General features: G+C 74.0%; 58 protein-coding genes and 1 riboswitch (1 of these 59 cut by a window edge). Of the genes, 44 read left to right on the top strand and 14 right to left on the bottom strand.

Annotation, left to right across the window (positions count from 1 at the left end; translation table 11 throughout):
- Positions 1-156, top strand: partial view of a zinc-dependent alcohol dehydrogenase gene (locus AB0G13_RS10810; RefSeq protein ID WP_357872012.1) — the 3' portion only. It extends 1,017 nt beyond the left edge of the window; only the last 156 of its 1,173 coding nucleotides appear in the window; its start codon lies off the left edge, out of view; its stop codon occupies positions 154-156.
- Between the two features lie 57 nt (positions 157-213).
- On the opposite strand, the gene AB0G13_RS10805 is transcribed toward AB0G13_RS10810, so the two are convergent.
- Positions 214-1,461 (bottom strand): cytochrome P450, encoded by a 1,248-nt coding sequence (locus AB0G13_RS10805; protein ID WP_357872009.1) that lies wholly within the window; start codon positions 1,459-1,461, stop codon positions 214-216.
- A gap of 309 nt (positions 1,462-1,770) precedes the next feature.
- On the opposite strand from AB0G13_RS10805, the gene AB0G13_RS10800 reads away from it, so the two are divergent.
- The gene (locus tag AB0G13_RS10800; RefSeq protein WP_357872006.1) at positions 1,771-2,163 is read left to right on the top strand and encodes a hypothetical protein; all 393 of its coding nucleotides are present in this window, start codon (positions 1,771-1,773) and stop codon (positions 2,161-2,163) included.
- Between the two features lie 129 nt (positions 2,164-2,292).
- Positions 2,293-2,979, top strand: coding sequence for a cellulose binding domain-containing protein (locus AB0G13_RS10795; RefSeq protein ID WP_357872003.1), 687 nt, complete (start codon positions 2,293-2,295; stop codon positions 2,977-2,979).
- 49 nt (positions 2,980-3,028) lie between these two features.
- Here AB0G13_RS10795 and AB0G13_RS10790 read toward each other — a convergent pair whose 3' ends face one another.
- A complete protein-coding gene (locus AB0G13_RS10790; RefSeq protein ID WP_357872000.1) occupies positions 3,029-3,247 on the bottom strand; it encodes a DUF397 domain-containing protein in 219 nt (72 codons plus the stop codon).
- A gap of 69 nt (positions 3,248-3,316) precedes the next feature.
- On the opposite strand from AB0G13_RS10790, the gene pepN reads away from it, so the two are divergent.
- From pepN to AB0G13_RS10745, 9 genes are all read left to right on the top strand, one after another.
- Positions 3,317-5,833, top strand: a complete 2,517-nt coding sequence (gene pepN / locus AB0G13_RS10785; RefSeq protein WP_357871997.1) for an aminopeptidase N — start codon at positions 3,317-3,319, stop codon at positions 5,831-5,833.
- A gap of 71 nt (positions 5,834-5,904) precedes the next feature.
- Complete coding sequence (gene nadD / locus AB0G13_RS10780) at positions 5,905-6,501, top strand: nicotinate-nucleotide adenylyltransferase (RefSeq protein ID WP_357871994.1); 597 nt, start codon at positions 5,905-5,907, stop codon at positions 6,499-6,501.
- 110 nt (positions 6,502-6,611) lie between these two features.
- Positions 6,612-7,022: a ribosome silencing factor gene (rsfS, locus tag AB0G13_RS10775; RefSeq protein ID WP_357871991.1), complete on the top strand. Its 411-nt coding sequence runs from the start codon at positions 6,612-6,614 to the stop codon at positions 7,020-7,022.
- A complete protein-coding gene (locus tag AB0G13_RS10770; RefSeq protein ID WP_357871988.1) occupies positions 7,019-7,645 on the top strand; it encodes a histidine phosphatase family protein in 627 nt (208 codons plus the stop codon). The genes rsfS and AB0G13_RS10770 overlap by 4 nt, the downstream gene beginning before the upstream one ends.
- 39 nt (positions 7,646-7,684) lie before the next feature.
- Positions 7,685-8,569, top strand: coding sequence for a DegV family protein (locus AB0G13_RS10765; protein WP_357871985.1), 885 nt, complete (start codon positions 7,685-7,687; stop codon positions 8,567-8,569).
- Between the two features lie 218 nt (positions 8,570-8,787).
- Positions 8,788-9,708 (top strand): ComEA family DNA-binding protein, encoded by a 921-nt coding sequence (locus AB0G13_RS10760; protein ID WP_357871983.1) that lies wholly within the window; start codon positions 8,788-8,790, stop codon positions 9,706-9,708.
- Positions 9,709-9,773: 65 nt separating this feature from the next.
- Positions 9,774-12,134 carry a ComEC/Rec2 family competence protein gene (locus AB0G13_RS10755; RefSeq protein WP_357872057.1) on the top strand — a complete coding sequence of 787 codons (2,361 nt, stop codon included), beginning with the start codon at positions 9,774-9,776 and terminating at the stop codon, positions 12,132-12,134.
- Between the two features lie 123 nt (positions 12,135-12,257).
- Positions 12,258-13,238 carry a DNA polymerase III subunit delta gene (holA, locus tag AB0G13_RS10750; RefSeq protein WP_357872054.1) on the top strand — a complete coding sequence of 327 codons (981 nt, stop codon included), beginning with the start codon at positions 12,258-12,260 and terminating at the stop codon, positions 13,236-13,238.
- Entirely contained in the window at positions 13,235-13,741 is a 507-nt protein-coding gene (locus AB0G13_RS10745; RefSeq protein ID WP_357871980.1) for a hypothetical protein, read from the top strand. The genes holA and AB0G13_RS10745 overlap by 4 nt, the downstream gene beginning before the upstream one ends.
- Before the next feature lie 212 nt (positions 13,742-13,953).
- On the opposite strand, the gene rpsT is transcribed toward AB0G13_RS10745, so the two are convergent.
- Together rpsT and AB0G13_RS10735 are read right to left on the bottom strand one after the other, a co-directional pair.
- Positions 13,954-14,220 carry a 30S ribosomal protein S20 gene (rpsT, locus tag AB0G13_RS10740; RefSeq protein ID WP_088998874.1) on the bottom strand — a complete coding sequence of 89 codons (267 nt, stop codon included), beginning with the start codon at positions 14,218-14,220 and terminating at the stop codon, positions 13,954-13,956.
- Between the two features lie 239 nt (positions 14,221-14,459).
- On the bottom strand, positions 14,460-15,446 hold the full coding sequence (locus AB0G13_RS10735; RefSeq protein ID WP_357871977.1) for a phosphotransferase: 987 nt from the start codon (positions 15,444-15,446) through the stop codon (positions 14,460-14,462).
- Positions 15,447-15,553: 107 nt separating this feature from the next.
- On the opposite strand from AB0G13_RS10735, the gene AB0G13_RS10730 reads away from it, so the two are divergent.
- From AB0G13_RS10730 to AB0G13_RS10695, 8 genes are all read left to right on the top strand, one after another.
- Complete coding sequence (locus AB0G13_RS10730; protein ID WP_357871974.1) at positions 15,554-16,090, top strand: DUF4240 domain-containing protein; 537 nt, start codon at positions 15,554-15,556, stop codon at positions 16,088-16,090.
- A gap of 170 nt (positions 16,091-16,260) precedes the next feature.
- On the top strand, positions 16,261-18,138 hold the full coding sequence (gene lepA, locus AB0G13_RS10725; RefSeq protein WP_357871972.1) for a translation elongation factor 4: 1,878 nt from the start codon (positions 16,261-16,263) through the stop codon (positions 18,136-18,138).
- Between the two features lie 327 nt (positions 18,139-18,465).
- On the top strand, positions 18,466-18,753 hold the full coding sequence (locus tag AB0G13_RS10720; protein ID WP_357871969.1) for a GlsB/YeaQ/YmgE family stress response membrane protein: 288 nt from the start codon (positions 18,466-18,468) through the stop codon (positions 18,751-18,753).
- Between the two features lie 278 nt (positions 18,754-19,031).
- On the top strand, positions 19,032-19,319 hold the full coding sequence (locus AB0G13_RS10715) for a GlsB/YeaQ/YmgE family stress response membrane protein (protein WP_357871969.1): 288 nt from the start codon (positions 19,032-19,034) through the stop codon (positions 19,317-19,319).
- Positions 19,320-19,549: 230 nt separating this feature from the next.
- Complete coding sequence (locus tag AB0G13_RS10710; protein ID WP_357871966.1) at positions 19,550-20,839, top strand: sugar ABC transporter substrate-binding protein; 1,290 nt, start codon at positions 19,550-19,552, stop codon at positions 20,837-20,839.
- A complete protein-coding gene (locus AB0G13_RS10705) occupies positions 20,836-21,822 on the top strand; it encodes a sugar ABC transporter permease (protein ID WP_357871964.1) in 987 nt (328 codons plus the stop codon). Before AB0G13_RS10710 ends, AB0G13_RS10705 begins: the two co-directional genes overlap by 4 nt.
- Before the next feature lie 23 nt (positions 21,823-21,845).
- On the top strand, positions 21,846-22,676 hold the full coding sequence (locus tag AB0G13_RS10700; RefSeq protein WP_357872051.1) for a carbohydrate ABC transporter permease: 831 nt from the start codon (positions 21,846-21,848) through the stop codon (positions 22,674-22,676).
- 101 nt (positions 22,677-22,777) lie between these two features.
- Positions 22,778-23,419: an MOSC domain-containing protein gene (locus AB0G13_RS10695; protein WP_357871961.1), complete on the top strand. Its 642-nt coding sequence runs from the start codon at positions 22,778-22,780 to the stop codon at positions 23,417-23,419.
- 84 nt (positions 23,420-23,503) lie between these two features.
- On the opposite strand, the gene AB0G13_RS10690 is transcribed toward AB0G13_RS10695, so the two are convergent.
- From AB0G13_RS10690 to AB0G13_RS10680, 3 genes are all read right to left on the bottom strand, one after another.
- A complete protein-coding gene (locus AB0G13_RS10690; RefSeq protein ID WP_121400220.1) occupies positions 23,504-24,439 on the bottom strand; it encodes a phytanoyl-CoA dioxygenase family protein in 936 nt (311 codons plus the stop codon).
- A gap of 189 nt (positions 24,440-24,628) precedes the next feature.
- Complete coding sequence (locus AB0G13_RS10685; RefSeq protein WP_357871958.1) at positions 24,629-25,489, bottom strand: hypothetical protein; 861 nt, start codon at positions 25,487-25,489, stop codon at positions 24,629-24,631.
- A gap of 97 nt (positions 25,490-25,586) precedes the next feature.
- Entirely contained in the window at positions 25,587-26,399 is an 813-nt protein-coding gene (locus tag AB0G13_RS10680; protein WP_357871955.1) for an enoyl-CoA hydratase-related protein, read from the bottom strand.
- A gap of 19 nt (positions 26,400-26,418) precedes the next feature.
- Between AB0G13_RS10680 and hemW the strand changes: the two genes are divergently transcribed.
- The gene (gene hemW / locus AB0G13_RS10675) at positions 26,419-27,642 is read left to right on the top strand and encodes a radical SAM family heme chaperone HemW (protein WP_357871952.1); all 1,224 of its coding nucleotides are present in this window, start codon (positions 26,419-26,421) and stop codon (positions 27,640-27,642) included.
- A 40-nt stretch (positions 27,643-27,682) separates the two neighbouring features.
- Here the strand turns inward: hemW and AB0G13_RS10670 are convergent, their stop codons facing one another.
- Positions 27,683-28,324, bottom strand: coding sequence for a DUF4870 domain-containing protein (locus tag AB0G13_RS10670; RefSeq protein ID WP_357871949.1), 642 nt, complete (start codon positions 28,322-28,324; stop codon positions 27,683-27,685).
- Positions 28,325-28,565: 241 nt separating this feature from the next.
- Here AB0G13_RS10670 and hrcA point away from each other — a divergent pair, with 241 nt between their 5' ends.
- The 3 genes from hrcA to AB0G13_RS10655 all read left to right on the top strand — a co-directional run bounded on the left by hrcA (position 28,566) and on the right by AB0G13_RS10655 (position 31,589).
- Entirely contained in the window at positions 28,566-29,588 is a 1,023-nt protein-coding gene (hrcA, locus tag AB0G13_RS10665) for a heat-inducible transcriptional repressor HrcA (protein WP_101412363.1), read from the top strand.
- Between the two features lie 73 nt (positions 29,589-29,661).
- Entirely contained in the window at positions 29,662-30,807 is a 1,146-nt protein-coding gene (dnaJ, locus tag AB0G13_RS10660; RefSeq protein WP_192581261.1) for a molecular chaperone DnaJ, read from the top strand.
- 47 nt (positions 30,808-30,854) lie between these two features.
- Positions 30,855-31,589 carry a 16S rRNA (uracil(1498)-N(3))-methyltransferase gene (locus AB0G13_RS10655; protein ID WP_357871946.1) on the top strand — a complete coding sequence of 245 codons (735 nt, stop codon included), beginning with the start codon at positions 30,855-30,857 and terminating at the stop codon, positions 31,587-31,589.
- A 180-nt stretch (positions 31,590-31,769) separates the two neighbouring features.
- Here AB0G13_RS10655 and AB0G13_RS10650 read toward each other — a convergent pair whose 3' ends face one another.
- Positions 31,770-32,531, bottom strand: coding sequence for an SDR family oxidoreductase (locus AB0G13_RS10650; RefSeq protein ID WP_357871944.1), 762 nt, complete (start codon positions 32,529-32,531; stop codon positions 31,770-31,772).
- A 96-nt stretch (positions 32,532-32,627) separates the two neighbouring features.
- On the opposite strand from AB0G13_RS10650, the gene AB0G13_RS10645 reads away from it, so the two are divergent.
- The 8 genes from AB0G13_RS10645 to AB0G13_RS10610 all read left to right on the top strand — a co-directional run bounded on the left by AB0G13_RS10645 (position 32,628) and on the right by AB0G13_RS10610 (position 40,118).
- On the top strand, positions 32,628-32,987 hold the full coding sequence (locus AB0G13_RS10645) for a histidine triad nucleotide-binding protein (RefSeq protein WP_357871942.1): 360 nt from the start codon (positions 32,628-32,630) through the stop codon (positions 32,985-32,987).
- On the top strand, positions 32,984-34,360 hold the full coding sequence (locus AB0G13_RS10640; protein WP_357871939.1) for a serine hydrolase domain-containing protein: 1,377 nt from the start codon (positions 32,984-32,986) through the stop codon (positions 34,358-34,360). The genes AB0G13_RS10645 and AB0G13_RS10640 overlap by 4 nt, the downstream gene beginning before the upstream one ends.
- Before the next feature lie 217 nt (positions 34,361-34,577).
- A complete protein-coding gene (locus AB0G13_RS10635; protein WP_357871936.1) occupies positions 34,578-35,633 on the top strand; it encodes a PhoH family protein in 1,056 nt (351 codons plus the stop codon).
- 15 nt (positions 35,634-35,648) lie between these two features.
- Positions 35,649-36,122 carry an rRNA maturation RNase YbeY gene (gene ybeY / locus AB0G13_RS10630; protein WP_132240405.1) on the top strand — a complete coding sequence of 158 codons (474 nt, stop codon included), beginning with the start codon at positions 35,649-35,651 and terminating at the stop codon, positions 36,120-36,122.
- The gene (locus AB0G13_RS10625; protein WP_357872048.1) at positions 36,098-37,510 is read left to right on the top strand and encodes a hemolysin family protein; all 1,413 of its coding nucleotides are present in this window, start codon (positions 36,098-36,100) and stop codon (positions 37,508-37,510) included. The genes ybeY and AB0G13_RS10625 overlap by 25 nt, the downstream gene beginning before the upstream one ends.
- Positions 37,503-37,889 (top strand): cytidine deaminase, encoded by a 387-nt coding sequence (locus AB0G13_RS10620; protein ID WP_357871933.1) that lies wholly within the window; start codon positions 37,503-37,505, stop codon positions 37,887-37,889. The genes AB0G13_RS10625 and AB0G13_RS10620 overlap by 8 nt, the downstream gene beginning before the upstream one ends.
- A complete protein-coding gene (era, locus tag AB0G13_RS10615; protein ID WP_357871930.1) occupies positions 37,886-38,782 on the top strand; it encodes a GTPase Era in 897 nt (298 codons plus the stop codon). Before AB0G13_RS10620 ends, era begins: the two co-directional genes overlap by 4 nt.
- Before the next feature lie 181 nt (positions 38,783-38,963).
- Complete coding sequence (locus tag AB0G13_RS10610) at positions 38,964-40,118, top strand: acyltransferase (protein ID WP_357871928.1); 1,155 nt, start codon at positions 38,964-38,966, stop codon at positions 40,116-40,118.
- On the opposite strand, the gene AB0G13_RS10605 is transcribed toward AB0G13_RS10610, so the two are convergent.
- Positions 40,105-40,935, bottom strand: a complete 831-nt coding sequence (locus AB0G13_RS10605) for a DUF4097 family beta strand repeat-containing protein (protein WP_357871925.1) — start codon at positions 40,933-40,935, stop codon at positions 40,105-40,107. The genes AB0G13_RS10610 and AB0G13_RS10605 overlap by 14 nt on opposite strands.
- Before the next feature lie 100 nt (positions 40,936-41,035).
- On the opposite strand from AB0G13_RS10605, the gene recO reads away from it, so the two are divergent.
- From recO to AB0G13_RS10580, 5 genes are all read left to right on the top strand, one after another.
- Entirely contained in the window at positions 41,036-41,878 is an 843-nt protein-coding gene (recO, locus tag AB0G13_RS10600; RefSeq protein ID WP_357871922.1) for a DNA repair protein RecO, read from the top strand.
- Between the two features lie 32 nt (positions 41,879-41,910).
- Complete coding sequence (locus AB0G13_RS10595) at positions 41,911-42,687, top strand: isoprenyl transferase (protein ID WP_357872046.1); 777 nt, start codon at positions 41,911-41,913, stop codon at positions 42,685-42,687.
- A gap of 64 nt (positions 42,688-42,751) precedes the next feature.
- Positions 42,752-42,937: a hypothetical protein gene (locus AB0G13_RS10590; RefSeq protein WP_311413809.1), complete on the top strand. Its 186-nt coding sequence runs from the start codon at positions 42,752-42,754 to the stop codon at positions 42,935-42,937.
- A gap of 219 nt (positions 42,938-43,156) precedes the next feature.
- A complete protein-coding gene (locus AB0G13_RS10585) occupies positions 43,157-43,378 on the top strand; it encodes a thioredoxin reductase (RefSeq protein WP_357871918.1) in 222 nt (73 codons plus the stop codon).
- 49 nt (positions 43,379-43,427) lie between these two features.
- A complete protein-coding gene (locus AB0G13_RS10580; RefSeq protein WP_357871916.1) occupies positions 43,428-44,189 on the top strand; it encodes a pirin family protein in 762 nt (253 codons plus the stop codon).
- Positions 44,190-44,204: 15 nt separating this feature from the next.
- Here AB0G13_RS10580 and gndA read toward each other — a convergent pair whose 3' ends face one another.
- Positions 44,205-45,647 (bottom strand): NADP-dependent phosphogluconate dehydrogenase, encoded by a 1,443-nt coding sequence (gene gndA / locus AB0G13_RS10575; RefSeq protein WP_357871913.1) that lies wholly within the window; start codon positions 45,645-45,647, stop codon positions 44,205-44,207.
- 463 nt (positions 45,648-46,110) lie between these two features.
- Here gndA and AB0G13_RS10570 point away from each other — a divergent pair, with 463 nt between their 5' ends.
- Positions 46,111-46,347, top strand: a complete 237-nt coding sequence (locus AB0G13_RS10570) for a hypothetical protein (protein ID WP_357871910.1) — start codon at positions 46,111-46,113, stop codon at positions 46,345-46,347.
- 129 nt (positions 46,348-46,476) lie between these two features.
- Here AB0G13_RS10570 and AB0G13_RS10565 read toward each other — a convergent pair whose 3' ends face one another.
- The 3 genes from AB0G13_RS10565 to AB0G13_RS10555 form a co-directional block, all read right to left on the bottom strand.
- Positions 46,477-47,277: an energy-coupling factor transporter transmembrane component T gene (locus AB0G13_RS10565; RefSeq protein ID WP_357871908.1), complete on the bottom strand. Its 801-nt coding sequence runs from the start codon at positions 47,275-47,277 to the stop codon at positions 46,477-46,479.
- 64 nt (positions 47,278-47,341) lie between these two features.
- Entirely contained in the window at positions 47,342-48,757 is a 1,416-nt protein-coding gene (locus tag AB0G13_RS10560) for an ABC transporter ATP-binding protein (protein WP_357871905.1), read from the bottom strand.
- Positions 48,758-48,866: 109 nt separating this feature from the next.
- A complete protein-coding gene (locus AB0G13_RS10555; RefSeq protein ID WP_357871902.1) occupies positions 48,867-49,460 on the bottom strand; it encodes an ECF transporter S component in 594 nt (197 codons plus the stop codon).
- Between the two features lie 72 nt (positions 49,461-49,532).
- A riboswitch (TPP riboswitch) is annotated at positions 49,533-49,638 on the bottom strand.
- A gap of 201 nt (positions 49,639-49,839) precedes the next feature.
- Here AB0G13_RS10555 and AB0G13_RS10550 point away from each other — a divergent pair.
- From AB0G13_RS10550 to AB0G13_RS10525, 6 genes are all read left to right on the top strand, one after another.
- Positions 49,840-50,841, top strand: coding sequence for a permease (locus AB0G13_RS10550; protein WP_357872044.1), 1,002 nt, complete (start codon positions 49,840-49,842; stop codon positions 50,839-50,841).
- Positions 50,838-51,593 (top strand): TIGR03943 family protein, encoded by a 756-nt coding sequence (locus tag AB0G13_RS10545; protein ID WP_357871899.1) that lies wholly within the window; start codon positions 50,838-50,840, stop codon positions 51,591-51,593. The genes AB0G13_RS10550 and AB0G13_RS10545 overlap by 4 nt, the downstream gene beginning before the upstream one ends.
- A gap of 30 nt (positions 51,594-51,623) precedes the next feature.
- Positions 51,624-52,454, top strand: a complete 831-nt coding sequence (locus tag AB0G13_RS10540; RefSeq protein WP_357871897.1) for an alpha/beta hydrolase — start codon at positions 51,624-51,626, stop codon at positions 52,452-52,454.
- 73 nt (positions 52,455-52,527) lie between these two features.
- Positions 52,528-53,277 (top strand): SIS domain-containing protein, encoded by a 750-nt coding sequence (locus tag AB0G13_RS10535; RefSeq protein WP_357872041.1) that lies wholly within the window; start codon positions 52,528-52,530, stop codon positions 53,275-53,277.
- Between the two features lie 120 nt (positions 53,278-53,397).
- Positions 53,398-53,898, top strand: a complete 501-nt coding sequence (locus tag AB0G13_RS10530) for a DUF6328 family protein (RefSeq protein WP_357871894.1) — start codon at positions 53,398-53,400, stop codon at positions 53,896-53,898.
- A 115-nt stretch (positions 53,899-54,013) separates the two neighbouring features.
- Positions 54,014-56,041 (top strand): acyl-CoA dehydrogenase family protein, encoded by a 2,028-nt coding sequence (locus AB0G13_RS10525; protein WP_357871891.1) that lies wholly within the window; start codon positions 54,014-54,016, stop codon positions 56,039-56,041.
- The last annotated feature ends 294 nt before the right edge of the window (positions 56,042-56,335 follow it).

Here is a 56,335-nt window from a genome sequence, read left to right as displayed (position 1 = left end):
TACATCCCGATGCTGCTGGACCGGATCGCGGCCGGCGAGATCGATCCCGGGTACCTGGCCACCCACCCGATGCCGCTGGAGCAGGGCGCGCGGGGCTACGAGATGTTCGAGAAGAAGGAGGACGGCTGCCTGCGTACCGTCCTGCACCCGGCCTGAGCGCGCCACGACCGCACCGCCCCGGGGCCAACGAGGTCCCCCGGGGCGGTGCCGTGTTCAGGCCGTGCGGCGGACGTTGGTGACCACGAACCCGCTCGGTGGCAGCGCAGGCATCCGGCGCAGGCTCAGCGCCAGGTCCTGCGGCGGCACGTCGTACCGCATCGTCGTGGTCAGGTTCGTCACCGCCCGCTTCATCAGCTCGATCGTGATCCACTCCCCGGCGCAGCGGTGACCGGTCAGGTGCTCGCCGCCGCCCTGCGGGACGAGGGCGAACGGGTCGCCCCGCCAACCGGTGAAGCGCTCCGGCCGGAACCGCTCCGGTTCGGGCCAGAGCGCCCGGTGGTGGTTGGTGCCGTACAGGTCGAGCAGCACCCGCCGGCCGCGCGGGAAGTGGTAGCCCTGCCAGTCGAACGAGCGGCGGACCCGGGCGGCGGCCACCGGGAAGAACGGGTAGTGGCGGCGTACCTCCTGCACGAAGTTCTCGGCGGCCTCGTCGCTCTCGCGGACCCGCTGCCGCCAGGCCGGGTGGTCGTGCAGGGCCAGCGCGGTGAAGACGACGAAGCGGTCGACGGCGACCGTGGGGCGCAGCACGTTGAGCAGTTCGACGGCGGCGATCCGGCGGGGGAGCAGCCGGCCGTGGGTGTCCCGGTGCTCGGCGATCACCCGCAGCGCGCTGCCGTCGGGGGCCGGGAGCGTGCCGGCGCGCACCCGGTCGACGAGCTGGCCGACCCAGCGTTCGCCCCGGCGGCGGCCCCACCGGCCACGCCAGTGCCGGGGGCCGAGCGCCGCCGGCCCCTCGATCATCGCGTGTAGCTCGGCGGTACGCCGGTCCACCTCGGAGTCCGCGAGCGGCACGCCGGCCCAGGCGCAGACCGCGCGGGTCAGCATCCGGCCGACCTCGTCGTACAGCACCACCGGCGCGCCCGACTCCCAGGTCGGTACGCGGGCCCGCCACTCGTCGTCGAAGAGCTGCGCGAGGTGCCGGACCGCGGTCGGCGTCATGATCGACATGAACATGGCCTTGCGGTCGGCGTGCTCCGCCCCGTCGAGGCCCTGCAGGCCGGCGCGGCCGGTCAGGGTGCGCTGCGCCCGCTTCGGCATCGCGCCCGCCCGGACGAAGCGCTCGGTGTCGTAGAAGAGCTGCGCCGCCGGCCGGCCGCGCAGGCAGATGGTGGGCTCCAGCAGCAGCCGGGCCTGGAAGATGTCGGTGCCGTGCCGGTCGCAGCGCCGACCGACGAAACGGTAGCCGTCACGCAGGAACGCCACCGAACTGTCCGGGCTGCGCTCCGTCGGGATGGTCGCCATCGGGCCTCCTGACCGGGGTGGCGGCCGTTGCCGGCCGGGTCCTGTCCGTGCCTCTGCGTCTACCCGGGCCGGCGCGGCTGAATCCCGGGCCCGGGGCGGGCCCGGCCCGCGGCCGGCGGCGGCAACGTGCGGGGGAGGGGCCAGCGGACGACCACGTCCGCTGGCCCCTCCCAGGGCCGCGGAAAGCTGGTTGTCTCGGGGGAGCGGTCCGCCGGGCCGCCGCCGGCATCCCGCCGGCGGCAGCCCGCGACGGAGCGCGGGCGGTCCACCGGAGGAGGGGCCCGCCCACGATCGCCACGGGGAGGACGCATGCGTGACAACAGGCCGGCGTACTGGCGGCAACGGCAGGCGCTGGGGGCGCTCGGCACGGCTCGGGAGGTCGCCGGCACGTCGTTGATCACGTCGTCCCGCCGCTCGGCCCGGCCCGACCGGTTCTTCACGGTGCACCTCGGCTTCACCGCCCCCGACCTGGCGTCGGCCCGGGAGCTGGCCGTCGGCTACGCGGAGGCGCTGAGCCTGCTGCGCCCCGAGGTGGCCCTGGGCGCGTCGGCGCTGTCGCCGGCCGACGCCTGGCAGCGCGCCGAGCGGCTGTTCTGCGGCGCGTCCGGGCCGGACGGCGAGCGCTGCGCCGACGTGGCCGATCATCCCGGCTTCCACCACGCCCCGGGGCCGGGCGGGCTGGGCTGGGGCGACGGCGACTGACCCGCGGCATCGACAGTCCCCTATTGCGTTGCCCGTCCGGGCGCGAGTAGCTTGGCACGGTTGCCGAGCCGGGCCGGCCGCGCACCCGTACGTCGCACTCGTCACGAGCGCGCCGCGCACCCCACGGGCGTGCGCCAGGGCAGGCGTGCGGCGATCACCGACTACCTGGACCGGTTCGAGGCCAACGGCTGGCCGCTGGTGATCGGCGAGTTCGGCTGGCGGTTCAACGCCAACGAGGTCGACCACGAGACGGTCCTGGCCGAGGCGCAGGCGCGTGGCCTGGGCTACCTCGCCTGGTCGTGGAGCGGCAACACCGACCCGATCCTGGACATGGCCACCGACTTCGATCCCGCGCGGCTCACCACCTGGGGCCAGCGGATCTTCAACGGCGCCAACGGCATCAAGGCCACCGCCAGTGAGGCCACGATCTTCGGCGGCGGGCCGACGGCGACGCCCACGGTCACGCCCACGGCCACCCCGACGGGCTCACCGACCCCCACCCCGACAGGCGGCGGCAAGGCGTGCGCCGCCGACTACCGGGTGGTGGGCCAGTGGCCGGGCGGCTTCCAGGGCGAGATCCGGGTCACCGCCGGAGACTCGGCGATCAGCGGCTGGACCGTGACGTGGACCCTGGCCTCCGGCCAGGCCGTCACCCAGGCCTGGAACGCGACGGTCACCACCAGCGGATCCGCCGTCACCGCCCGCAACGTGAGCTACAACGGCAGTCTCGGCGCGGGCGCCGCCACGACCTTCGGCTTCCTCGGCTCGTGGAGCGGCACCAACGCCGTCCCGCCCCTGTCCTGCACCGCCAGCTGACCGACGGGCAGTCCGTCCCGCGCGCGTCCGCGCGGGACGGGCGTCGCCGTCAGTCCAGGTCGAACTCGCCGTCCTGGGCGCCGGCGACGAAGGCGTCCCACTCGGCCTGGGTGAAGACCAGGACGGGGCCGTCGGGCTCGGCGGAGTTGCGCATCCCGATCAGGTCGTCGACGAAGGCGACCTCGACGGCGCTCTCGGACGTGTCGCCCTCGGCCCGCTGCCAGACCGCCCGGGAGAGGTCGAAGTCACCCTTGGGGTGCGTAGCCATCGTTCAGTCCTCCAGTGCCACGGGTCATGGGGGAGACACGTACGGTTCCCCATCGGGCAGGATAAGCGGATGCCGAGCCTGACCCGTGTAGAGGCGACCGCGCGTGGCGCGGCGATCACCGTCGAGTCATATCAGGTGGACCTCGACCTGACCGGCGACGGCGAGCGGTTCCGCTCCGACGTCACCATCCGCTTCCGGGCGGTCCCCGGCGCGGCGACCTTCGTCGAGGTCCAGCCCGCGAAACTGCTGGCGGTACGCCTCAACGGCCGCGACGTCGACCCGTCCACGCTGGACGACAACCGGCTCCCGCTGACCGGGCTGGCCGAGGAGAACACGCTCACCGTCGCCGCCGAGATGGCGTACTCGAACACCGGCGAGGGGATGCACCGCTTCGTCGACCCCGCCGACGGCGAGACCTACCTCTACGCGATGTCCTTCCTGGACAACGCGCAGCGCCTCTTCGCCGCCTTCGACCAGCCCGACTTGAAGGCCCCGGTCACCGTGTCGGTCACCGCCCCGCCGCACTGGGTCGTCGCGGCCAACGGCCTGCTCGCCGCCACGCCGCGCCCCGGGCGCTGGGAGTTCGCCCCGACGGCGCCGCTGGCCACGTACCTCGTCTCGCTGATCGCCGGCCCCTGGCACGTCCGGCGCGACGAGCACGACGGCATCCCGCTCGGCCTCTACTGCCGGCGCTCTCTCGCCGAGCACCTGGACGCCGACGCCGAGGAGATCCTCACCGTCACCAGGCAGTGCCTCGACCGGTTCCACCAGCTCTTCGCCGAGCGCTACCCGTTCGGCAAGTACGACCAGGCGTTCGTGCCGGAGTTCAACGCCGGCGCGATGGAGAACCCGGGCCTCGTAACCTTCCGCGACGACTACGTCTTCCGCTCCGCGGTCACCGACACCGAGCGGGAGCATCGCGCCACCACCATCGCCCACGAGATGGCGCACATGTGGTTCGGCGACCTGGTCACCATGCGCTGGTGGGACGACCTGTGGCTGAACGAGTCCTTCGCGGAGTACCTCGGCACCCGGGTGACCGCCGGGGCGACCCGCTTCGACCGGGCCTGGACGACCTTCGCCCTGCGGCGCAAGGCCTGGGGCTACGCGGCCGACCAGCGCCCCTCCACCCACCCCGTGGCGCCCGAGGAGGTCGCCGACGCCGCCGAGGGCCTGCTCAACTTCGACGGCATCTCGTACGCCAAGGGCGCCAGCGTCCTGCGGCAGCTCGTCGCCTGGCTCGGCGACGACGCCTTCCTCGCCGGCCTCAACGCCCACTTCGCGAAGCACCGGTTCGGCAACGCCACCCTGGCCGACCTGCTCGGCAGCCTCGCCGCCGCCAGCGGGCGCGACCTGTCCGGCTGGGCGGAGCGCTGGCTGCGCTCGGCGCAGGTCAACACGCTGCGCGCCGAGGTCACCGTCGACGCGGACGGCCGCTACACCGAGGTGGCGATCGGGCAGCGCGCCCCCGAGTCGCACCCGGTGCTGCGCCCGCACCGCATCGGCGTCGGCCGGTACGCCGCCGACGGCACGGTCGTCCGGACGGAGGTCGACCTCGACCCGGACGCCGACGGCGGCCGGACGGTGCTCGCCGATCTGGCCGGCGAGCCGGCGGCCCGGCTGCTGCTGCCCAACGACGGCGACCTGACGTTCGCCAAGATCCGGCTCGACCCCGCGTCGGCGGACGCCGTGCCGCTGGTGCTGCCCGGCCTGGCCGACCCGCTGGCCCGGGCGTTGCTCTGGGGCGAGGCGCTGGACGCCGCCATCGACGGGGAGCGGCCGGTCGCCGGCCTGGTCGCCCTGATCGCCGCCGCCCTCCCCGCCGAGACCGAGGTGATCATCGCCGAGGACGTGCTCGCGCTCAGCCGCTCGCTGGTCGACCGCTACCTCGACCCGTTGGCCCGCGAGTCCGCCCTGGCGCAGGTCGCCGCCGCCTGCCGGAAACTGCTCGACGGCGCCCCGGCCGGCGGCTCGTTGCAGCTCGCGGCGGCCCGGGGCTGGCTCGCCGCCAGCACCGACGCGGACCGGCTGGCCGGCTGGCTCGCGGGCCGGGACGTCCCGCCGGGGCTGGCGGTCGACGCCGAGCTGCGCTGGTCGCTGCTGCTCCGGCTGGTGGTGCTCGGCGCGGCCGGCGAGGCGGAGATCGCCGCCGAGGCCGCGGCCGACCCGAGCGCCGCCGGCGCCGAGCGGGCCGCCCGCTGCCGGGCGGCGCTGCCCGACCCGGCCGCGAAGTGGGCCGCCTGGGAGATCGTCGTGTCGAACACCGAGCTGTCCAACCGGCTCGTCGAGGCGACCGCGGAGGGCTTCTGGCAGCCCGAGCAGGCCGAGCTGACCGCCGGCTACGTCGAGCGGTACTTCGCCGACATGCCGGCCGCCGCGCGGTCGCGTACGCCCTGGGTGGCGGACCAGATCGCGAAGTCGGCCTTCCCCCGCTACGCCGTGGCGCAGCCCACCCGGGAGGCGGCCGCTGCGCTGCTGGCTCGCGACGACGTCACCCCCGGCCTGCGCCGGGTGGTGACCGACGCCGACGACGACCTGCGGCGGGCCCTGGTCGCCCGGACGGCGGTCGCCGCGGCGGCGGCCTGACGCCGTCCGCCGGGCGGGACGGTCCGGCGGCCCCCCGGGGCCGCCGGTTCCGCCCGGCCTAGGATCGCGGGGTGGAGGAAGACATCCGGCGGGTCGGCATCATGGGCGGCACCTTCGATCCGATCCACCACGGGCACCTCGTCGCGGCCAGCGAGGTGGCGGACCGGTTCGGGCTGGACGAGGTGGTCTTCGTCCCCACCGGTCAGCCGTGGCAGAAGGCGGACGAGCCGGTCAGCCCGGCGGAGGACCGCTACCTGATGACGGTCATCGCCACCGCCTCCAACCCCCGCTTCCAGGTCAGCCGGGTCGACATCGACCGGGGTGGGCCCACCTACACCGTCGACACCCTGCGCGACCTGCACGCGGAGTACGGCCCGAAGGTGCAGCTCTTCTTCATCACGGGGGCGGACGCGCTGGAGCGCATCCTCTCCTGGAAGGACCTGGACGAGATCTTCGAGCTGGCCCACTTCATCGGGGTGACCCGGCCGGGCTTCGCGCTGACCGCCGCGCACCTGCCGGCCGACACGGTGAGCCTGGTGCAGGTCCCGGCCATGGCCATCTCGTCCACGGACTGCCGCGCCCGGGTCGCCCGGGGGGAGCCGGTCTGGTACCTGGTGCCGGACGGTGTGGTGCAGTACATCGCCAAGCGGCGCCTCTACCAGTCGTGATTCGGCCCGGTATGGGGCGGTTCGGGCGGGTAACGCGCCAGAACTGACGAGTCGGGATTCCGCCGGGTGTGAGACGCTTGGAGGATCGCACGGTTGATCGAAGGAGAACGGTGACAATTTCCGAACGCGCCCACGAGTTGGCCATCGCCGCCGCCCAGGCCGCGGCCGACAAGAAGGCGCAGGACATCGTCATCATCGACGTGGGCGACCAGCTCGCCATCACCGACGCGTTCCTGCTCGCCGCGGCTCCCAACGAGCGTCAGGTGCTTGCCATCGTCGATGCCATCGAGGAGCGGCTGCTCGAGCTGCCGGAGAAGGCCAAGCCGGTCCGGCGCGAGGGCGAGCGGGGCGGCCGGTGGGTGCTGCTCGACTACGTCGACATCGTGGTGCACGTCCAGCACACCGAGGAGCGCGAGTTCTACGCCCTCGACAGGCTGTGGAAGGACTGCCCGACGATCCCGTTCGTCGACCGGGACCTCGTCGACGCCGAGTCCGGCACCGGCTCCACCGCCGCGGAATGACCCGCCTGATCATCTGGCGGCACGGCAACACCGACTGGAACGCCGCCAGCCGGGTCCAGGGGCAGACCGACGTGCCGCTGAACGACCTCGGCCGCGAGCAGGCCCGCAGCGCCGCGCCCCTGCTGGCCGGGCTGCGGCCGGACGCCATCGTGGCCAGCGACCTGAGCCGCGCGGCGGACACCGCCGGCGCGCTGGCCGCGCTGACCGGGCTGCCGGTGCGCACCGACCCGCGGCTGCGGGAGCGGCACTTCGGGTCCTGGCAGGGGCTGGCCCTCACCGAGGCCGCCGAGCGCCACCCCGCCGAGTTCGCCCGCTGGCGGGCCGGCGACCCGGACCCGGGCGCCGGCATCGAGACCCTCGACGACCTCGGCAAGCGGGTCGGCGCGGCCCTGTCCGACGCCGCCGAAGCCGTGCCCGGCGGCACCGTGGTGGTGGCCACCCACGGCGGCGCGGCCCGGCAGGGCTGCGGCCACCTGCTCGGCTGGGAGCACGCCGTCCTGCGCACCATCGGCTCGCTGCAGAACTGCCACTGGACCGAGCTGCGCCACGACGACACCCGGGGCTGGCACCTGCGTGCCCACAACGTCGGCCTGATCACCGTGCCGGCCACCGAGGCCGTCTGACCCGGGCGTTCCCCGACGACATCGGCTAGCGTGCCGGGCATGCCCGTCGCGGTCGTCACCGACTCCACCGCCTACCTCCCGCCCGAGCTGCTGCGCGCCCACCGGCTGACCGTGGTGCCGCTGGCCGTCGTGCTCAACGGCGCCGAAGGGCTGGAGGGGGTGGAGACCACCCCCGCCGACGCCACCCGGGCGCTCGGCGGCCGGCGCGTCTCGGTGAGCACCTCGCGCCCCGCCCCGGAGCAGTTCACCCGGACGTACCGGGAGCTGTTCGACGCGGGCGCCGACGGGATCGTCTCGGTGCACCTGTCGGCCGAGCTCTCGGGCACGGTGGAGGCCGCCCGGCTGGCCGCCGCCGAGTTCGACGACCGGGTCGCGGTGGTCGACAGCCGTTCGACCGGCATGGGCCTCGGCTTTCCCGCCGTCGCCGCCGCCACGGCCGCCGAGCGGGGCGGGGACCTGTCGGGGGTACGCGACGCCGCGGCGGACGCCATCGCCCGCACCGGCATCTGGTTCTACGTCGACACGCTGGAGTTCCTCCGCCGGGGCGGCCGGATCGGCGCCGCCGAGGCGCTGCTCGGCACCGCCCTGTCGGTCAAGCCGATCATGCACATGCCGGACGGCGCGATCGTCCTCAAGGACAAGGTGCGTACCGCCAGCCGGGGCGTGGCGCGACTGGTCGACCTGGCCGTCGAGGCCGCCGGCGACGCCGAGGTCGACCTGGCCGTGCACCACCTCGCCGCGCCGCAGCGGGCCGAGGCGCTGCTGGAGACGTTGAAGGCCCGGTTGGGCGACCGCCTGCACGACTCGTACGTCTCGGAGGCCGGCGCGGTGGTCGCCGCGCACGCCGGGCCCGGCCTGGCCTGCGTCGTCGTGCACCGCCGGCCCTCGGTCACCGGCCAGCCGCCCCACCGGGCGGGGCGGTAACGGGCCGACGGGCGAGGGAGAGTCGGCCTGGGGTGACTCTGCCGGTCGACGGCGGACGGTCCGTGTGCGGCCCGGACCCGGAGGCGCACTGACCTGCGGTTATTCGCCGCCTAGCACATCGGTCGCTTGATCAGGCGGTTGTCCACAGGCGGCGCCGTCGTCCACAGCCGGGCGTCGACCGGCCCCGCGTCCCGTCGTCGCGGACCTAGCCTCGCGTCGTGTCAGACGACGAGGAGACGGTGGTCCGGGAACGACTGCGCCGGCTGGTGACGGGCAGGCCGTCGGCCGCTTCGCGGGCGCACCCGGGCGGGTCAGCCGATCCCGGGGGATGGCCCGGCGCACCCGTCGGGTTGTCCGTCGACCATTCGGGCCTGATCGGGGTGTCGGAGCCGATCCCGTCGCCGCCCCGCTCACCGGCTTCGTCCCGCGCCGGCGCGGCGGGGCTGCCGGAACCCGACCCGCCGATCCGCGCCCCCGAGGCTGGTGTGGCGTCCCGGTTGCCGGGGCCGGGGGCGTTCGACCCCGGGCGGCGGGGGGTGCGGGCGCTGGCCGCCGTCGCCGTCCTGGTGGTGCTCGGGGCCGGCTTCTGGGCCTGGCGGTCCCGGCCGCAGGCCGAGCCGGTCCGCCCGGTCGCCACCGCCGAGGGGTCCGGGCCGGCGGTGACCGGCCTCGCGGAACCGGCTGCCACCCCGGCCGGCGAGCTGGTGGTCGCGGTCGCCGGGAAGGTGCGCCGGCCCGGGCTGGTCCGGGTGCCGGCCGGGGCGCGGGTCGCCGACGCCGTGGAGGCGGCCGGCGGGGCGCTGCCCGGAGTGGACGTGGCCCTGCTCAACCCGGCCCGCAAGGTCGCCGACGGGGAGCTGATCCTGGTCGGCGTCGCGGCGCCACCGGGCGCGGCGCCCCCGCCCGGGGCGGCTGCCGGCGGCGCGCCGGGGGCGCCCGGCGCGGGTGGCCGGCTCAACCTCAACACCGCGACGCTCGCGCAGCTCGACGCGCTGCCGGGCGTCGGCCCGGTGCTCGCCCAGCGCATCCTCACCCACCGCGACCAGCAGGGCGGCTTCCGCTCGGTCGGTGACCTGCGCCAGGTCGACGGCATCGGCGACGCCCGCTACGAGCAGCTCAAGGACCTGGTGACGGTGTGACGACGGGCAGCGGGCTCAGCCCCTCCGGGCCCGGGGCGTCCGGCGTCGACGGTCGGGGCGAGCGGATCGCGGCGGCCCTCGACCTGCGGCTGGCCGGCCTGGCGGTGGCCACCTGGCTCGCCGCGCTGGCCGGGCTGCACCTGACCGCCGGCGCGACCCTGCTGGTGGCCGCGGTGGCCGCCGGAGCCGCAGGGGCGGGCGGGCTGCACCTGGCCGGCGTCCTCGGGCGGCCGTCCGCCCCGACCCGGCGGTACGGCTGGATCGCCGTCGCCGTGCTGCTCGGCGTGGTCTGCGGCGCGTCGGCGACCGCGGCGCGGCTGTCCGTCCGCGACGCCGGGCCGGTCCGGGCCCTGGTCGAGGAGCGGGCGGTCGTCACCGCCGAACTGGTCGTCCGCGACGATCCCCGGCCCGTACGCGGCGTCGCCGGGCGCCCGGCCACCCTGCTCGTGCCGGCCGAGCTGACCCGGTTCACCGGGCCGGACGGGCGGCGGGTCGCGGCGCCGGCCCGCGTGCTGGTCCTCGCCACCGATCCCGGCTGGAGAGGTCTGTTGCCCGGGCAGCGGCTCACCGCCGAAGGGCGGCTGGCCGCACCGCGTGGCGGCGACCTGACCGCGGCGGTGCTGAGCGCGGCCGGGCCGCCGGTGCCGCACGGGGCCGCCCCGTCGCCGCAGCGGGCCGCCGGGTCGCTGCGTGCCGGTCTGCAACGCGCCTGCGCGCCGCTCCCCGACGAGCAGGGTGGGCTGCTGCCCGGCCTGGTGGTCGGCGACACGAGCCGGCTGCCGCCCACCGTGGAGGAGGACTTCCTCGCCACCGGCATGACGCACCTGAACGCGGTCTCCGGCTCCAACGTGGCCATCGTCGTCGGCGCGGTGCTGCTGCTGGCCCGCTGGGCGCGGGCCGGGCCCTGGCTGGCCGCCGGACTCTGCGGGCTGGCCCTGGTGGGCTTCGTCGTCCTGGTCCGCCCCTCGCCGAGCGTGGTGCGGGCCGCCACCATGGGCGCCATCGGGCTGGCCGCGTTGGCGGCCGGGCGTCCCCGCGCGGCGCTGCCCGCCCTCTCCGCCGGGGTGGCCGCGCTGGTGCTGGTCGACCCGGAGCTGGCCGGCGACGCCGGCTTCGCGCTCTCCGTACTGGCCACCGGTGGTCTGCTGCTGCTCGCGCCGAGGTGGCGCGACGGGCTGCGTCGCCGTGGGGTGCCGGCCGGGCTCGCCGAGGCGCTGGCCGTGCCGGCGGCCGCGCAGCTCGCCTGCGCCCCGGTGGTGGCCGGGATCTCGGGCACGGTGAGCCTGGTCGCCGTGCCGGCGAACCTGCTCGCGGTGCCGGCCATCGCGCCCGCCACGGTGCTCGGCGTGCTGGCGGCGGCGGTGTCGCCCGCGTGGCCGGCCGGGGCGGAGTTCGTCGCGTGGCTGGCGAGCTGGCCGGCCTGGTGGCTGGTCACGGTGGCGCGGCACGGCGCGCGGCTGCCGGCGGGCACGCTGCCGTGGCCGGGCGGGGTGACGGGGGCCCTGCTGCTGGCCGGGCTGACCGTCGCGCTGCTGGTCGCCACCCGGCACCCGGTGGTCCGCCGGCTGGTGGCGGTGGTCGTCGTCGCCGTGGTGGCCGGCACGCTGCCGGTACGGCTGGCCGCCCCCGGCTGGCCCCCGGCGGGCTGGGTGGTCGCCGCCTGCGCGGTCGGCCAGGGCGACACGGTGGTGCTGCCGGTGGCGGCCGGCCGGGCGGTGGTGGTCGACGCCGGGCCGGACCCGGGGGCGGCGGACGGCTGCCTGCGCCGGCTGGGCGTACGTGAGGTGGCGCTGCTGGTGGTCAGCCACTTCCACGTCGACCACACCGGCGGCGTCGCGGGCGTGTTCCGGGGCCGACCGGTGGGCGCGGTGCTCACCCCGCAGTGGCCGGAGCCCGCCGCCGGGCGGGAGCTGGTCCGCACCGAGGCCGCGGCGCACTCCGTCGACGTGGTGGCGGGCGGGGCCGGCTGGCGGTACCGGGAGGGTGGGGTCGAGTTCACCGTCATCGGCCCGCCCCATCCGTTGCGCGGCACCCGGTCGGATCCCAACAACAACTCGTTGATGCTGCTCGCCACCGTCTCCGGCGTACGGGTCCTGCTCGCCGGGGACGCCGAGACCGAGGAGCAGCGGGCGCTGCTGGACGACACGGCGCCCGGCGGGCTGCGGGCCGAGGTGCTGAAGGTCGCACACCACGGGTCGGCCTACCAGGATCCGGCCTTCCTGGACGCGGTCCGCCCCCGGATCGCCCTGGTGCCGGTGGGGGCGGGCAACACCTACGGCCATCCCAGTCCGGCGGTGCTCGGGCGGCTGGCCCGGGGCGGGGCGCGGGTGCTGCGTACCGACACGGAGGGGGACGTGGCGGCGGTGCTCGGCCGGGAAGGTCTCGGGGTGGTGACGCGCGGTACGCCACCGGGCCGACAACCGTAGAAATCGATACCGATTATCGGCTTTAGTGGTGGACTGAGGTAAATGTCTGGATTTGCACTGAGTGCGGGCTCCGCAGCCGGAGTGCCGATGAGCAGACTGGATCCGGCCGTCGGCCGTGCGAATATGGGCGGCGTGACCGCCGCCAGCCTCGCTCCTATTCTGCTCGTCCTCGGCGACGAGGAGCTGCTCGCCACGCGCGCGGTCACCGAAGCCGTCGCGAAGGCCCGCAGCGTCGATCCCGACGTGGACGTCCGCGAATACCAGGCCGGCGCCCTCGTCGTCGGCGAGATCGCCGAGATGCTCAGCCCCTCCCTGTTCGGCGGGCGGCGGGTGCTGGTGCTCCGGGCCGGCCAGGACGCCCGCAAGGACCTGGTGGCGGCCCTGCTGGCGTACGCGAAGAATCCCGACCCGGACGTGCAGCTGATCGTGCTGCACCTCGGCGCGGCCAAGGGCAAGGCGTTCGCCGACGGGCTGAAGGCGGCCGGCGCGACGGTGGTGCCGGCGGCCAAGCTCAAGGGGCACCGCGACCGGGTGGCCTTCGTCCGGGACGAGATCCGCCGGGCCGGCGGGAAGTGCACCGACGACGCCGCCGAGGCGCTCATCGCGGCGGTCGGCAACGACCTGCGCGAGCTGGCCGCCGCCTGCTCCCAGCTGATGGCCGACACCGACGGCCGGATCGGCGCCGACACGGTCTCCCGCTACTACCGGGGGCGGGTCGAGGTGACCGGCTTCACCGTCGCCGACGCCGTCATGGTGGGCGACGTGCCGGGGGCGCTGGAGGCGCTGCGCTGGGCGCTGCACGTGGGGGTGGACCCGGTGCCGATCGCCGACGCGATCGCCGACGGCGTCCGCACCGTGGCCCGGGTCGCGTCCGCCGGTCGGGGCGACCCCTACCAGTTGGCGGGCACCCTGGGCATGCCGGCGTGGAAGATCAGGTCCGCGCAGCAGCGGGCCCGTGGCTGGACGCCCGAGGGGTTGGTCCAGGCGATGCGGGCCGCGGCGGAGTGCAACGCGGCCGTCAAGGGCGGCTCCGACGACCGCGCGTACGCGCTGGAGCGGGCCGTCTTCTCGGTCGCCGCCGCCCGGCAGGGTGGCGCCCGGTGAGCGGAGCACCCCGCGGCTCGTGGGCCACGATCCCCGCCGACGAGGAGCGCTACCGTCCGCTCTACGCGCGCCTCCTCGGGCTGCGCTTCGTCAACCCGGGCGGGGTGCTCTGCTTCCTCTTCTTCGAGGGCGCCGTCGCGCTCGCCGCGCTGCTCGCCCTCGCCGAGCTGGTCACCTGGTGGGCGGTGGTCATCCTGCCCGCCACGGTGGCCGCGATGGTGAAGCTCAACGACATGGTGGCCGCGATGGTGGTCCGCTCCGCCGCCCTCGTGCCCGAGCAGGAGCGGGACCGCTTCCGCCAGCAGATGGAGCCCGTGGTCGGGCGGGCCAGGGTCGACTGGGTCAGGCACAGCGTGCCGGGCGTCGTCGTCACGGCGTCGCCGGCGCCGCGCGCCGCCCGGGCCGGACGCGACCGGCAGGGGCACCAGGATCCGCGCCACGGCGCGGGGGAGCGGGACGCCGGGCTCGGGCCGCAGCCCACCCGCCTTGATCCGCTGGCCTGACGATCCTCCCGACCGCCGACAACCGACCGCCGACAACCGGCCCGTCAACAACCGGCCGTCGGCCGCCGATCGCTGACCTGGACGGCGGCTGGGCGACGACGAAAGCCCGGCGGAGGGGACCCTGGCCGGGTGATGGTGCGGAACGTCAACGACAGACAGCCGGAAGCCCCGGGAAGTGCCCGGGGCTTCCGGTCAGGTCTGAGGTCGCCTCGTCAGGCGGAGAGCGACACCACGCGCTTGGCGATCGCGGACTTGCGGTTCGCGGCCTGGTTCGAGTGGATCACGCCCTTGCTGACCGCCTTGTCCAGCTTGCGCGAGGCGTCGCGCATGAGGATGGTGGCCTTCTCGACGTCACCGGCCTCAGCAGCCTCGTTGAACTTCCGGACGGCGGTCTTCAGCGACGACTTGACCGACTTGTTACGCAGCCGGCGCTTCTCGTTCTGCCGGTTGCGCTTGATCTGGGACTTGATGTTCGCCACGCGACAGCCTCGTCTTGATAGCTCGGGTTGGTCTGCTTCCGCGCGCGACGAGCATGCGTCATCGCTGCGCGAAGAGCCAGGTTACCAGGTCGCCCGGGACGAGCCAAAACGGCTCGGTCCCCGCCCTGGTGGACGCCGCGCCCCACGGCCCGGCAACCGGCCCGGTGCGCCCCCACGCGACCGCCCCACGCGCGGCCGGGAGCAGGCCCGGCGGGCCCCGCCGGCTGACGGGCGTCCGGTCAGGTCCAGCCCTGCCGGCGGGCGAGCCAGCCGAGTGACTGCTCGCCGCTCCACCGCTGATGCGCCGGGAGGTGCGGCGACGCGGTCCCGGGCGTCGAGGCGGCGGTGGTGAGGAAGTAGCCGGAGAGGGCGGCGAGGGTGGCGTCCAGCGCGTCGGGGGGCGCGCCGGCCGCCGCCGGGTGGCGGGCGAAGAGGGCGTCGGCGTCCAGGCCGTCGGCGTACGCGGTGAGCAGCAGGGTCGCCAGGTCGAACCAGGCCGGCCCCCGGCAGAGCCACGTCCAGTCGCAGAACCAGGCCCGCCCCGCCCCGTCGACGAGCACGTTGTCCAGCCGCAGGTCGCCGTGGATCAGGCCGGTCGCGCCGGCGGCGTACGCCGGGAGGCGGGACTCCAGCGCGACCAGGTCGGGCAGGTGGTCCCGGGCCGGCGCGGGTAGCGACGGTGCCGGCTCCCGGCCGGCGGCCACCTCGCCCCACCAGAGGATGTCGTCGCGGGCCAGGTCGGCGAGGTGGGGCAGCCCGAGCCCGAGCAGTTCGGCCGGGGGGTCGGCCAGCGCGGCGACCACGTCGGCGTACCCGGACAGGGTCGCGGTCAGCTCGGCCGGGGCCCAGGGCAGCCGGGGCGTGTGCCCGTCGACGGCGTCCAGGCAGAGCGCGAACCAGCCGGCCTCGTACAGCGTCCACCGGGGGCGGGGCACCCGCAGCCCGGCGGGGAGCCGGTCGAGGATCGCGGCCTCCCGGGCGTACCAGTCGACCAGTCGCGGTTGCTCGGCGGTGGCCGCGGCCTTGACGAAGGCCCGGCCCCCGGCGGCGGTGCGGAGCACGGCGGCGAAGCCGCGGGTGAAGCCGGCGCCGGCGACGCGGGCCGCGACCACGGGCGCGCCGAGCCGGTCACCGATGGCGGCGCGCAGCGTCGCCGGCAGCGTCGCCCACTCCGGCCGGCGGGCGGTCGCGTGGTACGGCACGGGAGGCGGGGACGTCGGGGTCACGCCCACCATGCTGCCGGGCGGCCCGCCACGACGCCCGGTGCCCGCGACCCGCCGGGGTGCTCCGGGGCGGGGCGGGGCGGCGGCCCGGTCTGCCAGACTGCCAGGCCATGAGGACCGACGACTTCTGGCAGTTGATCGACCGGGCCCGGGCCGGCGGCGGGGGAGAGCCGCACGCGGTCGCCGCGCGGGCCGTCGCCCTGCTCGCCGAGCGCGACCCGGAGGACATCGTCGGGTACGCCCGCCACCAGACACGGGTGCTGTCCGCCTCGCACAAGGTCGACCTCTGGGGCGCCGCCTACCTGATCAACGGCGGCGTGTCCGACGAGGGCTTCCACCACTTCCGGGGCTGGTTGATGACCCAGGGCCGTGAGATCTTCGCGCGCGCCGTCGCCGACCCGGACTCGCTGGCCGGGCTGCCGCAGGTCAGGGCGGCCTCGCTGAGCGGGGAGGAGTTCTCGGCCGCGGAGATGCTGGCGGTGCCGTGGGACGCCTACCGCCGGGCCACCGCCGCCGAGCTGCCGGCGGACCGGGAGCCGGCGCCGGTGCCCGACCTCAACGACTTCTGGGACTTCGACGACGAGGAGGAGGCGAAGCGGCGGCTGCCGAAGCTCGCCGCCCTCTTCGTCGAGCCCCCCGCCGAGTGAGCCCGGCCGGGCCTCCGGCGGTCGGCGCGACGCGGGATAGGACGGCGCTCGCGGGGTGGTCCCGGCGGCGGGGATCGCCCGCGCAGCGGACGCGCGGCGGCGACGTGGGAGCATAGAGGGGGCCGGCGTCGTGCCGGCCCGCTCACGTCAGCCGACCAGAACGGACCGCTGTGCCACCGACGCTCGATTCCGGCGCGAACGCTCCTGGTGCCACCGACCCGGCGCGCATCCGGAACTTCTGCATCATCGCCCACATCGACCACGGGAAGTCGACCCTGGCCGACCGGATGTTGCAGCTCACCGGCGTGGTCGACCCCCGGCAGATGCGTGCGCAGTACCTCGACCGGATGGACATCGAGCGCGAGCGCGGCATCACGATCAAGAGCCAGGCCGTCCGGATGCCCTGGACCATCCGGGAGGGCGACCGGGCCGGCGAGACCGCCGTGCTCAACATGATCGACACCCCGGGCCACGTCGACTTCACCTACGAGGTGTCCCGGTCGCTGGCCGCCTGCGAGGGCGCGATCCTGCTGGTCGACGCCGCGCAGGGCATCGAGGCGCAGACCCTGGCGAACCTCTACCTGGCGCTCGAGAACGACCTGCACGTCATTCCGGTGCTCAACAAGATCGACCTGCCGGCCGCCCAGCCGGAGAAGTACGCCGAGGAGCTGGCGCACCTCATCGGCGGCGACCCGGCGGACTGCATCAGGGTCTCCGGCAAGACCGGCGAGGGCGTGCCGTACCTGCTCGACGAGATCGTCCGGCAGTTCAAGCCGCCGGTCGGCAACGCGGAGGCGCCCGCCCGCGCCATGATCTTCGACTCGGTCTACGACGTCTACCGGGGCGTGGTCACCTACGTCCGGGTCATCGACGGGCGGATCAGCGCCCGCGACCGGATCAAGATGATGTCCACCGCCGCCGTACACGAGTTGCTGGAGATCGGCGTCATCTCGCCGGAGATGGTGAAGGCCGACGCGCTCGGCGTCGGCGAGGTCGGTTACCTGATCACCGGCGTGAAGGACGTCCGCCAGTCCCGGGTCGGTGACACGATCACCATCAACTCCCGGCCGGCGACGGAGGCCCTGGGCGGCTACAAGGACCCGAAGCCGATGGTCTACTCGGGCCTCTACCCGATCGACGGCTCCGACTATCCCAACCTGCGCGAGGCGCTGGACAAGCTCAAGCTCAACGACGCCGCGCTCGACTACGAGCCGGAGACGTCGGGCGCGCTCGGCTTCGGCTTCCGGTGCGGCTTCCTCGGCCTGCTGCACCTGGAGATCATCCGGGAGCGGCTGGAGCGGGAGTACAACCTCGACCTCATCTCCACCGCCCCGAACGTGGTCTACCGGGCCATCACCGAGGACGGCCAGGAGATCGTCGTGACGAACCCGAGCGAGTACCCCACGGGCAAGATCGCCGAGGTCTACGAGCCGGTCGTGCGCGCCACGGTGCTCACCCCGAACGACTACGTCGGCGCGGTGATGGAGCTCTGTCAGGGCCGCCGGGGCAGCCTGCTCGGCATGGACTACCTCTCCGCCGACCGGGTGGAACTGCGCTACACGCTGCCCCTCGCGGAGATCATCTTCGACTTCTTCGACCAGTTGAAGAGCCGCACCAAGGGCTACGCCTCGCTGGACTACGAGCCCTCCGGCGAGCAGGCGTCCGACCTGGTGAAGGTCGACATCCTGCTGCACGGTGAGCCGGTGGACGCGTTCAGCGCCATCGTGCACAAGGACAAGGCGTACAACTACGGCGTCACGATCGCGGCGAAGCTGCGCAACCTGATCCCGCGCCAGCAGTTCGAGGTGCCGATCCAGGCGGCGATCGGCAGCCGGGTCATCGCCCGGGAGACCATCCGGGCGATCCGCAAGGACGTGCTCGCCAAGTGCTACGGCGGTGACATCAGCCGTAAGCGCAAGCTGCTGGAGAAGCAGAAGGAGGGCAAGAAGCGGATGAAGATGGTGGGCCGGGTGGAGGTTCCCCAGGAGGCCTTCATCGCCGCGCTCTCCTCCGACTCCGGAGACGCCAAGGCCCCCGGCAAGAAGTAACGCGCCGCCGGTCCGTCCGGCGGATGACGACGGCCGGCGCCCCGGCCGGGCTGCGGACCCCTCGGTGGTCCCGCCCGACCGGGGCGCCGGCCGTTCGCGTCGAAGGTTTTTTTCGGCCCCGCCGCCCCCGGGTTCCGCCCGCCGGACGGAAGGGCGCCACCTGCGCGGACGGCCGCGCGAGCGCAATCGCCGCGCGATGCGCCATTGATGTACGACGTCGCCCTCGTCGGTCGAAGCGGTTTGGGTTTTCGGCGGGTCGGGAACTTAGCGGTCACGACAGGAACACCACAGACCGTGGTACTGAATCTTTTAGAGAAGGAGGGCGACGTGGAGCTCACCGTTTGGGGCATCGTCACTGCGCTCATCGTTGGTCTCATTGTCGGCGCTCTGGGTCGCCTGCTCGTGCCGGGGCGCCAGAACATGCCGATGTGGCTGCACATGCTGATCGGTGTCGGCGCCGCGCTGCTGGGCACCGTGCTGGCTCGGGCGATGGGTATCGCCACCGAGACCGCGGGCATCGACTGGGGCGAGCTGCTGGTCCAGATCGTGCTGGCGGCGATCGCTGTGGCGCTGGTCGCCGGTGTGGGTCGTCGCCGCAGCGTCACCCACCGGTAATCCCCGTACCGCTCGACGGGCGTCCGACCGCACAGGTCGGGCGCCCGTTTCGCGTCCGCCCGGGATCTCGCGGACGAGGCCCCGGGCGTCGGTCCGCGCGGCCCCGCCGCGCCGGGCACCGGTGCGGGAGGCGTTCCGGGTGGGCCGGAAGTCCGGTCTGGGCGCGGGTCGGAACGGTGCCCCGGAAAGTCGGTTTGGATTTTTGACGGGTCGGGAACTTAGCGGTCACGACAGGAACACCACAGACCGTGGAACTGATTCTTCTTGAGGAGGGCGACATGGAGCTCACCGTTTGGGGCATCGTCACTGCGCTCATCGTTGGTCTCATTGTCGGCGCTCTGGGTCGCCTGCTCGTGCCGGGGCGCCAGAACATGCCGATGTGGCTGCACATGCTGATCGGTGTCGGCGCCGCGCTGCTGGGCACCGTGCTGGCTCGGGCGATGGGTATCGCCACCGAGACCGCGGGCATCGACTGGGGCGAGCTGCTGGTCCAGATCGTGCTGGCGGCGATCGCTGTGGCGCTGGTCGCCGGTGTGGGTCGTCGCCGCAGCGTCACCCACCGGTAATCCCCGTACCGCTCGACGGGCGTCCGACCGCACAGGTCGGGCGCCCGTTTCGCGTCCGCCCCGATCGTCTCGGTGCGCCCGGTTTCGTCCCGGCACCGGACCCGCGCAACGGTCCGTTCGCTGCGGTACCGTCGCCTCTCTTCCGCGGACCGCCCACTGTCGTAAAGGAATTTTTCCTACTAAGGTGCGGCGGAGAAGGTTAGTGCCAAGCGGCGCGAGGGAGATGTGGCGTGAACAGGTGGAAGCGGCTGGCCCCGGTCACCGCCGTCGTGGCCTCGGCCGCGATGGTCCTGGCCGGTTGCGGTGGCTCCGATGACGACAAGGCCGCCGACAACAGCAAGCTCACGGTCTGGATGATGGGCGAGGGCAGCGAGGCGCAGACCAAGTTCCTCGACGGCGTCGAGACCGAGTTCCGGCAGAAGCACCCGGACACGGACGTGGTGGTCCAGTACATCCCCTGGCTCGAGGCGCCGAAGAAGTTCCAGGCCGCCCTCGCCGGCGGCGAGGGACCGGACATCACCGAACTGGGCAACACCGAGACCCAGGGCTGGGCGGCGCAGGAGGCGCTGGCCGACGTGACCGACCGGATGAACGGCTGGTCCGAGGGCAAGGACATCCTCCCCGACCTGGTCAAGAACGCCCAGCTCGACGGCAAGCAGTACGGCGTGCCGTGGTACGCCGGCGTCCGTGGGATCTACTACCGCACCGACTGGTTCGCCGAGGCGGGCGTGAAGCCGCCGACGAACTGGGAGGAGCTGGTCTCCGCCGCCAAGGCCGTGCAGGCCAAGAAGCCGAACACCTACGGCATCGCGCTGCCCGGCAACTCCGAGCTGCCCTTCTACTCGTTCCTCTGGGGCGCGGGCGCGGAGATCGCGACGAAGCAGGGCGACTCCTGGAAGTCCGGCTACAACACGCCCGAGGCGCAGAAGGCCGTCAAGTTCTGGACCGACCTCGTGACCGTGCACAAGGTGGCCCCGCCGGCCGCCGCGGGCTGGAACGAGATCGACGCCCGGACCCAGTTCGCCACCGGCAAGGCGGCGATGGCCTTCGGCGGCAGCTGGCAGCAGGGCGCCATCAAGAAGGACAACCCGGAGATCGAGAAGGTCTGGGGCACGTTCCCGATCCCCGGCCCCGACGGCAAGGCGGCGCCCGGCTTCGCCGGCGGTTCCGACGTCGCGATCTGGAAGGACAGCGAGCGGCAGGACCTCGCCTGGGACTACCTGACCGTGCTGCTGAACAAGAAGAACGACCAGGCCTTCGCCGACAGCCTCGGCTTCTTCCCGGTCTACAAGGACCTGGTCGGTGGCGACAAGTACGCCAGCGACAAGGTCATGGCGGCGTTCGCCACCACGATGCAGAACACCAAGCTCACGCCGCTCACCCCCAAGTGGGTGGAGGTCAGCCGGACCAAGACGGTGACCCAGGCGATGAACAGCTCGGTCATGAAGGGTCAGAAGACGGTCGAGAAGGCTACCGCCGACGCGGCCGCGGAGATGGAAAGCATCCTCAACGCCAAGTGACCACGCTGACCGAGGCGCCGGAGACGGCCGCCGCGCGGGAGACCCCCGCGCGGCGGCGTCGCCGGGTGGACCGCCTGCCCTACCTGCTGCTCCTGCCCTGTCTGGTGATCATCTGCGTCCTGCTGCTCTGGCCGCTCGGCCAGGTGGTGGTGATGTCCTTCCACCAGCTCAACAACGTCCGACAGTTGCGCGGCGACCGCGAGTGGCCGTGGGTGGGCCTCGGCAACTACGCCGAGATCCTCAGCGATCCGTTCTTCCTGACGGTGCTGCGCAACACCGTCCTCTTCGCCGTGGCGAACGTCGCGCTCACGATGGTCCTGGGCACCCTGGTCGGGCTGCTGCTCAACCGGCTCGGCAAGCGGATGGCCGCCTTCGTGGCCAGCTGCGTGATGCTCGCCTGGGCCACCCCGGCGCTGACCGGCACGATCGTCTGGAAATGGATCTTCGACGACACCAGTGGCCTGGTCACCTGGCTGTTCAACGCGCTGCCCGACGGGCTGTCGCAGAGCCTCTTCGGGCGCAGCGACTGGACCGGCTACGGCTGGTTCAACTCGCCCCTGCTGTTCTTCTCGATCCTGACCCTGGTGGTCGTCTGGCACTCGTTCCCGTTCATCGCGGTCAGCGTGCTGGCCGGCCTGAAGAGCGTGCCGAGCGAGCTGCACGAGGCGGCCCGGGTCGACGGGGCCGGGCCGTGGAAGGTGTTCTGGAAGATCACCTTCCCGCTGCTGCGGCCGGTCTTCGGGATCCTGATCGTGCTCTCCACGATCTGGGACTTCAAGGTCTTCACCCAGCAGTTCGTGCTGGCGGGCGGCACGCAGGACCGGCCGACCTTCATGCTCTCCATCTACTCGTACGCGGAGGCGTTCTCGCCCCCGCCCAAGTACGGTCTCGGCGCCGCGATCGCGGTGATCCTCACCCTGATCCTGCTGGTGGTGACCGGCCTCTACGTCCGCATGGTGCTCAAGCAGGAGGAGGACGCGTGACGCGACGTGGCGGCGGCGCAGGCGTGAAGCGCCTCGCCCTCAACGGCGCGGGGCTGCTGGTGGCGCTCTTCGCCGCGTTCCCGGTCTACTGGATGATCGCGACCTCGCTGAAGCCGAGCTCGGAGATCTTCTCGTCCACCCCCCGGCCGGTGCCCACCGAGCCGACCCTGGAGCACTACCGGCAGATCCTCACCGGGAACCTGATCCCGGGCGTCACCTTCGCCGATTTCTTCCTCAACAGCGCGCTGGTCGCGGTCTCCACCGTGGTGCTCAGCGGGCTCGTCGCGCTGCTGGCCGCCACCGCGGTGGCCCGGTTCCGGTTCAAGCTGCGGACCACCTTCCTGATCATGCTGCTGGTGGTGCAGATGATCCCGCTGGAGGCGCTGGTCATCCCGCTGTTCCTGATGATCCAGCGGCTCGGGCTCTACAACACCCTGCCCAGCCTCATCCTCACCTACCTCGGCTTCTCGCTGCCGTTCGCGGTCTGGATGCTGCGCGGCTTCGTCGCCGCCGTGCCCAAGGAACTGGAGGAGGCCGCCGCCATCGACGGGGCCAGCCGAGCGCAGACCTTCCGGAAGGTCCTCTTCCCGCTGGTGGCGCCCGGACTCGTGGCCACCAGCATCTTCTCGTTCATCACCGCCTGGAACGAGCTGATCTTCGCGCTGACCTTCATCAACGACCAGGACAGCTACACCCTCCCGGTCGCGATGACGTTCTTCTTCGGCCGCGACGACACGGCCTGGGGTCCGGTGATGGCCGCCTCCACGCTGTTCACCCTGCCGGTGATCGTCTTCTTCCTGCTGGTGCAGCGGCGGATGGTCTCCGGGCTGGTGGCCGGGGCCGTCAAGGGCTGACCCCCGCGCCAGGAACGTGCGGCCCCCGTCGACGCCCCGGCGTCGACGGGGGCCATTCCGCGGGTGCGTCGGGGGCGTCCGCGCGGGCTAGGCTGACCGCCATGACGGGCAGGCTGGCTTCGGTGAACATCGGCGTCGTGACCGAGGCGGAATGGGCGGGCGACGCGAGCGGCCGCAGCGGCATCGACAAGCGGCCGGTCGACGGCCCGGTGCTGCTGCGCGCGGACGGGGTGGCCGGCGACTTCATCGGCGAACGCGCCCACCACGGCGGTCCGGAGCAGGCGGTCTACGCGTACGCCGAGGAGGACGCGTCCTGGTGGGCGGGGGAGATCGGCCGGGGCATCCGCCCCGGCGGCTTCGGGGAGAACCTGACCACGTACGCGGTGGACGTGACGGGCGCCGTGATCGGCGAGCAGTGGGCGGTCGGGTCGGCCCTGCTCCAGGTGACCAAGCCGCGCACCCCGTGCACCACCTTCGCCGGCTTCTGGGGCGTGCCCGACCTGATCAGACGGTTCACGGTGCGGGCGACGCCGGGGGCGTACCTGCGGGTGCTGCGCGAGGGCGAGGTCGGCGCGGGTGACCCGGTCGAGGTGGTGGAGCGGCCCGCGCACGGGGTGACGATCGGCGAGGTGTTCCGGGCCCTGAGCCTGGAGCCGGAGCTGCTGCCCCGGCTGCTCGACGCGCCGGACCTGCCGGAGGGGGTCCGGGAGAAGGCGCGCCGCCGGCTCGCCGGCCCGAGCTGACCGACGCTTTCACGGGAACGGGCCCCGTCCCGTGGGGGGAGGGGGCCCGTCCGGCGTCGGCCCGGCGCGCGCCGGGTGACCGGCTCAGCGCAGCCAGGGCACGCTGCGGTCGAGCAGACCGCGCTGCTTGAGCTCCTTGCGCAGCGGGATCTCGTCGTCGATGTAGCCGTCCCAGTTGATGCCCCAGTAGTTGGCGGTGTGGGTGCCCTCACCGCAGAGCTGGCGCTGCACCGGCGTGCGGTTGGCCCACCACTCGCCGTCCTTGTCGATGTGCAGCTCGTCCAGCGGCCGGATCCACCGGTAGGTGTAGCCGACGAAGAGCATCTTGCGGGTGATGGTCGACAGGTTCGTCGACCGCGAGTGCCACTGGCGGCGGTCGAAGATGAAGGCGTCCCCGGGGTTGGCGGTGATCTCCACCGTGCCCTCCGGGTCCGGGTTGTGCACGGAGGTGTCCTCCGGGCGGGGCAGCGAGTTCCACAGGTGGCTGCCCGGGATCACCTTGGTGGCGCCCCGGCCCTTCTCCGACAGGTCGGACAGGACGTAGGCCACCTTGAGCGAGAACATCGGCCGGGGCAGGTTCGGGTCCATCGTCTCCGGGTCGGAGTTCTGCCGGTACCCGTCCTGGTGCCACCCCCAGTAGGGCTTCTCCGGCTCCGCCGCCGGCGGGGTGACGTCCAGGTGGTTGTGGTGGGTGTAGATGTTCCAGCCGGCCAGGCCCCACATGTACGGGAAGGCGATCGGGTGGGTCAGCAGGTCGCCGAAGAGCTCGTCGCGCTCCAGGAAGCCCAGCAGGTGCAGGGTGCCGTCCTTGGTGGTGGTGCCCTTCGCCTTCTCCTCGGCGTAGACGCGGTCCACCGCCGCCTCCAGCGCCGCCCGGTGGTCCTCCGTCAGGACGTTGCGCAGCAGGAGGAAGCCCTGCTCGTGGAACTCCTTGCGGTCGGTGTCACTGATCGGTTCGTAACCGGTCCGGTCGCCGTAGTCGAACACTTCGACGTACCCCTCCCCATGAGGCGAAACCATTGCTGGCACAGGCCGCCGATCGTAACCCGCTGGTTTCGGGGCGGGGTACTGCCCAGCACGATATGCGACCGTTGTCCGGACTCTGGGGAGCGACATGGTGGCGATGCGTCACGGGCCTGCCGTGCGACGTGGCGTATCTCCGGGAATGCCGGTTTACGCGATGACTGCCGGTAGGGAGATCGGGGGTCACTACGCCTCGGCGAAGACCTCCGCGACGACCCGCCCGGCGGTCGGGGCCTCGTCGGTCCGGTTCCAGGTGCCGTCGCGGGCCGTCCACTCCAGGTCGCCGAAGCGCACCCGCTTCACGCCGTGGTCCTGGGCGTGGGAGACCAGCCAGTGCGCGTACCGCCAGCCCCGGCGCTCGTCGGCGGCCGGGACCGTCAGGCCCGTCAGGTCCGCCGCGGTGCTCGCGCCGGCCAGGCCCCAGTCCAGCAGGAGGCCGCGGGTCAGCGCGCTCGCCGCGGCCTCGCCGCGCATCGCCGGGTCGCGGCCCACCGTGCAGGCGACCGCGCCGGTGGCGTGCCCGACCAGGGCCCGGGTCAGCACCTCGGACTCGTCCGCCCACTTCTGGTACGCCTCCGGGAAGGCCGAGCGCTGCACCTTCTGCGCCGCGTCGGTGACCCGCATCCGCTCCCAGCCGCGCACCTTCTTCAGCCCGGAGTAGAACTTCCCGGCCGCGTAGCGGGGGTCGCGGATCTGCTCCGGGGTGCCCCAACCCTGGCTCGGGCGCTGCTGGAACAGCCCGATCGAGTCGCGGTCGCCGCCGGCGAGGTTGCGCAGGCCGGATTCCTGGTAGGCGGTGGCCAGCGCGACGACGACGGCCCGCTCGGGCATCTTCCGCTGGATGCCGATGGCCGCGATCGTCGCCGCGTTGGCCATCTGGTCGGGGTCCAGGGCGACCCGACCGTCCGCCTGTACCGTGCACGTCCGGCTGGCCAGGGGCAGGCGCAACTGCCCGCCCATCTGCCGGATGACGATCCAGATCCCGACCGCGGCGAGGACGACGAGGACGACACCGCCCGCCACGACTGCCCGAGTACGCACCCACACCCCCTGATCGACAGTCCGACAAGCGTACGTCCCCCGTGGTGCCTTCCGGGTCGTCCGACCGGTTCTCCACGACCGTCGGGCGTGGCACCGGCCGGCGCTACCGGTTGGCGCCCGCCGCGGCGTCGCCGTCGGCGGCGGGCACCCAGCGCGCCGGCCGCTTCTCCCGGAACGCCAGGACGCCCTCGCGCCCCTCCTCCGACAGGAAGTACCCGGTCGAGAGGGCGGACAGCCCGGCGATCTCCGTCCGCAGGTCCGCGGCGGGCGGCCGGCGCAGCAACTGCTTCGCCCCGGCCAGCGCGCCCGGTGCCCCCCGCACCAGAGAGTCGCAGTACCCCGCAACCGCCGCGTCCAGTCCGTCCGCCGGCACGGCGGCGGTGACGAGGCCGATCTCGGCCGCCCGCCGGCCGTCGAAGGTGTCGCCGGTCAGGTAGAGCTCGGCCGCCGCGCGGGGGTGCAGCCGGGGCAGCACGGTCGCGGAGATCACCGCCGGCACCACGCCGATCCGCACCTCGGTGAAGGCGAACGTCGCCTCCCGCGCGCAGACCGCCAGGTCGGCCGCCGCGATGAGGCCGAGGCCGCCGGCCCGCGCCGGGCCGGCCACCCTCGCCACCACGGGCTTCGGGCACTCCCAGACCGCCGCGAGCACGTCGCCGAGCAGCCCGGCCGGCACGGTCCCGCTGGCGTACGCGGCGGCGGTCTCCTTGAGGTCCGCCCCGGAACAGAAGACGGGGCCCGTGTGGTCGAGCACGATCACGCGTACGGCGTCGTCGGCGACCGCCTCGGCGAGGCCGGCCAGCAGCTGGGTCATCAGCGGCGTGGAGAGCGCGTTGCGGTTGTGCGGGCTGTCCAGGGTGAGGGTGGTCACCCCACGGGCCGTGGCGGCCCGCACGAGCACGTCGGGAGAGGTCATGCCGGGCACACTAGTGGCCATGCCCGGCGTCCTTCCAGAAGGCGAAACCGTCCCGGTCGACGGCTCGCTGCCCGCCACCGCCACCCGTGCCGTCGGCGCGCGCGGCTTCGGCGTGTACGTGCACGTCCCGTTCTGCGCCAGCCGCTGCGGCTACTGCGACTTCAACACGTACACCGCCGCCGAGCTGGGCGGCGGGGCGAGCCGGGAGGACTACGCCGACACCGTGCTGGCCGAGCTGGCGCTCGCCCGCCGGGTGCTGGGCGACGCCCCGCCGCCCCGCGTCGACACGGTCTTCGTCGGCGGCGGCACCCCGACCCTGCTCCCCGCCGACGACCTGGCCCGGATCCTCGACGGCATCGACCGCACCTGGGGGCTCGCGGCCGACGCCGAGGTGACCACCGAGGCCAACCCGGAGTCGGTCACGCCGGAGTCGCTGAGGGTGCTGCGGGCCGCCGGCTACACCCGGATCTCGCTGGGCATGCAGTCCGCCGCGCCGGGGGTGCTGGCGATCCTCGACCGCACGCACAGCGCCGGCCGGGCCGTCGCCGCCGCCCGCGAGGCGCGCGACGCCGGGTTCGACCACGTCAACCTGGACCTGATCTACGGCACCCCGGGGGAGACCGAGGCGGACTTCGCCGCCTCGCTCGACCAGGTCGTCGCCGCCGGGGTGGACCACGTCAGCGCGTACGCCCTGATCGTGGAGGACGGCACCCGGCTGGCCGCCCGGATGCGGCGCGGCGAGCTGCCGTACCCCTCCGACGACGTCGCCGCGGACCGCTACCTCGCCGCGGAGGCCGCCCTGGGCGCGGCCGGTCTGTCCTGGTACGAGGTGTCGAACTGGGCCCGCGACGAGGCGGCCCGGTGCCGGCACAACCTGCTCTACTGGACCGGCGCCGACTGGTGGGGGCTCGGCCCGGGGGCGCACAGCCACGTCGGCGGCGTGCGCTGGTGGAACGTCAAGCACCCCACGACGTACGCGAAGCGGCTGGCCGCGGGCGACTCGCCCGGCCTGGCCCGCGAGGTGCTCACGGCCGACGAGGCGCACATGGAGGACGTCATGCTCCGGCTGCGCCTCGCCTCCGGGCTGCCCCTGGACGCCCTCGACGACGCCGGCCGGGCCGGCGCCGCGCGGGCCCTCGCCGACGGGCTGCTGGCCGCCGACGAGCACGCGGCCGGCCGGGCCGTGCTGACCCTGCGGGGCCGGCTGCTCGCCGACGCGGTCGTCCGTGACCTGCTGCCCTGAACCGCGTGCCGGGGCCGGCCGGGGGAGCGGCCGACCCGGGTCACCTGGTGAAGCCGTAGGTCATCGGGTAGCGGTAGAGCACGCCCTCGTTGGCCTTGACCCCACCGACGATGCCGAAGATCAGCGGCACCAGCCAGACGAGCATCGGGACGAAGAACAGCACCCCGCAGGTGATCAGCGTGACCACCCAGCTCAGCACCCCGACGATCGTCCAGGTGAGCTGGAAGTTCAGCGCCGCGACGGCGTGCGCGCGGGCGGTCGGCGACTGCTGCCCCCGCGCCATCAGCGCGATGAGCGGCGCCAGCCAGCCGAGCAGGCCGCCGCCGACGATCACGCCGAGCGCGCCGCCGAAGTGGGCGATCAGGGCCCAGTTCTTGTCGTCGTTGCTGGCGTAGCCGCCCGTCGGCGGGCCGTAGCCGCCGCCAGCGGGATAGCCGGCCCCCGGCGGGTAGCCGCCGGGCGGGGGGTAGCCGCCGGGCGGGGGATAGCCGCCCGACGGCGGTTGGTCGCCGGTGGGCGGCGGATAGTCACCGGGTGGAGGATGGCTGCCCGGGCCCGGCGCCCCGGACAGTGGTGCGGTGGGGTCGCCGGAGCCGGCGTGGCCGGGAAACCCCGACGGAGCGGTCGGGTCCGGCGGGAAGCCGGGGTCCCCCGCTCCGGGAGGGCGAGGTGGTTCAGTCATGGAGGTCACGGTAGGGGCAGCCGGCAAGGCCGCACCAGCGTGACACCGGCGTGGACGCCCGGACGACCGGTCCCCGGGGCCGTCGGGCGGACCCGCACGGTCGCCGATCGGACTGATCGCCCCAGGTCGATCATCGCGTCGGCGGCCCCGCCGACGTAGACTGGCACTCGCTACAGTCGAGTGCCAGCAGCCCGCCCGGTCCCCCGCGTGCGGGGCCGACGTGCGACAGGAGGTGGGGAGGATGGGTCTCGACGACCGCAAGCTCGCCGTGCTGCGCGCGATCGTCGAGGACTACGTCGCCACGCAGGAGCCCGTCGGCAGCAAGGCGCTGGTCGAGCGGCACCAGCTGGGGGTCTCACCGGCGACCGTCCGCAACGACATGGCCGTGCTGGAGGAGGAGGGCTACATCCGCCAGCCGCACACCAGCGCCGGCCGGGTGCCCACCGACCGGGGCTACCGGCTCTTCGTGGACCGGCTGTCCCGGGTGAAGCCGCTCAGCCCGGCCGAGCGCCGGGCGATCGAGCGTTTCCTGGTCGGCGCCGTCGACCTCGATGACGTGGTGCACCGCACCGTCCGCCTGCTGGCGCAACTCACCCGGCAGGTCGCCGTCGTGCAGTACCCGAGCCTGGCCCGCTCCTCGGTGCGCCATCTGGAGCTGGTGCCGATCTCCACCACCCGGCTGATGCTGGTCATGATCGCCGACACCGGCCGGGTCGAGCAGCGGCTCGTCGAGCTGCCCGCGCCGATCCCCGCCGACGACGTCACGGACCTGCGCCGGCTGGTCAACGAGAAGCTGGTCGGCACCCGGCTGTCGGAGACCCCGCCGCTGGTGCAGGCGCTGGTCGAGGAGTCGGTGCCGCACCTGCGGCCGGCCATGACCACCCTCTCCACCGTGCTGCTGGAGACGCTGATCGAGCGGCACGAGGAGCGGATCGCGCTGGCCGGCACGGCCAACCTCACCCGTGGGGGCCTGCTCGACTTCCAGGGCTCCCTGCGCCCCATCCTGGAGGCGCTGGAAGAGGAGGTCGTCATGCTCAAGCTCATCGGCGAGGCGGAGCCGAGCACGACCCGGGTTCTGATCGGCGACGAGAACGAGATCGACAACCTGCGCGCCGCCTCGGTGGTCAGCACCGGCTACGGGCCGGGCACGACCAGCGTCGGTGGCCTCGGTGTGCTCGGGCCGACCCGGATGGACTACCCCGGCACCATCGCCACGGTGCGGGCCGTGGCACGCTACGTGGGCGAGCTGCTGGCCCAGAACTGACCAGTCAGGGCCGACGGCCGGCTCCGGCCGCCGACCGGCGCAACGCGAGACGAACATGAGGACACGGAACGCAGTGGCCAGGGACTACTACGGCATTCTCGGGGTGAGCCGGGAAGCCTCCGACGACGAGATCAAGCGCGCCTACCGCAAGCTGGCGCGGCAGTTCCACCCGGACGTGAATCCGGATCCGGAGGCCCAGGAGAAGTTCAAGGACATCAACGCCGCGTACGAGGTCCTCTCGGACGACCGGAAACGGCAGATCGTCGACCTGGGCGGCGACCCGCTCGCCCCCGGCGGCGGGGGTGCGGGTGGCCCGGGCGGCCCCGGCGGCGCCGGGCCGTTCGTCGGCTTCCAGGACATCATGGACGCGTTCTTCGGCGGCGCGGCCGGCGGTTCGCGGGGTCCGCGACCGCGGACCCGGCCCGGCGCGGACGCGATCCTGCGGCTGGAGCTGGACCTGCACGAGACCGCGTTCGGCGTCGAGGCGCCGATCACCGTCGACACCGCCGTGCTCTGCACCACCTGCTCGGGCGCCGGCACGGCGGCCGGCACCCATCTGGCCACCTGTGAGGCGTGCGCCGGCCGGGGCGAGGTGCAGTCCGTGCAGCGCACCTTCCTCGGTCAGGTGGTCTCCGCCCGGCCGTGCACGGTCTGCCAGGGCTATGGCACCACCATCCCGCACCCGTGCCCGACCTGCGCCGGCGACGGCCGCGTCCGCACCCGGCGTTCGCTGACCGTCAAGATCCCGGCCGGTGTCGAGGACGGCATGCGCATCCGCCTCGCCCAGCAGGGCGAGGTCGGCCCGGGCGGCGGCACGGCCGGCGACCTCTACGTGGAGATCCACGAGCGGCCGCACGACGTCTACTCCCGCAAGGGCGACGACCTGCACTGCCGGGTCACGGTGCCGATGACCGCGGCGGCCCTCGGCACCCGGCTGACCATCAAGACGCTGGACAGCGAGGAGACGGTCGACGTCAAGGCCGGCACCCAGCCGGGCAGCACCCTGCGGCTGCGCGCCCGAGGCGTGCCGCACCTGCGCGGCACCGGCCGGGGCGACCTCTACGTCCACCTCGACGTGCGCACCCCCACCAAGCTCGACGCCGACCAGGAGAAGATGCTGCGCGACTTCGCCAAGACCCGGGGCGAGGAGGTCGCCGAGCTCACCAAGCAGGGCGGCTTCTTTTCCCGGATGCGCGACGCCTTCAACGGCCACGCCTGACCGGCCTGACCGCCCCGGCGCCCGCCGGGGCGGCTAGCCTGATCGTCGTGTCCGCGCCGCTGTTCCTGGTCGACCCGCTGCCCACCGCCGACCGGCTGACCCTCGACGGTCCCGAGGGGCACCACGCCGCCACCGTGCAACGGCTGCGCGTCGGCGAGGAGCTGCTGCTCGCCGACGGCCGGGGCGGCACCGCTGCCGCGGTGGTCGCCGCCGTCGGCCGGGGCACCCTCGACCTGGAGATCACCTCCCGGGGGTACGTCGACGCGTCCGTCCCGCGCCTGGTGGTGGTGCAGGGCATCGCCAAGGGCGACCGGGGCGAGCTGGCCGTGCAGGCGATGACCGAGGTCGGCGTGGACGAGATCGTGCCCTGGGCGGCCGCCCGCTCGGTGACCCAGTGGCGCGGCGACCGGGGCGTACGGGCGCGCGAGAAGTGGGCGGCGACGGCCCGGGAGGCGGCCAAGCAGGCCCGCCGCGCCTGGCTGCCCGTGGTGGCCGGCGCCCCCGACGAGTCCACCGCGACGGTGGCCCGCCGGATCGCCGGTGCCGCTGCCGCGTTCGTGCTGCACGAGGAGGCGCGGGAGCGGCTGACCACCGTCGAGCTGCCGGCGGCCGGTGAGATCGTGCTGGTGGTGGGCCCGGAGGGCGGCATCGCCGACGCCGAGCTGGACGCGTTCCGGGCCGCCGGTGCCCGCCCGGTCCGCCTGGGCCCCTCGGTGCTGCGCACCTCCACCGCCGGCGTGGCCGCCCTCTCGGTCCTCGCCACCCGCCTGGCCCACTGGTGACCACCCACCTGACACCCGCCGCCGCCCCCGCCCCCGCCCCCGCCCCATCCCGTCCGCCCACGATCGATCTTGCAGTTGTGGTGGGTGGAATATGCGTTTTCGCGGTATTTGTGGGGCGCCACAACTGCATGATCGCCGAGACCGGCGGGGGCGTGGCGGGGCGGGAGTGAGGGTGGGTGGTCAGCTGCGGAGGTAGGAGGCGCCGTTGAGGTCGACGATGGTGCCGGAGGCCCACTCCGCCTGCGGGGAGGCGAGCCAGTGCACGGCGGCGGCGATCTCCTCGGGGCGGGCCACCCGGTTGAACGGGCTCTGCGCCCGGATCGCGGCGCCTCGGTCCCCGCTCAGGTGTCCGGTGGTCATGTCGGTCTCCACGAAGCCCGGGGCGACCGTGGCGATCGTGATGCCGTACGGGGCGAGGGCCACCGCCAGCGACTGCCCCAACGCGTTCAGCCCCGCCTTGCTCGCCCCGTACGCCGGCTGCTCCGGCTCGCCCCGGAAGGCTCCCCGGGAGGAGACGTTGACGATCCGGCCGCCCCGGTCGCGCATGTGCTGGGCGGCGCACCAGATGACGTTGCCCGCGCCGGTCAGGTTGGTCTCCAGCACCAGCCGCCACTGCGCGCGCCACTGCTCGTAGGAGGCGCCGAAGACCGGGTGCGGGGCGTCCCGCTCGCCGTACACCCCGGCGTTGTTGACCAGCACGTCCAGCCCGCCGAGCAGGCCGGCTGCCTCGTCGACCATTGCCCGTACGGCGTCCGGGTCGGTCAGGTCGGCGCGGACCACCACGTGCCCCTCGCCGGGCAGTTCGGCGCGCAGCCGCTCGGCCAGCTCCGCAGAGTCCCGGTGGTGGATCGCCACCCGGTCGCCGCCGGCCGCGAACGCGGTCGCCACCGCCTGCCCGATGCCGCGCGAGGCCCCCGTCACCAGTACCGCCCGTGAAGTCACGCCGGCCATCATGCCCGGCCGTCCCGCCCCTTCGTGGGAAAGGGTCCCCTCCCGCACGGCCGGCGTCGACGAGGTGCCCTTCCTTACACTGCCCCGATGGGAACCGACTGCCTGTTCTGCCGGATCGTCGCCGGGGAGATCCCGGCCACGATCGTCCGGGAAACCGCCACCACGCTCGCCTTCCGCGACATCGGCCCGAAGGCGCCGGTGCACGTGCTGGTCATCCCGAAGGAGCACTACGCCGATGTGGCGACGCTCGCCCAGGGCGACCCGGCGCTGGCCGGGGAGGTGCTCGCCACGGCCGCCGCGGTGGCCGAGGACGAGGGGCTGCTCGGCGACGGCTTCCGGCTGATGTTCAACACCGGCGCGTACGGCGGCCAGGAGGTCTTCCACGTGCACGCGCACGTGCTCGGCGGGGCGCCGCTGGGCCCGATGCTGGCCCGGAACCTCGCGTGACGGCGGTCGACGACCGCCTGTCCCGGCTGGTGCGCACGGTCCAGGCGCAGGCCCGGGTGCCGGCGGTGTCGGCGGCCCTGCACCGGGCGGACCGGTCGCTCTGGACGTGCGCCGTGGGTGGGACCGGCAACGACACCGAGCTGGGGCCGGGCACCCGGTTCCGGATCGGGTCGGTCACGAAGACGTTCACCGCCGTGCTGACGCTCCAGTGCCGCGACGACGGCCTGCTCGACCTCGACGACCCGCTGGGCCGGCACCTGGACCTGCCGGCCCACGGCGAGCTGACGGTGCGCCGGCTGCTGTCGCACACCGCCGGCCTGCAACGCGAGCCGTACGGCGACGTCTGGGACACCCTGCGCGCGCCGGACGTCGACGAACTGGTCGCCGACCTGGCCCGGGCCGAGCGGGTGCTGCCCCCGGGCCGCCGCTACCACTACTCGAACCTCGGCATGGCGCTGCTCGGCCGGCTCGTCGGCCACCTGCGGGGCGGCACCTGGGCGGAGGTGCTCGCCGAGCGGGTGCTGACCCCGCTGGGGCTGGCCGGGACCTCGACGGCGCCCGGGCCGCACGCCGCGACGGGCTTCCTGGTCGACGCCTACTCCGACGAGGCGCACCCCGAGCCGCCGACCGACTTCGGGGCGGTCGGCCCGGCGGCGCAGCTGTGGAGCACCGCCTCCGACATGGCCCGCTGGGCGGCCTTCCTCGCCGATCCGGCGGCGCTGGACCCGGCCGGCGCCGTGCTCGCCCCGGCCACGCTGGACGAGATGCGCTGGCCGGCGACGGTCACCGACGAGACGCTCTGGGCCGGCGGCTTCGGGCTGGGGCTGATCCTGGTGCCGCAGGGCAAGCGGATCATGCACGTCGGCCACGACGGCGCGATGCCCGGATTCCTGGCCGGCGTCTACGGCCGGCGGGGCGGGGAGGGCACTCCCGGCGCGATGGGGGTCGCGGTGCTGGGCTCCTCCGGCACCGCCGGCGATCTCCTCGACCTGCCGCACCGGCTGCTGGCCGCCGCGGTCGAGCACGACCCGGCCGACATCGCGCCGTGGCAGCCGGGCCCGCCCGCCCCCGAGGGCGTACGCGGGCTGCTCGGCCGCTGGTGGGGAGAGGGTTTCGAGTACGTCTTCTCCTGGCACGATGGCGAGCTGCGGGCCCGGGGCGCTGACGACCCGGCGGGCAAGCCGCCGTCGGTCTTCGTCCCGCTGCCGGACCGGCCGGACGTGTTCCGCACGGTCTCCGGCCGGGAGGCGGGGGAGTTGCTCCGGCTGACCCGGGACGAGCACGGCACGGTGGTCCTGATGCACTGGGCGACCTACCGGTTCACCCGGCACCAGGAGACCTTCGAGCGGTACGACTTCCGCGCCGGCTCCTGACGGGCGCGCGACCGGACGGGGCGCGGCCGAGGAACCGCCCCGTCCGGTCCGCCCCTGCCGCGGACGGGGTGACCGGTCCGCTCGTGCCCCACGCGCGGAAATGGGCAGGGTGTCACCGCTGTTGGAAAGATAAGATGGCAGGAACGTCAGCGCGCCGCGCCAGCAGGCCCGGCGCCGAGATCGAGAGCAGGTGGCGCAGGGCCCCTCGGCCCGACCTATGACCGGCACCCCACCTCCCGGCCCGCCCCGGGTGCAGACCAGGATCACCGTCCCGGATTCCAAGATCATGGTCAACCTGCTCGGCGCGGGTGACGAGATCCTGCGACTGGTCGAGCGCTCGGTCGACAGCGACGTTCACGTCCGGGGCAACGAGATCACCATCACCGGCGCCCCCGCCGACAACGCCCTCGCCGAGCGGATCTTCAGCGAGCTGCTCGAGCTCATCGAGAAAGGCGAGACCCTGACCACTGACGCCGTCCGGCGTACCGTCGGCATGCTCGAGCAGGGCGGCGCCGAGCGGCCCGCCGAGGTCCTGACGCTCAACATCCTCTCCCGGCGCGGCCGCACCATCCGTCCCAAGACGCTGGGGCAGAAGCGCTACGTCGACGCGATCGACGCGCACACCATCGTCTTCGGCATCGGCCCCGCCGGCACCGGCAAGACCTACCTGGCGATGGCGAAGGCCGTCCAGGCGTTGCAGGCCAAGCAGGTCAACCGGATCATCCTGACCCGGCCGGCGGTCGAGGCGGGGGAGCGGCTCGGCTTCCTGCCCGGCACGCTCAACGAGAAGATCGACCCCTACCTGCGCCCGCTCTACGACGCGCTGCACGACATGCTCGACCCGGACACCATCCCCAAGCTGATGGCGGCGGGCACGATCGAGGTCGCGCCGCTGGCGTACATGCGGGGGCGTACCCTCAACGACGCGTTCATCATCCTCGACGAGGCACAGAACACCACGCCCGAGCAGATGAAGATGTTCCTCACCCGGCTCGGCTTCGGTTCCAAGATCGTCGTCACCGGTGACGTCACCCAGGTGGACCTTCCCGGTGGCACGACCAGCGGCCTGCGGGTGGTCCGGGAGATCCTGGAGAACGTCGAGGACGTGCACTTCGCCCAGCTCTCCAGCTCCGACGTGGTCCGCCACCGGCTGGTCGGGGAGATCGTCGACGCGTACGCCCGCTGGGACGAGCGGGAGAACCAGCAGGCGCAGAGCGTGCACGCCGTGCCGGGGCGGTCCGCCCAGGGCGGCCGGGCCGGCCGGCGCCGCTAGACCGAGGGAAGACTGTTGTCCATCGAGATCGCCAACGAGTCGGGTGTCGACGTCGACACCGACGCCGTGCTCGCCGTCGCCCGGCACGCCCTCGACGAGATGGGGGTCAACCCCCTCGCCGAGCTCTCCGTGCTGCTGGTCGACATCGACTACATGACCGAGCTCAACCACCGGTGGATGGGCGGCGACGGTCCGACCGACGTGCTGGCCTTCCCCATGGACGAGGGCAGCGTCGACCACGGGCCCGGCGAGACGTCCGCCGCCGGCGGCGAGCCCGCGCTGCTCGGCGACATCGTGCTCTGCCCGGAGGTGGCGGCCAAGCAGGCGGCCACCGCCGGCCACGCCGCCGCCGACGAGCTGCACCTGCTCACCGTGCACGGCGTGCTGCACCTGCTCGGCTACGACCACGCCGAGCCGGAGGAGGAGCGGGAGATGTTCGCCCTCCAGGCCCGGCTGCTGGCGAGCTGGCGGTCGACCCGGTCCCGGTGATGACCACCCCGACACTGGCGGCCGGCGCCACCGGCCTGCCCGACCTGCAACTGCTGGTCTCCGCGGCCGGCCTGGTGGTGCTGGCCGGCCTGATCGCCATGACCGAGGCGGCGCTCGCCGCGGTCTCGCCCGCCCGCGCCGCCGAGCTGGCCCGCGATGGCGTGCGGGGCGCCCGGACGCTCCAGGCCGTCGCCGGGGACGTGGTCCGCCACCTCAACCTGCTCCTGCTGTTGCGGCTGCTCGCCGAGCTGACCGCCACCACCCTGGTGGCGCTGGTCGCGGTGGACACCTTCGGCGCGGGCTGGCGTGCGGCGCTGGTCACCGCCGGGGCGATGACCGTGATCAGCTTCGTGGTGGTCGGGGTCGGACCCCGCACCATCGGCCGGCAGCACGCGTACGTGGTCGGGCGGTCCGTCGCCCCGCTGGTCCGCTGGCTGGGCCGGGCGCTCAACCCGCTCGCCTCGCTGCTGATCCTGATCGGCAACGCGGTCACGCCGGGCCGGGGCTTCCGGGAGGGGCCGTTCGCCACCCAGGTGGAGCTGCGCGAGCTGGTCGACCTGGCCGAGCAGCGCGGTGTCGTGGAGCACGGCGAGCGGCAGATGATCCACTCGGTCTTCGCGCTCGGCGACACGATCGCCCGCGAGGTGATGGTGCCGCGTACCGAGATGGTGTGGATAGAGGAACGCAAGACGCTCTCCCAGGCGCTGGCGCTCTTCCTGCGCTCCGGCTTCTCCCGGATCCCGGTCATCGGCGAGAGCGTCGACGACGTGCTCGGCGTGCTCTACCTCAAGGACCTGATCCGGCGGACCCAGGGCGGCGCCCCGGAGGACCGGCAGCTCCCGGTCGCCGAGCTGATGCGCCCCGCCACCTTCGTGCCGGAGTCCAAGCCGGTCGACGACCTGCTCTCGGAGATGCAGGCCGCCCGCAACCACCTGGTCATCGTCGTCGACGAGTACGGCGGCACCGGCGGGCTGGTCACCATCGAGGACATCCTGGAGGAGATCGTCGGAGAGATCACCGACGAGTACGATGTCGAGCGCCCGCCGGTCGAGCACCTCGACGACGGGGCGGTGCGGGTGACCGCGCGGCTCCCGGTGGAGGACCTGGGCGAGCTGTTCGACACCGACCTCCCCACCGACGAGGTGGAGACCGTCGGCGGCCTGCTGGCCCAGTCCCTGGGCCGGGTCCCGATCCCCGGGGCGCAGGTCGAGGTCGCCGGGCTCCAGCTGATCGCCGAGGGCACCACCGGCCGACGCAACCGGATCGACACCGTGCTGGTGAACCGGGCGGAGTCGACCGACACACAGAACGGCCCGGGCCGCGGCGAGCACGCCGAGCCCCGGGACGACACGAACCGATCCGAGGAGAGGCAACCCGCCGATGCCTGAGTCACCCGCCGTACCGGCCGCCCGGCCCACCCCGTCCGACCCGGTCGAGCTGAGCGCCGAGGACGGCAAGCTGGTCGTCCTGGCGCGGGGCGCGCGTGGCCGGGTGGGCGCCGTGGAGGGCGCGGCGGTCCGCGACCAGGACGGCCGGACGTACGCCGCGGCGAGCGTCTCGTTGCCCTCGTTGACGATCACCGCGCTCCAGCTCGCGGTGGCCTCGGCGGTGGCGGCCGGCGCGACCCGGCTGGAGGCCGCCGTGGTGGTGACCGAGGCGTCGACGCTGGACGGCGCCGGGCACGCCGCGGTACGGGACCTCGCCGCGGACGCGCCGATCCACGTGGCCGCCCCGGACGGGGCCGTCCTGGGCACGGTGGTGGAGTGAGCGATCTCCAGCCGCGCCCCTACCGGGCCGGATTCGCCTGTTTCGTCGGCCGGCCGAACGCCGGCAAGTCGACGCTGACCAACGCGATCGTCGGGCAGAAGATCGCCATCACCTCGAACAAGCCCCAGACGACCAGGCACATCATCCGGGCCGTCCTGCACCGCCCGGAGTCCCAGCTGGTGCTGGTCGACACCCCGGGCCTGCACCGCCCCCGTACGCTGCTCGGCGAGCGCCTCAACGACCTGGTCCGGCAGACCTGGAGCGAGGTCGACGTGATCGGCCTCTGCATCCCGGCGGACGAGCCGATCGGGCGGGGCGACCGGTTCATCACCGGCGAGCTGGCCGAGCTGAAGGCCACCGTGCTGGCGGTGGTCACGAAGACCGACCTGGTGGACCGCAAGCGGCTGGCCGAGCAACTGCTCGCGGTCAGCGAGCTGGGCGAGTTCGCCGAGGTGGTGCCGGTCAGCGCGGTCTCCGGGCACCAGGTGGACACCCTGGTCGACGTGATGACCGGCTACCTGCCCGAGTCGCCGCAGCTCTACCCGGACGACATGCTCACCGACGACCCCGAGCAGGTGCTGGTCGCCGAGCTGATCCGGGAGGCCGCCCTGGAGGGCGTCCGCGACGAGCTGCCGCACTCCATCGCGGTGGTCGTCGAGGAGATGGTTCCCGAGGGCCAGCTCATGAAGATCTACGCCGACGTCTACGTCGAGCGGCCCAGCCAGAAGGCGATCGTGATCGGCCACCGGGCCAGCCGCCTCAAGCACGTCGGCACCACCGCCCGCCGCCAGATCGAGGAGCTGCTCGGCACCCGGGTCTACCTCGACCTGCACGTCCGGGTGGCCAAGGACTGGCAGCGGGATCCGAAGCAGCTGCGCAAGCTGGGCTTCTGACGCCGGGGCCGGGGCGCAGGCGCGTCCCGGCGCCGGTGTGGCCCCCCTTTGGGCGTGATCGTTCCCGGTCGGGCGTATGGAGGATGTCACGTTCCGGGTGGGGTGTTTGTCGTTTGCCGCGCACGGCCCGGAGGGTAGGGGGTAGGACAGCCCCCGTATCCCCGGACATAGATGCAGGCTGATGCGAAACCGATACCTGGACCTGCTCCGCTTCCTGGCCATCGTTCGAGTCGTCGTTTACCACGTCACCGGTTGGGCCACGCTGACCCTCGTCTTCCCGGCCATGTCGGTGATGTTCGCGCTCGCCGGGTCGCTGATGGCGGCCTCACTGCACCGGTGGGGGCCCGGGGCGGTCGTCCGCCGGTTGCGGCGCCTGCTGCCGTCGCTCTGGGTGCTCGCCGCCGTCTTCGTGCCCGCCATGCTGCTCACCGGGTTGCCGCTGAGCCCGAAGGTGCTGCTCTGGCTCTTTCCGATCGCCGACCCGCCGGCCAACGGCTGGGGCGCGATCGCGCTCAGCGTGATCTGGTACCTGCGCGACTACCTCTGGTTCGTGCTCGCCTCGCCGGTGGCCCTCTGGCTGTTCCGGCGCGCCCCGGTGCCCACCCTGGTCGCCCCGTACGCCCTGCTCGCGGCGGCCGAACTGGGCCTGCTCCCGGCGCTGCCGGTGGCGCTGCACCAGTTCGGGCTCTACTTCGGAGCGTGGCTGCTCGGCTTCGCCCACCAGGCCGGCATGCTGCGCCGCCTGGCCAACCGGGTGCTGGTGCCGCTCGCGCTGGCCCTCGCCGCCGCCGGGGCCGCCTGGATCGTCACCCACCCCGGGCCGCGCGGGTACGACCTGAACGACAACCCCCTGGGCAACGCCCTCTGGTCGGCGGCCTTCGTTCTCGTGCTGCTCGGCCGGGGGCCGGCGAGCGCGTCCTGGGTGGACCGCAGCGCCGCGTTCGGCCGGGTGGTGACCGTGTTCAACCGGCGGGCGCTCACCGTCTACCTGTGGCACATGCCGTTCGTGGTGGCGCTCACCCCGCTGGTCGACGTGGTGGGCTGGTCGCATCAGGACCCGCTCGGCCTGGCGATCCGGGTGGCGCTGGTCTTCGCGCTGGTCGCGGCGGTGACCGCCCTGGTCGGCTGGGTGGAGGACGTGGCGGCCCGCAGACCGCCGGAGCTGGTTCCCGGCCGCGCCCGCCCCCGCCCGGCCACCGCCCGCCCGGCCGCCGGCCCGGCCACCGTCCACGCCGCCGCCGGCCGGAGGGTCGACGGCCCGGCGACGGGGCGGGCGGTGGTGCCGGCGCCCCGGGGCGCCCGGGAACCGGAGACCGTCGAGATCAGCGCTGGGTGACCGTCACGTTGCCGCTGCCGGTGGAGAGGTCCAGCACCAGTGCGGCGGACGGGTCGTCGGTGACGCCCAGTTCGGCGTCGCCGCTGTCGGTGCTGGAGCGGACCCGGTAGCGGCCCGGAGGTACGACCAGCTCGACGTTCCCGCTGGAGGCGTGCACCCGCGCCGAGGCGGGCGTCGTGAGGTCGACGGTGACGTCACCGGAGCCGGCCTCGGCGTCCACCCCACCGTCGAGGCGGTGCGCGGTGATGTCGCCGGCGGAGGTGCGCAGCGTGACCGCGGCCGCGACCTCGGCGACCTCGACGTTGCCGGAGCCGGCCTCCGCGCGGACGGGGCCACCGGCGCCGGACACCTGGATGTTGCCCGAGCCGGTCTCCGCCCGGACGGGGCCGCTGGCGGCGGTCACCCGGATGTTGCCGGAGCCGAGCCGCATCTCCACCGGGCCCACCCTGCTCAGGTCGACGTCACCGGAGCCGGTCTCGCCCTTCACGCTCACCCCGTCCGGGGCGGTGACCTCGTAGGAGACGCTGCACCGGGAGCCGCAGTCGGTGTCCAGCACCAGCTCGGTGCCCTTGATCTCGTACGTCGTGTCGGGCTGACCGCCCTGGTAGCGCACCACCCGCTTGATCCGCACCTCGTCCTGCGCGCCGATGGCACGGACGGTCACGTCGCCGGCCCCCGGGAGCACCCGGATGCTGCTGATCCGGACCGCCTCGGTGTTGTCGTAGTCGAGCCGGCGGAAGGACAGGTTGTCGCACCCGGCGGAGACGATCAGGGTGGTGGCCGCAGCGAGCGCGGCGGTGGTGCGGTGCAGAGCCATGCGAGCACGCTACGAGGCGCGGCCCGCCCCACGCATCGGGGTTCCGCGCGCGGACACCCCGAGCTGACCCTGATTCCGCACCCCGAGAGAGAATGGTCCGATGGCCGGGTACCGCCGACAGCTCTACCGCGACGACGCGGTGGTCCTGCGCGTGCAGAAGCTCGGCGAGTCCGACCGGATCATCACCCTGCTCACCCGCCGGCACGGCCGGCTGCGCGCGGTGGCCCGGGGAGTCCGCCGCACCACCAGCAAGTTCGGCGCCCGGCTGGAGCCGTTCGGTCACGTCGACCTCCAGCTCGCCGGCGACCCGAAGGGCAACCACGGCAGCTCGCTGCACACGGTCAGCCAGGTCGAGGGCATCGACCTCTACGGCAAGCGGTTCCTCGGCGACTATTCGCGCTACACGGCCGCCAGCGCGATCGCCGAGACCGCCGAGCGGCTCACCCCCGTCGAGCGGGAGCCGTCGCTGCGGCTGTTCCAGCTCACCCTGGGCGCGCTGCGGGCGCTCGCCGAGGGCAGCCACGCCACCACGCTGGTGCTCGACGCGTACCTGCTGCGCGGCATGGCGCTGGCCGGCTGGGCGCCGGCGCTGATCGCCTGCGCCGTCTGCGGCACGCCGGGGCGGCACCGGGCGTTCTCCGTACCGGCCGGCGGCGCGGTCTGCCCGGACTGCCGGCCGCCCGGCGCGGCCCACCCCGCCCCGGCCACCATCGACCTGATGTCCGCGCTGACCAGCGGCGATTGGCGGGTCGCCGACGCCACCGAGACCGGCGTACGCCGGGAGTGCAGCGGCCTGGTCGCGGCGCACCTGCAGTGGCACCTGGAGCGCGCGCTACGCTCGCTGCCGCTGGTCGACCGGGGCGCCCCGGCGGCCGGCCCGGTCCCGCCGCCGGGTGGCGTCGGGTCCGGTGCGGACGGCGTGAGCAGGGGGAGGACCGAGTGATCCGATCGTTGAGGGCCGGGCGTCGCGAGCCGGTGCCGCCGACACCGCACCCGTCGGGCGCCCGGCCGCCGGCGCTGCCCGCCGACGCGGTGCCGAAGCACGTCGCCGTGGTGATGGACGGCAACGGCCGGTGGGCCAAGGAGCGCGGGTTGCCCCGCACCAAGGGCCACGAGGCGGGGGAGTTCTCCCTCTTCGACACCGTCGAGGGCGCCATCGAGCTGGGCATCCCCTACCTGTCGGCGTACGCCTTCTCGACCGAGAACTGGCGGCGCTCGCCGGACGAGGTCCGGTTCCTGATGGGCTTCAACCGGGACGTCATCCGTCGTCGCCGCGACCAGCTGGTCGACCTCGGGGTGCGGGTGGTCTGGTCCGGCCGGGCCGGCCGGCTCTGGAAGAGCGTCATCTCCGAGCTGCAGACGGCGGAGGAGATGTCCCGGGGCAACTCGACGCTGACCCTCCAGTTCTGCGTCAACTACGGCGGTCAGGCCGAGATCGCCGACGCCGCCGCCGCCATCGCCCGCGACGTCGCGGCGGGCCGGCTGGACCCGGAGAAGGTCACCGAGAAGACCGTCGCGAAGTACCTCTACCACCCGGAGATCCCCGAGGTGGACCTGTTCCTGCGGCCCTCCGGCGAGGAGCGGATCTCGAACTTCCTGCTCTGGCAGACCGCGTACGCCGAGCTGATCTTCCTCGACACGCTCTGGCCCGACTTCGACCGCCGCCACCTCTGGTACGCCTGCGAGCTGTACGCGCAGCGGGACCGGCGCTTCGGCGGCGCGCTGCCCAACCCGGTCGCCCCACCGACCTGAGGCTTACCGCCCGGTCGTACGGGGTACCACGGTGGTCAGCAGCCACCGACGGAGGTGAACCCACATGATCCAGAAGCGAATTGCCCAGTGGGCGATGATGGCCGTCGCCGTGCCGTTGGCGGCGGCGGGCGCGCGCCGGCTCAGCCACACCCTGGAGGCCCGCCGCGGCCCGACCGGGGTGAGCCGCCTGCTCACCAAGGGCGCCGACATGCTCCGCCCTCAGAAGGCCAAGCGTCGCCGCTTCTTCTGACCCACCCACCGCGCCGTGGCGTGACCCCAACCCCGACCCGCTCGCCGATCATGCAGTCGTGGTGCCCCGCGAAAGCCCCGTACCGGGGCGTGTCGCCCACCGGAAGTGCATGATCGACTTGCGGGTCGGGTTCGGGGTTTCGGGGGCGGTGCGGGGCCCGGGTGGTTAGGGTCGGGGGCGGGCCGGTGGCCCCGGGTCGGGCGAGCCTCGGGGGTGGGGATGCGGGAACTCCGGTACAAGATGATCATGGCGTTGAACGCCGCCGATCTCGGTGACCCGATCTGCGCCCAGGTGGCCGAGATCTGTGCCGAGATCGCCGAGCAGCACTGCCGGGAGCTCGGCCACGTGGCCCAGCCACGCTCCGGGGAGATCGGCGAGCTGGCTACCGGCGAGCCCGCACTCACCTGGGCCCCCACCGAGACCGGGCAGCGTGCCTGGTGACCGCGCCCCGGAACGCGGCGGCCGGGCCCGAGCGCCGGTCGGTGGCGCGGTGACCGCCCCCGCGTCGTCGGTCGACATCCGGCGGGCCGACGACCGGTTCGCCACCCGGATCTCCTGGCTCGACTCGAAGCACTCGTTCTCGTTCTCCCGGCACTACGATCCCGCCAACACCCACCACGGCCTGCTGCTGGTCAACAACGACGACGTGGTGCGGCCAGGCGCCGGCTTCGAGACCCACCCGCACCAGGACATGGAGATCGTCACCTGGGTGCTGCGTGGGTCGCTGGTGCACCAGGACTCCACCGGCCACTCCGGCGTGATCTATCCGGGGCTGGCGCAGCGGATGAGCGCCGGAACCGGCATCCTGCACTCGGAGAAGAACGACTCCTGGCGCCTCGACGGTCGCGACCCGCACACCGATCCCGTGCACTTCGTGCAGATGTGGGTGCTCCCCGACGAGCAGGGCGTGGAGCCCGGCTACGAGCAGCTCGAAGTCGACGACCGGCTGCTGCGCGGCGGCCTGGTGCCGGTCGCCTCCGGCATGGACCGCTACGACGGCGCCTCGGCGATCCGGATCCGCAACCGGTTCGCCACGCTGCACGCCGCCCGGCTCGGCCCCGGCGACGAGGTCACCCTCCCGGACGCGCCCTTCGTCCACCTGTACGTGCCGACCGGCGCCGTCACGCTGGAGGACGGCGGGCCGCTCGGCACCGGGGACGCCGCCCGGCTCACCCTGACGGGCGGGCGGCGGGTCACCGCCACCGAGGCGGCCGAGATCCTGGTGTGGGAGATGCACGCCAGCGTCGCCTGACGCCCGCCCGAGCGGTCAGGCCTCCACCTCGGCGCGGTCGGCGGACCAGCGGGTGTGGAAGGTGCCCGCGCGGTCCACGCGCTGGTAGGTGTGCGCCCCGAAGTTGTCCCGCAGCGCCTGGACCAGGGCGGCGGGCAACCGCTGCGCGCGCAGCGCGTCGAAGTACGCCAGCGACGACCCGAACGCGGGCGCGGGCACCCCGGCCCGGGCCGCCTCGGCCACCACCCGCCGCCAGCTCGGCACGCCGTCGTTCACGGTGTCCGCGAACCACGGCGCCACCAGCAGCGTCGGCAGGTCGGGCCGCTCGTCGTACGCCTGGCGGATCCGGTCGAGGAAGCGGGCCCGGATGATGCAGCCGCCCCGCCAGATCGTCGCGGTGCCGCCCAGGTCGATCCCCCAGTCGTACTCCCGGGAGCCGGCACGGATGTGGTCGAAGCCCTGCGCGTACGCGACGATCTTCGAGGCGAGCAGGGCGCGACGGACGTCCTCGACGAAGGCCCCGGAGTCCTCGACCCGCCAGGCCGCGCCCGCGTCCGGGAACGCCCGGCGGGCCGCCTCGCGCTGGTCGGCGTGCCCGGACAGCGACCGGGCGAAGGTCGCCTCGGCGATGCCGGTGATGGGGATGCCCAGGTCGAGCGCGCTCTGCACCGTCCAGCGGCCGGTGCCCTTCTGCTCGGCGCGGTCCAGCACGACGTCCACGAACGCCCGCCCGGTGGCCGCGTCGGTGTGTGCCAGCACGTCCGCGGTGATCTCGATCAGGAAGGACTCCAGCTCGCCGGAGTTCCACCCGCGGAAGATCTCCGCGACCTCCGCCGGCTCCGCGCCCAGCCCGGCCCGCAGCAGGTCGTACGCCTCGGCGATGAGCTGCATGTCGGCGTACTCGATGCCGTTGTGCACCATCTTGACGAAGTGCCCGGCGCCGTCCGGCCCGATGTGCCGGCAGCACGGCACCCCGTCCACCTGAGCGGCGATCTGTTCGAAGATCGGCCCGAGCGTGCGGTACGACTCCGCCGACCCGCCCGGCATGATGCTCGGGCCGCGCAGGGCGCCCTCCTCGCCGCCGGAGACGCCGGTGCCGACGAAGTGCAGGCCGTGGGCCCGCAGCGCCTCCTCCCGCCGGCGGGTGTCGGCGAAGTGCGCGTTGCCGCAGTCCACGACGATGTCGCCGGCGTCGAGCAGCGGGACCAGCTCGTCGACCACGGCGTCGGTGGGCGCGCCCGCCTTGACCATCACGATGACCGCCCGGGGCCGCTCCAGCGACGCGACGAAGTCGGCCATCGACTCGGCGGGCAGGAACGTCCCCTCGTCCCCGTGCTCCGCGACGAGGCTTCGGGTGCGCTCCGGCGAGCGGTTGTGCACCGCCACGGCGAAGCCGTTGCGGGCCAGGTTGCGGGCCAGGTTGCGGCCCATCACCGCCAGCCCGGTCACGCCGATCCGCGCCGTCGCCCGCCCGGCCATCCGCCCGCCCTCCGTCGTCGAGACCCGTCGCGGCGACCGTATCGCGGGCGGGGCGGCCCGGAGGCCGTGTCGGGCAGCCCGTCACCAGGTGGTGGTCGAGGCCAAGGGGGCGCGGGGCTGGCCGACGATCCGCCGCCGGGCGGCCTCCGCGGAGCGCGACCGGCCCGCCGCCGACCCCGCCGGTAATTGGGCTGCGCGCGACCGGTCGGGCGGCTACGGTGTGGGCATGCGCAACTGACGCCCCACCTCCGAGCCGACCCGCCGCCGCTTCGCCGCGGGTCCGCCTGCTCCCGGGCGTCCGCATTCCGCACCTGCCGCCGAGGCGGCGGTGTTCCTCGTGGCCGGTCCCGGGCAGCAGTCCCGATCCCGCCCGACCGTCGCGCGACGGTCGCCGAACGAGGCGGGCCAGCTCACCGGACGTCGCTCCGGTGCGGGAGGGCCCGCAGACCCGAGGAGGCACCGGATGCCCGCCAGGCGCAACCCGAAAAAGTCCCGTACCACCGTCCCCACGCCGTCCGTCGCGGACCTGACGCCGGTCAACCTCGACGAGGTGGCGGTCGCGCCGGTCGTGCCGGTGCTGCCGGTCGACCGGCCGGCGGCACCGAAGGCCGGTCCGCCGGTCTCCGGCGCCGGGCGTTCCGGCGCGCTGCGCGGCCAGAAGGCCGGGCAGGCCCGCCGGTACGCCTTCCGGCGCAGCTGACGGCGCCGGTCGGGTGGAGCCGTCGTCACCGGCGACTCCACCCGGCCCGTCCGCCGCCCGGACGGGCGGCCCGCTCAACGGGCGGCGTCAGCCCGTCAACGGGCGGCGTCAGCCCGTCAACGGGCGGCGTCAGCCCGTCAACGGGCGGAAGGTGCCGAGCAGCACGCTCACGGTCAGCGCGGCCCCGGCGAGCGCCGCCGCGCCGAGGATCAACAGGCCGTCGGCGGCCACGAAGTGCTGTCGCCGGGCGACGGTGCGCGGGGTCCCGGCGTCGAAGCCCCGGGCGTCCATCGCCACGGCCAGCCGGGTGCCCCGGCGGATCGCCCCGACCAGCAGCGCGAATGCCGTCGACACGAACAGCCGCAGCTGCGCCAGCGGGTTGCGGCCGGCCTCGACCCCCCGCGCGCGGCGGGCCATGGAGATCATCTGCCACTCCTGCCCGAGCAGCGGCACGAGCCGGAACGCGGCCAGCGCCCCGATGGCGAACCGGGCCGGCGCCTTCGCGTTCTGGATCAGCGCGTCCGCCAGGTCGGTCGGGTCCGTGGTGGCGAAGACGATCACGCCGGGCAGCGCGACCGCGAACATGCGCAGCACCAGGCCGAGCGCGGTGAGCAGCACCCCGGAGGTGACCACCGCCGGGCCGGCCTCGACCAGCACCCGGCCGGAGCGCTCGGCCGCGAAGAGCACCAGCGTCACCACCACGCCGACCGCGCCGACGAGCAGCGGCCAGGCCCGCCGCGCCAACACCCGGAGGCGGACCCCGAACAGCGGCAGCACGGCCAGCTCGACGGCGATCGCGATGGCCGGGGCCACCGGGTCCAGGGTGGCGATCAGGATGAACGAGAACACCAGCGCCGCGGCGAGCTTGGCCACCGGGTTGCGCCGGGCCAGGGGCGCCTCCGGCGCGGCGACGGGCTCGAAACTGATCACGCCCGCTCCCGGGTGGGGTGGCGGCCGGGCTGGGTGACCGGCGCGGCGGTCCGGTCGGGGCTGGTCATGGGCGCTCCAGGGTGAGGCGGCGATCAGCCAGGGCGGCGACGAACTCCGCATCGTGGGTCACGGCGACCAGGCCGTGCCCGGCGTCGCGCAGCTCGGCGAAGAGGTCCACCAGCTCCAGCCAGGTGCGCCGGTCCTGGCCGAAGGTCGGTTCGTCGCAGACGAGCAGGCGGGGGGCGGTGGCCAGGGCGGTCGCCACGCTCAGCCGCCGCGCCTCCCCGCCGGAGAGGGTGTACGGGTTCGCCGCCGCGAGCTTCGTCAACCGCAGCCGGGACAGCAGCCCGTCCACCGTGGACCGGACCGCCGCCTCGGGCTGGCCGGTGCGGCGCGGGCCGAGCGCCAGCTCGTCGAAGACGGTGTTGGTGACGAACTGGTGCTCCGGGTCCTGGAAGACCGAGCCGATCCGGCGGGCCAGCGCCGGGGCGCGCCAGCGGTGCGGGGGAGTGCGGGCGTCGTCGCCGGCCAGTGCCGTCCTCGCCGCGACCCGACCGGCTCCGGGCTTGAGCAGGCCACCGAGCAGCAGGGCGAGGGTCGACTTGCCGGCCCCGTTGGGGCCGAGGACGGCGAGCGCCTCGCCGGCGCGTACCGCCAGGTCGACGGCGGCCAGCCGGGGCGGCAGCGCGAGCCGGTCGGCGGTGAGCAGCACGTCGCCGGCCGGCGCGGTCGCGTGGCGGGGCGGTACCGGGCGGCCGGGCACCCAGACGCCCTCGGCGGCGAGCGCGTCGCCGTGCGTGCCGAAGACCGCCTCGGGCGTGCCGTCTGCGCGGACGCCGCCACCGGGTTCGAGCACGACCACGCGGTCGACCAGGGGCAGCGCCTCGGCGACCCGGTGCTCGACCAGGATCAGCGTGGTGTCGGCGTCCAGCGCGCCGGCCACCGCCGCCCGGATCAGCGCCGCGCCGGTCGGGTCGAGGTTGGCGGTCGGCTCGTCGAGCAGCAGCAACCCGGGCCGCAGCGCCAGCACCCCGGCCAGGGCGAGCCGTTGCTGCTCGCCGCCGGAGAGCGCGGCGGTGGGGCGGTCCCGGGGGTACGGGAAGCCGACCCGGGTCAGCGCCTCGTCGACGCGGGGCCAGATCTCCCCGGCGAGGACCCCCCGGTTCTCCAGCCCGAACGCCACGTCGTCGCCGCTGCGGGCCATCACGAGCTGGGTCTGCGGGTCCTGGAAGACGATGCCCACCCGCTCCCGGCCCTTGCGGGGGTCGAGCCCGTCGATCTCGACGGTGCCCTCCTGCTCGCCCGAGTCCTCGGGCAGCAGCCCGGCCAGCGCGGCGAGCAGGGTGCTCTTGCCGGCCCCGGAGGGTCCCAGCAGCAGCACCCGCTCGCCGGCCTCGACGCGCAGGTCCACCCCGCGTACGGCCCACGCCCGCCGCCCGGCGTGCCGCCACCCGAACCCCCGCAGCGTCACCGCTCCCACCGCGCCCCCCTTCCGGCCCGCCCGCGGGCGTCGATCATGAGGTCGGCGGCGCCCACGGAGATCCACGTCGCCGTCAACCTCATGATCGACCCCGATTCCGTGGTGCGGGTCAGATCGGGGCGCGGTCGCGGGCGGCGGGGAACCGGTCCAGGGCGCCCGTGGTGGCCAGGGCGCGGGTCAGGGCCCAGCCGCCGGCGCCGGCGACGACGGTGGCGCTGACGATGGTGAGCAGGGCGTAGGGGATCCGGTAGCTGCCCAGGGCGTACTCGCTGTTCCAGACGAAGAAGTCGAACAGCGCCGCGCCGAGGCCGGTCAGCGCGCCGGCGAGCAGCGCGGTGGGCAGCCGGAACGAGCGGTACCGGAACGCGGCGAAGGCCAGCTCGGCGCCGAGCCCCTGGATCAGGCCCTGGACGATGGTGACGCCGCCCCACTCCGAGCCGAGCAGCGCGGAGACCGTGGCCGCCACCGCCTCGCAGAAGAGCGCCGCGCCGGGCTTGCGGATCACCAGGCCGCCGAGGACGGCCGGGACCAGCCACACGCCGTACATGATCGCCTGGCCGGCCGGGAAGAACGCGAACGCCGGGTCGACGGCCCGCCACAGCAGGCCCCAGGCCCAGAAGATGACGCCGAAGGCCACCGCGATCACCGCGGCGACGACGACGTCGACCGTACGCCACCGGGTGGCGGTGTTGTTGTCTCGCATGATTGCTCCCAGTCCCGAACGAGAACCAGGAGAAGACGCACGCCGCGCCCGGATGTGCCGGACGTCGACGCGGCTGGAGGTCGACCGAACTCCCTGCGCTGGCATTACCCAGATCAGGTTCGAGGGTCTGCGGGCGGTGCCCGCACTCTCAGCGCTGTGCGCTCCCCTGTCGGATGTGAAGTTGTCGCGCCGACGCTAACACCTTCGAAGATCATCGGGCAAAGTGATCTTTCCGCAGCTCACCAGCGCGTTCGATCGACGCGGTAGATTCCGCCCCGGTACTCTCGGGCGGCCACTGGAGAACCGGCAGAGGGACACGCACGTGACATCCGAGGCTGACCGCCGCGCGCCGGACGGGCCGCACCCGGGCGCGGTGGGCGTGGCCGCCCCGGGCGTACGCGAGGAGACGCCGGCGGCGCCCCGCCGCCCGGACCGGCGGATCGGGTCGGTGGAGGTGCTCGCCGGCCTGCTGATCCTGCTGATCGTCTTCCGCGAGCCGCTCGCCGGCGCCCTCTCCGCGCCCCGGTTGCAGACCTGGACCACCGTCTTCGTCTCGGTCATGGTGCAGGCGGTGCCGTTCCTGGTCTTCGGGGTGCTGCTCTCCGCGGTGATCGCGGTCTTCGTGCCCCGGTCGTTCTGGGCCCGGGCGCTGCCGCGTCACCCCGCGCTCGCGGTCCCGGTGGCCAGCGCGGCCGGTGTGGTGCTGCCCGGCTGCGAGTGCGGGGCGGTGCCGATCGCCGGCTCGCTGATCCGGCGCGGGGTCACCCCCGCCGCCGCCCTGGCGTTCCTGCTCGCCGCACCGGCGATCAACCCGATCGTGCTCACCGCCACCGCGGTGGCCTTCCCCGACGACCCGGCGATGGTCCTCGGCCGGGCCGTCGCGAGCCTGGTCGTCGCGATGGTCATGGGCTGGCTGTGGCTGCGCCTCGGCCGGGCCGACTGGATCCGGCTGCCACGCCGGCCGGAGCTGGACGACAGCTCGCGCGGGCGGGCGTTCTGGGGGGCGGTCCGGCACGACGTCACGCACGCCGGCGGGTTCCTGGTGATCGGCGCGGCGGCGGCGGCCACGATCAACGTCGTGGTGCCGGAGCGGTGGTTGCAGACCCTCGCCGACGAACCCGTGCTCTCGGTGCTCGCGCTGGCCGGGCTCGCGGTGCTGCTCTCGCTCTGCTCCGAGGCGGACGCCTTCGTCGCCGCCTCGCTGTCGCAGTTCTCGCTGACCTCCCGACTGGTCTTCCTGGTGGTGGGGCCGATGGTCGACCTCAAGCTCATCTCGATGCAGGCCGGAGTCTTCGGCCGGCGGTTCGCGCTGCGGTTCGCCCCGACCACCTTCGCGGTGGCCGTCGCGGTGGCCGTCGCGACCGGGGCGGTGCTGCTGTGAACCGGCAGGCGCAGGCGGTCGTCCTGCTGCTGCTCGGTGGCGCGGTGGTCCGGGCCAGCCTCACCGACCTGCACCTGCGCTACGTCAAGGAGGGGCTGCGTCCCTTCCTGATCGCCGCCGGCCTGCTGCTGGTGGCCGCCGCGGTCATGACCCTCTGGTACGAGCTGCGCCCCATCCTGCGGCGCACGCCCGCCGACCAGCACGACGCACAAGACCACGACGACGCGCACGACCACGACGGCCACGGCCACCACGAGCCGCGGGTCGGCTGGCTGCTGATCCTGCCCGTGCTGGGCCTGCTGCTGGTCGCCCCGCCGGCCCTGGGCTCGTACGCGGCCGGCCAGGCCGGCACCGCCGTCTCCACCCGCCAGCAGCCGTCCGACTACCCGCCGCTGCCCGACGGCGACCCGGTGCGGGTGGCCGTGCTCGACTACGCCTCCCGGGCGCTGTTCGACCGGGGCGCTTCGATCGGCGACCGCCGGGTCCAACTGACCGGCTTCGTCACCACCGGCCCCGACGGCCGGCCACTGCTGGCCCGGATGGTGCTCTCCTGCTGCGCCGCCGACGGGCGGCCGGTCAAGCTGGGCCTGACCGGCGCCGCCCCCGACCGGCTCGCCGACGACACCTGGATCGAGGTGACCGGCCGCTACAGCGACCGGATCGCCCGGGACCCGGTCAACGACGCCGAGATCCCCTACCTGGACGTGGAGTCCTGGCGGCAGGTGCCCGCACCCCGGCAACAGTACGAGTGACCCGCGCCGGCCGTGGGTAGGCTCACGATCATGCGGATCGAGGCCCGGGGGTTCACGTTCGACGTCCGCGTCGGCGGACCGGAGGGCGGCGCGCCCGTCCTGCTGCTGCACGGCTTCCCCCAGCACGGCGGGGAGTTCGACGACGTGGTGCCGGCGCTGCACGCCGCCGGCCTGCGCACGTACGCGCCGGACCAGCGCGGCTACTCGCCGGGCGCGCGACCCGAGGCGGTCGAGGCGTACCGGCTGCCGGAGCTGGTCGCCGACGCGGTGGGCCTGCTCGACGCGCTGGGCGTCGACGCGGCGCACCTGGTGGGGCACGACTGGGGCGCGATCGTGGCCTGGGCCGTCGCGGCCCACCATCCCGAGCGGGTCCGCACGCTGACCGCGGTCTCGGTGCCGCACCCCGGCGCGATGGTCTGGGCGCTGACCGAGGACGCGGGGCAGAAGGCGCGCTCGGCGTACATGACGCTGTTCCGCAAGCCGGGCAAGGCGGAGAAGGCGCTGCTCGTGCTGGGCGCGACCGGGCTGCGCCGGATGCTGCACGGGGTCGGCGACGACGCGCGGGTGGCCGCGTACGCGGACCCGATGCGCGAGCCGGGCGCGCTGACCGCCGCGCTGAACTGGTACCGCGCCATGTCCCGCCGGGACCTGGCGGCCACCGGGCCGGTGGCGGTGCCGACCACGTTCGTGTGGAGCGGCCGCGACATCGCGATCGGTCGGACCGCCGCCGAGGCGTGCGCCGAGCACGTGACCGGCGACTACCGCTTCGTCGAGCTGCCCCGGGTGAGCCACTGGATCCCCGACGAGGCGCCCGCCCCGCTGGCCGAGGCGATCCTGGCCCGCGTGCACGACCCGGTGTGACCCTCCCCGCGACACCCGCCCGGCGGACGCCGGGCCCCCACCCCGACGGAGGTACGACATGGACGGAGCAGACATGCCGGTGAGCGCCGAGGAGTTCCTGGCCGTGGTGACCGCCACGATGAACCGGGTGGCCGAGAGCCAACGCGAGGCGGTGGGGCGGGCCGCCGACCTGATCGCCGAGGCGGTACGCGCCGACGGCGTGGTCCAGGCGTTCGGCACGGGCCACTCCGAGGCGCTGGCCATGGAGATCGCCGGGCGGGCTGGCGGGCTGGTCCCGACGAACCGGATCGCCCTGCGGGACCTGGTGCTGCTCGGCGGCGCCCCGACGGACGTGCTCGGGCCGCTGCTGGAGCGCGACCCGTCGGTGGCGCACCGCCTCTACGAGCTGGCCCCGATCGGCCCCCGGGACGTCTTCGTGCTCGCCTCCAACTCCGGCGTGAACGGCGCGATGGTGGAGTTCGCGTCGCTGGTCAAGGAGAAGGGCCACGGGCTGGTCGCGATCACCTCGGCGCAGCACTCCGGGCAGATGACCTCGCGCCACCCGTCGGGGCGCAAGCTCGCCGACTTCGCCGACGTGGTGCTCGACAACGGCGCCCCGTACGGCGACGCGACGCTGCCGCTGCCCGGCGGCGGCGCGGTCGGCGCGGTCTCGTCGATCACGGCGGCGCTGCTGGCGCAGCAGATCACGGTCGAGGTGGTGGCCCGGCTGCTGGCGGCGGGGGAGCGTCCCCCGGTCTACCTGTCGGCCAACATCGCCGGGGGCGACGAGCACAACAACGCGCTGGAGGCCCGGTACGCCGGCCGGATCCGGCGCGGCTCCTGATCGGGCGGACCGGTGCGTCCGGCGGCGACGTGAGTCGGTTTCGCGCGTCGGCCGGTGGGGCATCAGCGATGCTGCCGCCGGCCGCCCCCGCCGGCAGTACCGTCTGACCGGAGGTAGCGTGTGTCCAAGGAAACCGAGAAGCAGCGCTGGCAGCGCAACTTCGCCGACCTGCTCCAGGAGCTGCGGGTCGCCCAGACCGGTGTGCAGATCCTCTTCGCCTTCCTCCTCACCCTGCCGTTCAGCAACGGCTTCACCCGCACCAGCGGCTTCCAGAAGGACGTCTACATCGTCGCGCTGCTGGCGGCGGCCGCCGCCACCGCGATGATCATTTCGCCGGTGGCGTTCCACCGCGCGCTGTTCCGGCAGGGCCGCAAGCCGGAGCTGGTCCGGTTCGCCCACCGGATGGCCAGCGGCGGCCTCGCCTTCATGCTGATCTCGATGGTCAGCGCGGTCCTGCTGATCACCGACTTCGTGCTGGACCGGAGCATCGCCCTGGTGCTCAGCGGCCTCACGGGGCTCTGGTTCCTCACCTTCTGGGTGTTCCTGCCGTTCTCCCGGCGCAACTGGGGCGACGACGACAGCGACGACGACGACAACGAGCCGCGGTCCCTCGGCGACTGACCGAAGTCGACACAACTCGATCTTTACCGAACGCTACCCCTGGGTAACACCCGGGGGTAGCGTGCTGTTTGTCGAGCACGTTGACGCATCCGGACCGAGGTTCGAGGGGGCCGCCGTGACCACGACACAGAACAGCCGACCCGCGCCCGACGAATCAGGCGCCGACCAGCCGGCGTCGACCGCCGCCGACGGCCCGCCGCCGGCCGGCGCGGCCGGACCCCTGCCGACGGAGGCCGGTCAGGTCTCCGAGAAGGAGGCCCGCCAGGTCGCCGAGGCGGCCCGGGAGTCCTCCTGGGACCGTCCCAGCTTCGGCAAGGAGCTCTTCCTCGGCCGGTTCCGGCTCGACCTGATCGACCCCTGGCCGCGCGCCGACCCGGCGGACGTCGCCCGCGCCGACGAGTTCCTCGGCCGGCTCCGCGCGTTCCTCACCTCCGAGGTGGACGGTGCCGCGATCGAGCGGGACGCGTCCATTCCGGACGAGGTGTTCCAGGGCCTGGCCCGGCTCGGCGCGTTCGGCATGAAGATCGACCGGTCGTACGGCGGGCTCGGACTCAGCAACCTGCACTACTGCCGGGCGCTCATGCTGGCCGGCTCGGTCAGCCCGGCGATCGGCGCGCTGCTCTCGGCGCACCAGTCCATCGGGGTGCCCCAGCCGTTGAAGATGTTCGGCACCGCCGAGCAGAAGCAGCGCTTCCTGCCCCGGCTCGCCGCCGGTGAGGTCTCCGCGTTCCTGCTCACCGAACCGGACGTCGGCTCCGACCCGGCCCGGCTGGCCACCACCGCCGAGCCCACGCCCGACGGCACCGGCTACCGGCTCAACGGCGTCAAGCTGTGGGCCACCAACGGCACCGTCGCCACCCTGCTCGTGGTGATGGCCCGGGTGCCCGCCGCCGAGGGGCGGCGCGGCGGGATCACCGCCTTCGTCGTCGAGGGCGACACCGAGGGCATCACCGTCGAACGGCGCAACGCCTTCATCGGCCTGCGGGGCCTGGAGAACAGCCTGACCCGCTTCCACGACGTCTTCGTCCCGAAGGAGAACGTCATCGGCGGCGAGGGCAAGGGCTTGAAGATCGCGCTGACCACCCTGAACACCGGGCGGCTGTCGCTGCCGGCCATGTGCGTCGGCGCCGGCAAGTGGGCGTTGAACGTGGCCCGGGAGTGGGCCGTCGACCGGGTGCAGTGGGGGCGGCCCGTGGGCGAGCACGAGGCGGTGGCCCAGAAGCTCTCCTTCATCGCCGCGACGACGTACGGCATGGAGACCATGCTGGACCTCTGCTGCCTGCTCGCCGACGACGACCGCAACGACATCCGGATCGAGGCGGCGCTGGTCAAGCTCTACGCCAGCGAGATGGCCTGGAAGATCGCCGACGAGCTGGTGCAGATCCGGGGCGGTCGCGGCTACGAGACGGCCGACTCGCTCGCCGCCCGGGGCGAGCGACCGGCCGCCGTCGAGCAGATGCTGCGCGACCTGCGGATCAACCGCATCTTCGAGGGCTCCACGGAGATCATGCACCTGCTCATCGCGCGGGAGGCGGTCGACGCGCACCTGTCGGTCGCCGGCGACATCATCGACCCGGACGCCGGGCTCGGCCGCAAGGCGAAGGCCGGGGCGCGGGCCGGCGCCTTCTACGCGAAGTGGCTGCCCACCCTCGCCGTCGGCAGGGGACAGCGCCCGTCGGCGTACGCCGAGTTCGGCCCGCTCGCCGGGCACCTGCGGCAGGTGGAGCGCGCCTCGCGCAAGCTGGCCCGCTCGACGTTCTACGCGATGTCCCGCTGGCAGGGGAAGATGGAGCGCAAGCAGGCGTTCCTCGGCCGGGTGGTGGACATCGGCGCGGAGCTGTTCGCGATGTCCGCTGTCTGCGTGCGCGCCCACGCCGAGCGGGAGGCGCGGCCCGAGAACGTGGAGCTGGCCGACCTGTTCTGCCGGCAGGCCCGGGTCCGCGTCGACGCGCTCTTCACCGCCCTGTGGGACAACACCGACTCCGTCGACACGGTCGCCGCGAAGCGGATCCTGGCCGGGCGCTACGCCGCCCTGGAGGACGGCGTGATCACCCCCGCCGACGACCTGCCCTGGGTGGCCCGCTGGTCGCCCGGCCCGTCCACCGCCGACGACGTCCGCCGCCGCATCCCGCCCGCGCGGTGACGTCGACCGCGCCCGCGTGAACGGGCTGGCCGCCCACGGCTGACGCAGGCCCCACGTCACCGACGTGGGGCCTGTGCCGCTGCCCTGCCCACAACAGCCTCCCGCTGCCGGCACTCTCTCCCCCCTTTGACCCGCGTCGATCATGCGGTACTGGCGCCCCGCAAAAGGGCGAGTGCGGTTGCTCCGGGCACCACAACTGCATGATCGCCGGGCGGGGGCGGGGGCGGGTCCAAGATCCTGCCGATCGAGGACATGCCGTTCCTGGAGGACGGCACGCCCGTCGACATCGTGCTC

This window comes from Micromonospora sp. NPDC023633 (genome assembly GCF_040640035.1).
In the GTDB taxonomy this organism is placed as follows: domain Bacteria; phylum Actinomycetota; class Actinomycetes; order Mycobacteriales; family Micromonosporaceae; genus Micromonospora.
Note: the sequence above shows the minus strand (reverse complement) of the source record. Positions and strands in the feature narration are given on the sequence as shown.

Excerpts from the sequence above, each read along its gene's own strand:
- AB0G13_RS10805 (WP_357872009.1), bottom strand. The coding sequence starts at position 1,461 with ATGGCGACCATCCCGACGGAGCGCAGCCCGGACAGTTCGGTGGCGTTC.
- AB0G13_RS10800 (WP_357872006.1), top strand. The coding sequence starts at position 1,771 with ATGCGTGACAACAGGCCGGCGTACTGGCGGCAACGGCAGGCGCTGGGG.
- AB0G13_RS10790 (WP_357872000.1), bottom strand. The coding sequence starts at position 3,247 with ATGGCTACGCACCCCAAGGGTGACTTCGACCTCTCCCGGGCGGTCTGG.
- pepN (WP_357871997.1), top strand. The coding sequence starts at position 3,317 with ATGCCGAGCCTGACCCGTGTAGAGGCGACCGCGCGTGGCGCGGCGATC.
- AB0G13_RS10770 (WP_357871988.1), top strand. The coding sequence starts at position 7,019 with ATGACCCGCCTGATCATCTGGCGGCACGGCAACACCGACTGGAACGCC.
- AB0G13_RS10765 (WP_357871985.1), top strand. The coding sequence starts at position 7,685 with ATGCCCGTCGCGGTCGTCACCGACTCCACCGCCTACCTCCCGCCCGAG.
- holA (WP_357872054.1), top strand. The coding sequence starts at position 12,258 with ATGGGCGGCGTGACCGCCGCCAGCCTCGCTCCTATTCTGCTCGTCCTC.
- AB0G13_RS10730 (WP_357871974.1), top strand. The coding sequence starts at position 15,554 with ATGAGGACCGACGACTTCTGGCAGTTGATCGACCGGGCCCGGGCCGGC.
- AB0G13_RS10715 (WP_357871969.1), top strand. The coding sequence starts at position 19,032 with ATGGAGCTCACCGTTTGGGGCATCGTCACTGCGCTCATCGTTGGTCTC.
- AB0G13_RS10695 (WP_357871961.1), top strand. The coding sequence starts at position 22,778 with ATGACGGGCAGGCTGGCTTCGGTGAACATCGGCGTCGTGACCGAGGCG.
- AB0G13_RS10690 (WP_121400220.1), bottom strand. The coding sequence starts at position 24,439 with ATGGTTTCGCCTCATGGGGAGGGGTACGTCGAAGTGTTCGACTACGGC.
- AB0G13_RS10680 (WP_357871955.1), bottom strand. The coding sequence starts at position 26,399 with ATGACCTCTCCCGACGTGCTCGTGCGGGCCGCCACGGCCCGTGGGGTG.
- hemW (WP_357871952.1), top strand. The coding sequence starts at position 26,419 with ATGCCCGGCGTCCTTCCAGAAGGCGAAACCGTCCCGGTCGACGGCTCG.
- AB0G13_RS10670 (WP_357871949.1), bottom strand. The coding sequence starts at position 28,324 with ATGACTGAACCACCTCGCCCTCCCGGAGCGGGGGACCCCGGCTTCCCG.
- hrcA (WP_101412363.1), top strand. The coding sequence starts at position 28,566 with ATGGGTCTCGACGACCGCAAGCTCGCCGTGCTGCGCGCGATCGTCGAG.
- AB0G13_RS10645 (WP_357871942.1), top strand. The coding sequence starts at position 32,628 with ATGGGAACCGACTGCCTGTTCTGCCGGATCGTCGCCGGGGAGATCCCG.
- AB0G13_RS10635 (WP_357871936.1), top strand. The coding sequence starts at position 34,578 with ATGACCGGCACCCCACCTCCCGGCCCGCCCCGGGTGCAGACCAGGATC.
- AB0G13_RS10620 (WP_357871933.1), top strand. The coding sequence starts at position 37,503 with ATGCCTGAGTCACCCGCCGTACCGGCCGCCCGGCCCACCCCGTCCGAC.
- AB0G13_RS10610 (WP_357871928.1), top strand. The coding sequence starts at position 38,964 with ATGCGAAACCGATACCTGGACCTGCTCCGCTTCCTGGCCATCGTTCGA.
- AB0G13_RS10605 (WP_357871925.1), bottom strand. The coding sequence starts at position 40,935 with ATGGCTCTGCACCGCACCACCGCCGCGCTCGCTGCGGCCACCACCCTG.
- recO (WP_357871922.1), top strand. The coding sequence starts at position 41,036 with ATGGCCGGGTACCGCCGACAGCTCTACCGCGACGACGCGGTGGTCCTG.
- AB0G13_RS10590 (WP_311413809.1), top strand. The coding sequence starts at position 42,752 with ATGATCCAGAAGCGAATTGCCCAGTGGGCGATGATGGCCGTCGCCGTG.
- AB0G13_RS10585 (WP_357871918.1), top strand. The coding sequence starts at position 43,157 with ATGCGGGAACTCCGGTACAAGATGATCATGGCGTTGAACGCCGCCGAT.
- gndA (WP_357871913.1), bottom strand. The coding sequence starts at position 45,647 with ATGGCCGGGCGGGCGACGGCGCGGATCGGCGTGACCGGGCTGGCGGTG.
- AB0G13_RS10570 (WP_357871910.1), top strand. The coding sequence starts at position 46,111 with ATGCCCGCCAGGCGCAACCCGAAAAAGTCCCGTACCACCGTCCCCACG.
- AB0G13_RS10555 (WP_357871902.1), bottom strand. The coding sequence starts at position 49,460 with ATGCGAGACAACAACACCGCCACCCGGTGGCGTACGGTCGACGTCGTC.
- AB0G13_RS10540 (WP_357871897.1), top strand. The coding sequence starts at position 51,624 with ATGCGGATCGAGGCCCGGGGGTTCACGTTCGACGTCCGCGTCGGCGGA.
- AB0G13_RS10535 (WP_357872041.1), top strand. The coding sequence starts at position 52,528 with ATGCCGGTGAGCGCCGAGGAGTTCCTGGCCGTGGTGACCGCCACGATG.